The organism is Streptomyces sp. NPDC005496 (genome assembly GCF_042872045.1).
Taxonomy (GTDB): Bacteria; Actinomycetota; Actinomycetes; order Streptomycetales; family Streptomycetaceae; genus Streptomyces.
The window spans coordinates 454,841-511,814 of record NZ_JBIAJQ010000005.1 but is presented as its reverse complement, the minus strand read 5'-3'; the positions used below and the strand labels follow the sequence as shown (position 1 = coordinate 511,814).

Genomic DNA, 56,974 nt, shown 5'->3' with positions numbered 1-56,974 from the left:
TTGGCCGCGAGGATGAAGTACGCCGACAGCAGCGTGCCGATGGAGACCATCCAGATGCAGGCGAGGTGGATCTTCTTCGGCAGCTTGTCCCAGCCGAAGATCCACAGGCCGATGAAGGTCGACTCGAAGAAGAAGGCGATCAGGGCCTCGAAGGCCAGCGGCGCACCGAAGACGTCACCGACGAAGCGCGAGTAGTCGGACCAGTTCATGCCGAACTGGAACTCCTGCACGATGCCGGTGACGACACCCATCGCGATGTTGATCAGGAAGAGCTTCCCCCAGAACTTGGTGGCCCTGAGGTACTTCTCGTTCTCCGTGCGCACCCAGGCGGTCTGCAGGCCGGCGGTGAGCGCGGCGAGCGAGATCGTCAGGGGGACGAAGAGGAAGTGGTAGACGGTGGTGATGCCGAACTGCCATCGCGCCAGTGTCTCCGGCGCCAGAGCCAATTCCACGTCGTCAGTCTCCTTACGTCACCGCCGTGGTTGCGGCGGCCGCTTGCCCTCTTTGTCACGCACATCACGGAGCAAACGGGACACGCTTGTGAACGCGTTCACATTCACAAGCAATTATGACGCATGCCCGTTCGAAGCGTGAGCGGCGGGGGGTCCCTAAGTGCGGGCCGGTCGGCCTCTGGCGCGAAGACGCCGGTCAGGACCCTTGGCAAGCACTTCAACATATTGTTGAATCCGCGCATGCAGATACGGATCTCCTGGCCGGCGGGACACCTCACCGCGGCCCTCGACGACACCCCGACCACCCGGGTCCTCGCCCGGGCGCTGCCGCTCGTCTCCACTGCCCGCACCTGGGGCGAGGAGGTCTACTTCGACACGGGCGTCGCGGTCGCCGTCGAGGGCGACGCCCGGCAGGTCGTCGCCCCGGGCACGGTGGCGTTCTGGACCGACGGCGACGCCCTGGCCCTCCCTTACGGGCCCACGCCGATCTCACAGGGGTACGGGCTGCCCGCGGACGAGTTCGAGGGCGAGTGCCGCCTCGCGAGTCCGTGCAACCTTCTCGGCCGCGTGGAGGGCGACCCGCGCGTCCTCGCGACCGTCCGGGACGGCGACCCCGTACGCGTCGAGCTCGTGGACGAGCGGTGGTCCCCGCCGGATGCGGCGAGGACCACCGAAGGAAACGTGTGACTTCCGGAAGGCCGGTCAGCAGGGAGTGAGCCCAGGACGCCCGGCGTCACCACGGGCTCGCCACCGGGCCGGGCGCAGAGGCGCGGGTCCGCCAGGAGGGACCGGGCCCACCGGGCCGAGCGCCAGAGGCCCGGCCCTCACCAGAAGGGACCGGGCCCGCTCGCCGGGGTGAGGGCAGAGGCACCCGGCGTCGCGGCGCTTCCGCGGCGCCTACAGCTCCCTGCGGAATCCTTCCGCCACCTTCAGGAAGATGTCGTTCGCCTCGGCCTCGCCGATCGTCGCCCGCATCCCCTCGCCGGCGAACGGCCGTACGACGACACCGGCCTGCTCGCAGGCCGCGGCGAAGTCGAGCGTGCGCTCCCCCAGCCGCAGCCACACGAAGTTGGCCTGCGTCTCGGGCACCGTCCAGCCCTGACCGCGCAGCGTCTCGACCACCCGCTGGCGCTCGCACACCAGGGCGCCGACCCGGCCGAGCAGCTCGTCCTCGGCGCGCAGCGAGGCGATGGCGGCCTCCTGGGCGAGCTGGCTCACGCCGAACGGCACCGCCGTCTTGCGCAGCGCGGCCGCCACGGGCTCGTGGGCGATCGCGAAACCGACCCGCAGACCCGCCAGGCCGTACGCCTTGGAGAAGGTGCGCAGCACGCACACGTTGGGCCGCTGCCGGTAGATCTCGACGCCGTCCGGCACCTCGGGATCGCGGATGAACTCGCGGTACGCCTCGTCGAGGACCACCAGGACGTCGCTCGGCACCCGGTCCAGGAACCGCTCCAGCTCGGCCCGGCGCACCACGGTGCCGGTCGGGTTGTTGGGGTTGCAGACGAAGATCAGCCGCGTCCGGTCGGTGATCGCGTCCGCCATGGCGTCCAGGTCGTGCACGTCACCCGAGGTCAGCGGGACCCGCACCGAGGTGGCGCCGCTGATCTGCGTGATGATCGGGTACGCCTCGAAGGACCGCCAGGCGTAGATGACCTCGTCGCCCGGCCCGCTGGTCGCCTGCAGCAGCTGCTGGGCGACCCCGACCGAGCCGGTGCCCGTGGCGAGGTGCGAGAGCGGCACCCCGAAGCGGTTCGACAGCTCGTCCATCAGGCCCGTGCAGGCCATGTCCGGGTAGCGGTTGAAGGACCCGGCCGCCGCGGTCACCCTCTCCATCACGCCGGGCAGCGGCGGGTAGGGGTTCTCGTTCGACGACAGCTTGTACGCCACCGGGCCGTCGGCCGCGGCGGCCTTGCCGGGCTTGTAGGTGGGGATACCCTCCAGCTCGGCACGCAGCTTGGGGCTCGTCTCGCTCACCGCAGTCCTCCTCGCGACCACCACCGGCTCATGACCCGCACCGGCATCCAATGCTTCTCACCTTATGAGGATTCGGCCCCACTGCGAATGGGGCTGTGGACAGCCGCCCGCATCCGCGAGGTCATCCCCACCCGAAGGTGTACGAGCCGCGCAAAACAGGGGGCGCACCGTCCGCTTCGACACGCGCCGGTGGCTCACTCCGTGGCGCGCGTCCCTCGTCGGGGTGAGTTGAGACCTCTTCGAAACATGGCCCACTTGGCAGGCTTGTGCGCGCCGACAAGTCACGTACTGCCATTGCATCGTTCAAACACCTCTGAATCAAAGGCAGTTGACGCTTTTCGATCATGCAGAAACGTGCCTGTCAACGAGTGAATATGCGTCCGCACTACCCCACCGCATGAGCCCTACTATCGGCTCGCCATGACAGCAGCAGGGAAGCACCAGGTGAGCCGGGCGGACACTCCCCGCCGAGGCGGTCGGCCGGGCCGGGCGGGCATCAGAGACGTGGCCGCAGCCGCCGGAGTCTCCATCACGACCGTCTCCGACGCCCTCAACGGGAAGGGCCGGCTGCCGGACGCCACCCGACGCCATGTCCGGGAGGTGGCCGACCGGTTGGGTTATCGCCCCTCCGCGGCGGCCCGAACCCTCCGTACCGGCAAGTCGGGCCTCATCGGCCTGACCGTGACGACGTACGGGGATGAACCTTTCACCTTCACCGAGTTCGCCTACTTCGCCGAGATGGCCAGAGCCGCCACCTCCGCCGCCCTCGCCCGGGGCTACGCCCTGGTCATCCTGCCCGCCACCTCCCGACACGACGTCTGGTCGAACGTCGCGCTCGACGGCACCGTGGTCATCGACCCCTCCGACCACGACCCGGTGGTCAGTGAGCTGGTCCGCCAGGGCTTACCGGTCGTCTCCGACGGCCGCCCGGCCGGCTCCCTCCCGGTGACCGCGTGGGTCGACAACGACCACGAGGCGGCGGTCCTCGGCATCCTCGACCACCTGGCCGACGCCGGCGCACGCCGGATCGGCCTCCTCACCGGCACCACCACGGACACCTACACCCACCTCTCCACGAGCGCGTACCTGCGCTGGTGCGAGCGCGTCGGCCAGGACCCTGTGTACGAGGCCTACCCCGCGCACGACCCGTGCGCGGGCGCCGTCGCCGCCGACCGGCTGCTCGCCCGGCCCGACCGCCCCGACGCCGTCTACGGTCTCTTCGACCCGAACGGCACCGACCTGCTGGCCGCGGCCCGCCGCTACGGCCTGCGCGTACCGGACGACCTCCTGCTCGTCTGCTGCAGCGAGTCCACCGTCTACGCCAGCACCGAACCGCCCATCACCACGCTCTCCCTGAAGCCCCGCCGGATCGGCACGGCCGTCGTCCAGCTCCTCATCGACGCCATCGAGGGCCTCGAATCGGACCAGCCGGTCGAACAGGTGATACCGACGGAGCTGATCGTGCGTACGTCCTCCGAGCGACGTCCGCCGCGCACGACGGTCAGCCCGCCGCGGTCCCCGGAGGAGGGCTGAGTCACAGGTGGCGGGACCGGCGCCGAGTGGGAAGCACCACCCAATTGGGGCGAAAGCCGCGGTGAAGCGAGGTCTTGCTCCGATTCACCACCCCTGGGTCATCACATGGCGCGATCCGCATTCCTATGATGGGCGGACGACACCGCGGGCCGCTGCGACCAGGCAGTCCGAAGCGGTGCAGATGCGGCGCGATGGTGGTGGAGGGGTCGATGACTCAGGGGGCCGGTCAGGGACCCGAGGTGCTGCGCACGGCGACGCTGCGCGACTTCCGGGTTCCCGCGTACGTCCACGAGACCGGTCCGTACGCGCAGAGCTCGCCCCCCGAGGAGGGCGCGCCGTCCGTCCCGGAGCCGGCGGAGTACACGCCGACCCAGCGCGATCTGCCCGTCATCAACCGGGGGGACACGCTCCAGGTCCACGTCGACCCCGCCGCCGCGCCCGCCCCGCAGCCCGCCGAGGGACCCGGCCCGCTGTACGTCGTCGGTGACGTGCACGGCTACCTCGACCAGCTCGTCGCGGCGCTCCAGGCGCAGGGCCTCATCGACGCCGCGGGCAACTGGTGCGCCGGCACGTCCCGGCTGTGGTTCCTCGGCGACTTCACCGACCGCGGCCCGGACGGCATCGGGGTCATCGACCTCGTGATGCGGCTGTCCGCCGAGGCGGCGGCGGTCGGCGGCTACTGCAAGGCGCTCATGGGCAACCACGAGCTGCTGCTGCTCGGCGCCAAGCGGTTCGGCGACACTCCCGTCAACTCCGGTGCGGGGACGGCCACCTTCCAGGCCGCCTGGCTCCTCAACGGCGGCCAGAAGACCGACATGGACCGCCTCCAGGACCACCATCTTCAGTGGATGGCCCGCCTGGACGCCATGGAGATCTCCGACGGGCATCTCCTCGTGCACTCCGACACCACCGCCTACCTCGACTACGGCGACTCCATCGAGGCGGTCAACGACACCGTCCGTGAGACCCTCACCCGCAACGACGCCGACGAGTGCTGGGACCTGTTCCGCAAGTTCACCAAGCGCTTCGCCTTCCGCGACGACGGTGGCGCCGAGGCGGTCCGCTCGCTCCTCGACACCTACGGCGGCGCACGCATCGTCCATGGCCACAGCCCCATTCCGTACCTGCTGGGCGAGGTCGGCTCGGAGGACGGCGAGGACAACGCGGGCCCGACGGTCGAGGGACCGCACATCTACGCCGACGGGCTGGCCATCGCGATGGACGGCGGAGTGACCATGGCCGGAAAGCTGCTGGTGCAGCAGCTCCCCCTGGGTAGCTGAGTGTTCGCCGGGCAGGTGTCCCCCGCGAAGGACCCTGCCGGTCAGAGGGCAATTTCCGGAAACCCTCTGTCATCGTGTGCCCTCGCAGCTCTACCATCGGCTTATCCGTAGCAGGCTCCCCTCCGTTTCTGCCCGACGGCTCGTCAGCGTGCGAGCCACCAGCCCTACGGAGCATCGGGGGATGCACATGAACAGCGTTCCGCAGCACCTGCTGAACGAGGACCGCCAGGATTACGAGCGGATCCTCGATGAGGCGCTGCGCTCCGCACCACACCGCCCGGAACTGGCCGCGGTCGGCAAGCGGCTCAACCCCGAACAACTGCGCACGATGGCCCTGAACGCCACGGCTCTCATCACGGCGGCCGCGGCGGCCGAGTACCAGCACTACGTGACGGCCCGCGAGGAACTGCGCCGGCCCGCGTCGTCCGCCCCTTCCGTCCGCGAGGAGTCCGGTTCCACCGAGCCCGGTTCGGGCGCGGTCGGGCTGGCCACCACCATGGGGGAGGTCGCCGAGACGGCCGGAGCCGGTGCCATGGCCGTCGTCGCGGTGCTCGCCCCTGTGCTCGCCGGGACGGCCGCGGCGATATTCCTGCTGGTCGGCTACATCCTGAAGATGCTCGACCCCGAACCGGCGTTCGCGAGGACGATCCTGACCACCGGATGGGTCTTCGGAGCCGTCACTGCGGTCGCCATCCTGGCCGCCGCGGTCGGGCTCCTGCTCACGGCACTGCGCGACGGCGGCTCCTCCTTCCAGGCCGAGGACAGCGGCGAGCTGAACGAGGAGGTGACCCGGGCGGGGGACGCCTGGCGCGAGGCCCTGCTGGAACGCGGCATCCTGCCGTTCCTTCGGGAGGCGCTCGCCGACTCAGGCACGACGGCCGTCAGCCCCAAGTCCCCGGAGCCAACCGGCCGTATGCCGCATCTGGGGTACGGGCGACCGGGGTTCAGCAGCCCGGACGGGGGCCCGGCAGCGGGCCCGCGGCCGAGCTACAGCAGTCCGGACTTCTCCAGCCCGGACTTCGGAGGCCCGGAACACCAGCCGGAGTGACCCCGGCCCGACGTCCCACCAGGCCGGAAGCCCACCGGTAACCCACCGGCGCGCGACGCGACAGGCCGTCGACCATCGACCGCCCAGGCGCCAACCCGCCGGTCCCCGGACGGAGTTCGGCAGCCGGACCGAGCTCCACCTCACCTGTGCCGCCGGACCGGCACCTCGGCCCGGCGGACCGGTTCGAGGTGGCCGCACCCGGCGCGCCGTCGGGCCCGTGGTGCTCCGGGTGCCGCGCACCGCTGTACGGGCCCCTGCCTGCGCCCCGCACAGGGAGCGCAGGCAGGCGGCACAGCGGGCGTCAGGACCGAGCGATCGTCTCGGTCGCGACCGCCGAGGCCCCGTCCAACCGCGTCAGTCCGCCAAGGGCAGATAGACCCGGTTGCCCGCCGCGGCGAACTCCTTGGACTTCTGTGCCATGCCCTCCTCGATCTCCGACGGCGAGTTCCCGTGTTCGCGCCGGATGTCGTGCGAGATCTTCATCGAGCAGAACTTCGGCCCGCACATCGAGCAGAAGTGCGCCGTCTTGGCGGGCTCCGCCGGCAGCGTCTCGTCGTGGAACTCCCGTGCCGTGTCCGGGTCGAGAGCCAGGTTGAACTGGTCCTCCCAGCGGAACTCGAACCGGGCGTCGGACAGCGCGTCGTCCCACTCCTGCGCGCCCGGGTGCCCCTTGGCGAGGTCGGCCGCGTGAGCGGCGATCTTGTAGGTGATCACGCCGGTCTTGACGTCGTCCCGGTTGGGCAGACCCAGGTGCTCCTTGGGCGTGACGTAGCAGAGCATCGCGGTGCCCCACCAGGCGATCATCGCGGCGCCGATACCGGAGGTGATGTGGTCGTACGCCGGGGCGACGTCCGTCGTCAGCGGGCCGAGCGTATAGAACGGAGCTTCATCGCAGATCTCCTGCTGAAGGTCGATGTTCTCCTTGATCTTGTGCATCGGGACATGCCCCGGGCCCTCGATCATGGTCTGTACGTTGAAACGCTTCGCGACCCTGTTGAGTTCCCCGAGTGTCCTCAACTCGGCGAACTGAGCGGCGTCGTTGGCGTCGGCGATCGACCCGGGCCGCAGCCCGTCGCCGAGCGAGTACGTGACGTCGTAGGAGGCGAGGATCTCGCACAGCTCCTCGAAGTTCTCGTAGAGGAAGCTCTCCTTGTGGTGCGCGAGGCACCAGGCCGCCATGATCGAGCCGCCGCGCGAGACGATGCCCGTCTTCCGGTTGGCGGTGAGCGGCACGTACGGGAGGCGGACGCCCGCGTGGACCGTCATGTAGTCCACGCCCTGCTCCGCCTGTTCGATGACGGTGTCCTTGTAGATCTCCCAGGTCAGCTCCTCGGCGCGGCCGTCGACCTTCTCCAGCGCCTGGTAGAGCGGCACGGTGCCGATGGGCACGGGGGAGTTGCGCAGGACCCACTCGCGCGTGGTGTGGATGTTGCGCCCGGTGGACAGGTCCATGACCGTGTCCGCACCCCACTGGGTGGCCCAGGTCATCTTGTCCACCTCCTCCTCGATGGAGGAAGTGACCGCGGAGTTACCGATGTTGGCGTTCACCTTCACCAGGAACCGCTTGCCGATGATCATCGGCTCGATCTCCGGGTGGTTGACGTTCGCGGGCAGCACCGCACGGCCGGCGGCGATCTCCTCGCGTACGACCTCGGGGTCGACGTTCTCGCGGACCGCCACGAACTCCATCTCGGGAGTGACCTCGCCGCGGCGGGCGTACGCGAGTTGCGTGACGGCCTCTCCGGGGCGGCCGCGGCGCGGCTGACGCGGCCGGCCGGGGAACACCGCGTCCAGATTGCGCAGTCCACCGCGCGGGGACGTGTGCTTGATGCCGTCGTCCTCGGGACGCACGGCCCGGCCCGCGTACTCCTCGGTGTCACCGCGGGCGATGATCCAGTTCTCGCGCAGCGGCGCCAGCCCCCTGCGTACGTCGGTGTCGACGGTCGGATCGGTGTACGGGCCCGAGGTGTCGTACAGCGTGACCGACTGCCCGTTGGTGAGGTGCACCTGACGGACCGGCACCCGCAGGTCAGGGCGCGAGCCCTCGACGTACGCCTTGTGCCAGCCGATGGACTTCCCGGCCTCGCCGTTCCGGAGCGAGGCGGATGCCTCGTCCGTCTGGCCGGAGGCAGGCGTGCTTACGTCCTTGTTGGTCATGAGACCTACTCCCTACGCCGGCATTACCCGGTAACAGGTTCAGCGGTCGACGCAGCGATGTCCGTCTGCCGATGTTTCATGTGAAACATCGCAGAGACGGAGGTCAGCGCCCTCTCAGCCCGGTGCTCCGAGCTCCCGCGTGTGCAAAGGTGCCTCCACGCTAGCGTCATATCTGGCGCGGTGAACAGAGGGCCCCCTCCGTTCTTGCGATGATCGGTCGGTGACCACGACGCAGCAGCCCCCGTATCCGCCCTCCGAGCCGCCGCACGGACACGGCGCCGGCCCCGGTTCCGGCCACGGGTCCGTACCCGGCCCCGGCCCCGGTGACGGCCCCCGCCGTGGACCGGGTGGCGGCGGCGGTCCCGGGCCGGGTGGTGGCAGCGGCCCCGGGTCAGGCGGCGGGCACGGTCCTGCGCCGGGCGACGGACACGGTCACTCGCACAGCCACGGCCCGGCAGCCCCCGTCTCCAAGCATCTCCGCAAGGTCATCGCCGCGATCCTGATCCCGTTCGCAGCCGCGGTCGTCGTGGGCCTGGTGGTGCTCTGGCCGGGCGGGGCACCCTCGCACGAGCGGACCGGCGTCGGCTTCGACCGGCAGACCCAGGGAGCCACGGTCACCCAGGTCGACGAGGTGGACTGCAAGTCCGTCAACGCCTCGGGGGACACTCCGACCGGTGACACCTCCACCGCCGAGGGGTCCTCCGCGCAGCAGCAGGCGACGGGCGACTGCAAGAAGGCGACCATCCGGATCGACACCGGCAAGGACAAGGGCCGCACCTTCACCGAGATCGTCCAGCCCGACCAGTCACGGCAGTTGCACGAGGGCGAGAAGGTCGTGGTCGCCTACGAACCCTCGGCGCCCGTGAACCTCCAGTACTCCGTCACCGACGTGAACCGGAAGCTCCCCATGGCGCTCCTCGCCGGGATCTTCGCGCTGGCCGTCGTCGTGGTGGGCCGGCTGCGCGGTGTCATGGCGCTGGTCGCGCTGGCCGTGAGCTTCCTCATCCTGACGTTCTTCATCCTGCCCGCGATCCTGCAGGGTTCGAATCCCCTGGTCGTGGCGGTGATCGGGGCCAGCGCGATCATGCTGATCGCCCTCTACATGTGCCACGGCCTCTCGGCCCGGACCTCGGTCGCGGTACTGGGCACGCTGCTGTCCCTGCTGCTGATCGGCGTGCTGGGCTCGGGATTCATCGACTGGGCCGCGCTGACCGGCAACGTGGACGACAACACCGGCCTCATCCACGGCCTCTATCCGTCCATCGACATGAGCGGCCTGCTGCTCGCCGGCGTCATCATCGGCTCGCTCGGCGTGCTCGACGACGTGACGGTCACCCAGACCTCAGCCGTCTGGGAACTGCACCAGGCCGACCCGACGATGGGCTGGCGCGGGCTGTACCGGGCGGGGATCAGGATCGGCCGCGACCACATCGCCTCCGTCGTCAACACCCTGGTGCTGGCGTACGCGGGCGCGGCCCTACCTCTCCTGCTGCTGTTCTCGATCGCCCAGAGCAGCGTCGGAACGGTCGCCAACAGCGAGCTGGTCGCCGAGGAGATCGTGCGCACCCTGGTCGGCTCGATCGGCCTGGTCGCCTCCGTTCCGGTGACCACGGCGCTGGCCGCCCTCGTGGTCTCGGCGGACCGCAAGGACAGCTCGGGCGTTCCGGCACCCGCGGGCGCCACGGCTCCGCGACTCAGGGCCCCGGCACGCGGCGGGAAGGGCCGCCGGCGCAAGCACTGAGCGGAGAGGAAGCGTTACTCCACTGGGGCAGGCGGTCGGGCGGATCAGCCCGCGCTCTGCTCCTCCGCCAGGATGCGGTCCAGCGCCTCGTCGAGGTGGGTGTCGAAGTCCGCGAGGGAACGCTCCTGCCCGAGCGGCACCAGCTTGTCCGTACGGTCGAGGAAGGCCACCAGCGGGGCCGTACCGGACCGGAACAACGCGTGGTCGCACCCCACCTGAAGCCGGATCAGCACCTCACCGAACGCCTCGGGGTCCGCGGGGGTGATGTGCACATCCCCGTCACCGCACGGCCGGCCCACCCCGTCGATCAGCAGCTCCCGGCCGAACGCCCACGTCACCGGTGCGTCACCGGGCAGGTGGAAGGTCAATCGCACGGCGAAGGGATCACTGGTCTCATAACGGAGTTCCACCGGAATGCGGAAGGAGAGCTCCTCCGATACGAGAAAGCTCATCATCACTTCTGCCTGCACCGACTCGCGCATCGTCAACCCCGTCGTTTGCCGTCGACTGGCCAGGAATCATCCTCCTGACACTGCTGGCATCTTGCTCAACGTACACGGCAGATCACAAGGAGTGAGTTTTCAGATGCTGATAGAGATCGTCAGCGTTCCCAGCATCCGGCCGATTTCGGCCTGCAGCTGACGGGCCACGGGCAGCAGTCGGTCCACCTGATGGAAGGGCAGGGAAATGGCCACTGTGGCGGCCGTCGCCCCCGCCGTGATGGGCAGCGCGGCGCACACCGTCCCGAGGGCGTACTCCTGCCGTTCCACGATCGGTTCCATCCGCCTCGCCCTTTCCAGGCGGCGCAACAGGGTCCGTTCGTCACGCACCGTGTTCGGAGTGATGGACTGCACCGGGTAGCGGGCAAGGTGGTCCCGGCGGCCCTCCTCGTCGAGCTGGGACAGCAGGCACTGGCCGATCGCGTGGGCGTGGCCGGTCTCCCGGAAATCCGCCCACTCCTCCACCGCCGGGCTGCCCGGAGTGTCGGCGACGGACACCACCTCGATCTCACCGTCGCGGTAGATGGCGTAGTAGATGGGCACACCGAGCGCCTCGCTCCACTGGGAGAGCGCGTCATTGACCGTGCTGCGACGTTTCTGCTGTGCTCCGCTGCTGCCCAGCCGCTCGGCCGCCTCACCGAGGAAGAACAGCCCCTTCTCCCGGTGCAGATAGCCCTCGTGGACCAGCGTGCGCAGCAGGTGGTAGGCCGTCGGCAGGGCGAGGCCGGCCTCACGGGCCAGCTGTTTGGCGGGGGCTCCGCTCTCGCGTGCCGCCACGGCCTCCAGCAGGCGCATCGCCCGCTGGACGGAGCCGATGAGGGTCGTGTGCGGCTCCGGGGGCGCCGCCTCGGTGGGGGACGTGCGTGGCTGCACGGGCGGGACGCGCGTCCCCGCCGGTGTGTTCGATCGCTGGATGGGTGGAGCGGGTGATTCTGCGGGTGCGGTGTCAACCGTGGCCAAGGGTCACTCCCGGAGCGCGAGGAGGGCCGCCCGTGCGGGGGAACACGGGAGGAGGGTGCGCCGCCCGCGGGGGTCTGCCCCGCGTCGATTCCGGACTTTAACCGCCCGCCACCGCTCGCCGGCCGCCCGCGCGGGAAACTTCCCCCGGGCGAGGGAACCTCAGCTTCCTGTTTCCCGTTGCCCGTTACCCACCGGACGGACCCGCTTCGGCGTCACCAGTCGCTGCGCGAGGAGGAACTCGACATGAACTTCCGTACGACGTAGATCAGTCCGCCGACCAGCGCGACGAAGACCAGCACCTTGAACAGCAGCCAGATCACCACGCTGACGACGCTGACTATCACGCTGCCGAAGACGACCAGGGCGATGACCGGCACCGCGACCCACTTCACCCACCACGGCATACCGTTGAAGATCTCTCGCATCGCCCCGTCCTCACCTCTTCGCCCGTCGCCCCGGGTCCGGGACTGTGCTTTTCCGGGAAATCGGACCTCCGGAACGCATGCCGTCCGGATCTTTGACGTCCTGCTTCGATGCTATGGCCGGGGAGGGGGCCGCCGGGGGCCCGGCGCCCCTTGTCTCCCCCTGAACGGTCCCCTAGGGAACCCTGAGGCGCGACTCAGCTCTCGGGCGGAGAGAAGACCACCAGGACCCGCAGGTCCTCGGTGATGTGGTGGAACTTGTGGGCGACGCCCGCGGGCACGTAGACGACGCTGCCCCGCCCGACCTGGGTCGTCTCCAGGCCGACGGTGATCGAGGCCCGGCCGCTGACGACGAAGTACACCTCGTCCTGCTGGTGGGGCTTCTGCGGGTCAAGTTCGCCCGCGTCCAGGGCGTACAGGCCCGCCGACATGTTCCGTTCACGCAGGAACTGCAGGTAGGCACCGTCGTTGGCGGCGCGTTCCGCCTCCAGTTCGTCCAGCCGGAATGCCTTCATCGACCTCGTCCGCTCCTGTGCGCCCACGACCGTGATCACAGCCGTATGGTGAATCGATCTCTTCTGCCACGATCAGACACATGAAGAATTTCGTAGTCAAGACGATCGCCAACGCGGGAGCCCTGGCCGTCGCCGTGTGGCTGCTCGACAAGATCACCCTGACCGGCGACAGCACCGGCAAGGAGATCGGCACGCTGATACTCGTCGCGCTGGTCTTCGGCCTGGTGAACTTCCTGGTCAAGCCGGTCGTGAAGGTGCTGACCTTCCCTCTGTTCATCCTCACCCTGGGTCTGATCACCCTCGTGGTCAACGCCCTGATGCTGCTGCTGACCTCATGGCTGGCCGGCGAACTCGACCTGAGCTTCCACGTGGAGGGCTTCTGGACGGCCGTGCTGGGCGGACTGATCATCTCGGTGGTGTCCTGGGCGCTGAACGTCGTCCTGCCCGACAACGACGACTGAGCACCGGCCGACGCGACCCCTGGAGGCCGGCCGCCGCGATCCCGGTGGCGGCGCCGATCCGGACGCACCCGATCCGTATGACGGACGTCCGGACGGCTTCGCGGGGTGTCCTGAGAGGGTGGGGGCGGCGGGCGCTGGTCCGCTCGCCGCGATCCACCAGCACGTGAAGGGACGGGCAGCATGACTTCCGGGGAATTCGGTACGGAGACCGGTGACGGCACGCGCGCGGTACGGGCCGGACTGCCCGAACCCGTCAAGTACGAGCCGACGCTCCCGGGTCCCGTCTTCGCGGCCCACTTCCATCTGCCGGGCGATCCCACGGGCCCGTACACCTACGGCCGGGACGAGAACCCGACCTGGACGCTCCTGGAGCGGGCCATCGGCGAGCTCGAGTCACCCAAGGACGGCGGGGTCACCACACTCGCCTTCCCGTCGGGGATGGCCGCCATCTCGGCCGTCCTGTTCTCCCAGCTGCGCGCCGGTGACGCCGTGGTCCTGCCGGACGACGGCTACCAGGTCCTGCCGCTGGTGCGCGAGCAGCTGACCGCCTACGGCATCGAGGTGCGCACCGCTCCGACCGCCGGCGACGCGCAACTCGACGTGCTCGACGGCGCGAAGCTGCTGTGGATCGAGACCCCGTCCAACCCGGGCCTGGACGTGTGCGACGTGCGGCGGCTCGTCGCGGCCGCGCATGCGCAGGGCACCCTCGTCGCCGTCGACAACACACTGGCGACCCCGCTCGGCCAGCGTCCCCTCGAACTCGGCGCCGACTTCTCGGTGGCCAGCGGCACCAAGATGCTCACCGGGCACGGCGACGTCCTGCTCGGTTACGTGAGCGGGCGGACCGCCGAACTGATGGTCCCCGTCCGCCGCTGGCGCAAGATCGTGGGGGCGATTCCGGGCCCCATGGAGGCCTGGCTCGCGCACCGCTCGCTCGCCACTCTCCAGCTGCGGGCCGACCGGCAGAACGCCAACGCCCTCGTGATCGCCGAGGCGCTGCGCGGCCGTCCCGAGGTGAGCGGGCTGCGCTACCCCGGGCTGCCCGACGACCCCTCGCACAAGATCGCGTCTCAGCAGATGCGGCGCTTCGGGTGCGTGGTCTCGTTCACGCTGCCCACGCGCGCGCGTGCCGAACGTTTCCTCGGCGCGCTGCGGCTCGTGGACGACGCGACCAGCTTCGGCGGGGTCCGGTCCACGGCCGAACGGCGCGGCCGGTGGGGCGGGGACGCGGTGCCGGAGGGCTTCATCCGCTTCTCGGCCGGTGCCGAGGACCCGCAGGACCTGGTCGCGGACGTGCTGCGCGCGCTCGACGAGTCGGCGGAGTGACGGCCGCCTGACCATCGGGTGCGTCCACAGGCGTCGCCGGACGGGCGGCCGCGCGCACGAAGACGGTCCGAGCCTCCCCCCTCGTGGCTCGGACCGTCGCGGGTCTCCGCGCGAAGAACCGTGCCCACAAGGCTAGTTGACTCTGTGTCAGTGTCCAATCACGGTAGCGACAGAGACCTATCGACTTATTTATAGTTGGGGTTCGCTCGGGGGTGCTGGGAGGGGAGGGGCAGCATGGATCTGGCCCTGCTGCGCACCTTCGTGACCGTGCACCGGGCCGGTTCCTTCACTCGTGCCGCCGCTCTGCTGGGCCTCTCGCAACCCGCGGTGACCTCGCAGATCCGCACGCTGGAACGCCAGCTGGGCCGGCCTCTCTTCCTGCGTCAGGCCCGCGGGGTGACGCCCACGACCATCGGCGACGAGCTCGCCCACAAGGCGGCCCCGCATCTGGACGCCCTGGTGGAGATCACCGCGTCCGGCCTGGACGAGGACGCGTCCGCACGCACCCTGCATCTGGCGGGCCCTCCGGAGTTCACCGCGGAACGGGCGCTCCCCGCTCTCACGGAGCTCACCGGTGACGACGGCCAGGGCCTCGCGCTGCGCGCTTCCTTCGGGAACGCGGAGGAGACGTTGGAGGGACTCGCCGCCGGCCATCATGATCTGGCCATCACGACGGCCCGCCCCCGGGGCGCCCTGCTCACCTCGACTGCGCTCTGCGACGAGGAGCACGTCCTGGTGGCCGCCCCGAGCTGGGCCGCCCAGATCGGCGCCGGAGAGCTGCGCTGCAAGGGCTCCCACGCCCTCGAAGGCCTTCCCGTGGTCGAGGTGCACGAGTCGCTGCCGCTCGTCTCCCGGTACTGGGCCTCCGTCTTCGACTCCCGGCCCGCCGCCTCGGGCACCGTCATCGTGCCCGACCTGCGCGCCGTCCTCGCCTGCGCCGCCGCCGGAGCCGGCCTCGCGGTGCTGCCGCGCTACCTGTGCTCCCACGCGCTGGACGCCGGAGACGTCGTGCCCCTGCACGACCCGGCAGTGCCGCCGCTGCGCACGTACTTCCTCGTGGTGCGCACCGGGACACTGGCGATGCCCCACATCGCCCGGGCCTACGAGTGGCTGCTGCACGCAGCGGGGGAATGGAGCTGAGTCCCTGTCCTGGCCTCGCTCCTGTCCGACGGCGCGGTCGGCGCTGAGAGCTCTTCTGACGTCCTCCCGGCTGCGCGATGTTTCACGTGGAACCAGCCGGGCCACATTTCTCCCATGACCGTTCGACCCGTGGTCAAGCGCACCGCCCGCGCCATCCTGCTCGATGGCGACGACCTGATCCTCATCAAGCGGACCAAGCCCGGCGTCGATCCCTACTGGCTCACCCCGGGCGGTGGCGTCGAGCCCGAGGACACGACCGTCGTCGACGCCCTCCACCGAGAGCTCCACGAGGAACTCGGCGCCAAGATCACCGACGTGGTCCCCTGCTTCGTCGACACGGTCGAGCACATCGGCGAGGACGGCGGCGCGAGCGGCGTGAAGGTCCAGCACTTCTTCGTCTGCCACCTCGAAGCCATGGACCCCGCCCAGCGCCACGGACCCGAGGTGGACGAACCGTGCGGTGAGTACGAGATCGTGCGGATCCCCTTCACCCGGGTCGGCATCGCTTCCGTCCACCTGGTCCCGCTGTCCCTGCGGCACTATCTCGACGGCAACATCGAGGGCGTACGCGCGATGCACGCCCCCGATCTCGGCTGACACCGGTCCGGGCCTCCGCCGGATCAGCTGCCGGCCGCGACCAGTTCCTCCACGGAGTCGTGCCGGATGCGGTCCGAGGGGATGCCGATGTCCCGCAGCGCGTCCACTCCGCTGCGGATCATGCCGGGCGGTCCCGACAGATAGGCGTCGTACTCGTTCCACGGGCCGTACTCGCGTACGGCGTCGGGGAGCTGCAGATGCGCCTGCTGGTCGACGATCGGGCGCACCGACAGCCAGGGATGGCTCTGCTGGAGCCGCAGCATCGTGTCGATGTCGTACAGATCCTGTCCGGTACGGGCGCCGTAAAAGACCTCCATCGGGCGCCGCTCCCCGTGCTCGGCGACGTCCTCGACCAGTGCCTTGATGGGGGCGATCCCGGTCCCGCCGCCCAGGCACAGCAGGCCGCTCCCGGTGGTGTGGTCCACGGTCATCGTGCCCGCGGGCGGTCCGAGCCGGATGGTGTCTCCGGGTCTGGCCCGGTGCACCAGCGCGTTGGACACCCAGCCTGCCGGCACGGCTTTCACGTGGAACGACAGCAGCCCGTCGCTGCGCGGCGCCGAGGCGAACGAGTAGTGCCGCCAGATCCGCGGCCACCAGGGCGTCTCGACACTGGTGTACTGCCCCGCGAGGAAGGGGTAGGGCTGGTCCGGACGGACGGTGAGCACCGCTATGTCGGAGGTCCGCAGCTCGTGCGACACGATCTCCGCGTGCCACCAGGCGGGGGCCCGCAGTTCGTCGGCTGCCGCCGCGTCGATCATGACCTGGGAGATCGTCGTGTACGCCCGCACCCAGGCCGCCTCCGTCTCCTCGTCCCAGACCGACGAGGCGTACCGGCTCAGGGCGCCGATGAGGCATTCGCCGACGGCCGGGTAGTGCTCGGGACGCGTGCCGTACTTGCGGTGGCCTCGACCGAGGTTCTTCAGATAGGCGACCAGGACGTCGGTGTTGTCGATGTGCTCGGCCGCCGTCAGCAGCGCCCTGAGCAGACGGTCCCGCTGGGTGTCCATCGCGGCGGGGAAGAGCTGCCGCAGGTCGGGGTGGCGTACGAAGAGCAGCGCGTAGAAGTACGAAGTGACCTTGTCGGCGACCGGAGCGACCTCGGCCATGGTCCGCTGGATCAGCACGGCGTCGGGAGAGGCCGCGGGGGCCGACCGGGGCAGCTGCGCGGGTGCTTGCGGCACCGGCGTCGCGGCGGGGTACGCGGGAGAGCTGTGCCGTCGGATCTCGGCGGGGCCGTTGGCGGCCCCTGTGCGTATGCCGTCGAAGGCCGGTCGGGGGGCGGGGCCCGGGGTGGGAACGGAGGCGGCCCGGCCTGGCTCCTGCGCCTCGGCGGCCGGAGTGGTGACCGGTACCCCCGTCGGCACGGCTGCGGACGCCTGAGCCGCCTGACCCATTCGTTCCTGTCCCGGCGCGTTCTCGCCCTTCGAGGACCTGCCGCGCGGCCGCATCCCCGCCAGGCGGTTGCCCTCCGGCGCGTCGGCCGTCTCTCCGACGGTGGCCTCAGGCTTGGTGCGCGGCGTGAACCAGCCGCCTCCGCCTTCGGCGCCGGATGTGCCGTTGTCGGCCGGCGTAGTGGTCGGAGCGTCCATGGTGTGCCTCGCCTCGAACATCTTTCGGTCGGTCTGCGCACTTCCTCGGTCGGAAGATGCCTGCTTTCCCACGCAGACGGTTTTCCTTTGTGTCCCCGTTCAGTCCTGCCCGCCGCTACGGCCGCCTTGGAGCCGCGTTCCCGTCCCGTACCGACAAGTAAGCCGAGAGCGTGACATCGGCCACCCCATTCCCGCAGCGTCCCATCGCCGGGCTGCCGCCGACCGCATAGCGGAAAATGACGTGTTCGATCTCTCCGTCCCGATACGCTGCATTGGCCTGCGTTCGTGAGCCGTGAAGCCGTCCAGCACCCCGGTCACGAACCGGAGTCGACCCTACCGGCCGACGACCCACACACAAGTCCTTCCTTGGTCCACCGCTAATGCTCTGGGCCGAACCACCAATTCCCTCAATTACCGGGCGTGCCGCACCAATTCATAGGCACCCCACAGATCCCGGCCCACGTGGGAGTGGATGCCAGGCCCGCCGGGTGCCGATCGGCGTTGAGCGCGACGGATACCGGGACAATGTCGAACAGGCTCCGGTCGGACAGCGAGTCGCCACACGCGAAGCCGTCCGTACGGCTCACCTCGAATTCTTCACAGAGTCGGTCCGCGATCTGCACCTTGGCGCCGCGCCGAGAATTCCCACCACCGCCAACGGCTCACCGGCTCGTCGGGGCACGGACGACGAGGCCGGTTCCCTCATCGAGTACGCCTGGCCGGGGTCCGCCGTTCAAGTCGGGAGGACGTTCCGCGGTGTTTCACGTGAAACATCTGCCAGTACGGTGTGCGGTTCTGCGCGAGATGGCCGAAAAAGCGGCCGTCCGGACGCAAACCGGTGGACGTCACGGGTTCCTTTCGTACAGCCTGACCTGCGTGTCGACACCTTCCCTCACCGCTCTGCCCATCCGCCGACTGACGGTCCGCGATCTCGCCGCCTGCGCCGACCTGTCCGAGAACCGGGGATGGCCCCGCGAGGAACACAAGTGGGGCCTCCTGCTGGCAGCGGGCACCGGATACGGCATCGACGATCCCGAGGGAGGACTCGTCACCGCCTGTGTCGTCACCGAGTACGGCCCCCGGGACCGCCCCGGCCTTGGCGCCATCGGCATGGTGCTGGTCGCCGACCGGCATGCGCGCCTGGGCGTCGGCCGCCGCTTGATGAGCCATGTCGTCGCGGAGATGGGAACCACCCCGCTGACCCTCCACGCCACCCCGTCCGGGCGCCCGCTCTACGAGCAGCTGGGCTTCAAGACCATCGGCCGCGCGGAGATGATCCGCGGTCGCTTCCTGCCGGACGGCACGGAACCTCGGATCGTCACCCGGTCCGCCACCGCCGAGGACCTGACGACGATCGTGCGGCTCGACGAGGAGGTCTTCGGCCCCGACCGTACGCACGTGATCACGCGGCTGCCTGCCTTCGCCGACCAGCTGCGCGTCGCGGAGGAGAACGGCCGGATCATCGGTTACGCAGCTGCCTGGCCGAACATGGAGACGCACGTCGTGGGTCCACTGATCGCCCGGGACACGGAGACGGCCAAGGCGCTTGTCGCCTCGCTCGCGGCGCACACGGACCGCCCGCTGCGCACCGACATCGACGTCCGGCACGACGAGCTGCTGACCTGGCTGAAGGAGCACGGCCTGGCACCCGTCGCCTTCAACGACGTCATGACCTACGGCATCTCGGAACTGCCCGGCGACTGGACGCGGCGTTTCGCTCCGCTGACCGTCGCAGCGGGCTGAGCATTCTCCCTACGGACGGAAGCCGGCCCCCGGTGATGCGGGAGCCGGCTTCGGTCAGTGAGCGGTGATGTCTCAGGCGAGCGCCTGTACGGCCGCGGTCGCGAAACCGTGGTCCTGCTCGGGCGCTCCGCCGCCGACCCCGACGGCGCCGATCAGTCGGCCGTCACGGTGGACCGGTACACCGCCGGCGATGAACAGCAGCGGACGGTCCAGCGCGGTGGGCAGCGTGTGGAAGAGGCCGCCGGGCTGGACCGCGTCGACGAGATCGGCGGTGGCGGAGTCCAGCTGGAGCGCCGTGTAGGCCTTGCGGGTGCTGGTCTCGCCGGAGATCAGCACGGCGCGGTCGTCCCGCCGGAAGGCGAGCAGGTGGCCGCCCGCGTCGAGGACGGTGACGCTGACCGTGACCCCGGCGGCCTCGGCGGCACGGCGGGCCTCGGTGACGAGGAGTTCGGCGTCCTGGATGGTCAGCGGGGCGACAGCGGCGGTGGTGATGGTCATGAGGAGTTCTCCTTGCGGGGTGGTACCGGGCGTCCGCCGTGACGGGCGCTCGTTCGGAACATGCGGAGTGACGGTTCTCGGCCCGGGGCGGGGACGGCCCTGTCCCCCCCCCCCCCCCCCCCCGTCGGAACCGGGGGTCAGTGGTGGAGGGGGGCGGGCTGTTCGGTCGGGGTGGCACCCGCGACCACCGTGCTCCTGGCTCCGGCCCGACGCTCCAGACCGGCGGACAGCACGGCCAGGACGAGGGCGGCGGCGGCGAGGACGGCGCCCACCCAGTTCGGGGCGGTGTAGCCGAGGCCCGCCGCGATGACGATGCCGCCGAGCCAGGCGGACAGGGCGTTGCCGAGGTTGAAGGCGCCGATGTTCACCGCCGAAGCCAGCGTGGGGGCGCCGTGCGCCTGGTCGAGGACGCGCTTCTGCAGGGGCGGCACGGTCGCGAAGCCCAGGGCGCCGATGAGGGCGATGGTGATAGCCGCGAGGACCTTGTTGTGCGCGGTGAAGGTGAAGAGCGCGAGCACCACGGCGAGGCCGCCCAGGGACACATACAGCATCGGCATCAGGGCGCGGTCGGCGAACTTCCCGCCGATGAGGTTGCCGCCGACCATGCCGAGCCCGAAGAGGACCAGGAGCCAGGTGACGGAGCCGTCGGCGAAGCCCGCGACGTGCGTCATCATCGGCGCGATGTAGGTGATGGCCGCGAAGACGCCGCCGAATCCGAGGACGGTCATCGCCATGGCGAGCAGCACCTGCACGTTCTTGAAGGCGGCCAGCTCGTGACGGAGGTGTACGCCCTCGGGCTTCGGCAGATCGGGCACCAGCTTGGCGATGCCGAGGAATCCGATCACGCCGAGCACGGCCACACCGGCGAAGGTGACCCGCCAGCCGGCGGACTGCCCGATCAGTGTGCCCAGCGGGACACCGACCACATTGGCGATGGTGAGTCCGCTGAACATCATGGCGATGGCGCCGGCCTTCTTCTCCGGGGCGACCAGCTCCGCGGCTACGACCGAGCCGATGCCGAAGAACGCTCCGTGCGCCAGCGAGGCGACCACACGGCCCACCAGCATCAGTCCGAAGACGGGGGCGACGGCGGAGAGCAGGTTGCCGAGGACGAACAGCCCCATCAGCAGCATCAGCATCCGCTTGCGGGACACCTTCGTACCGAGCGCGGTCATGATCGGAGCGCCGATCACCACGCCGAGGGCGTAGCCGGTCACCAGCAGTCCGGCGGTGGGGATGGAGACCCCGAAGTCACCGGCGACCTGGGGCAGCACGCCCATGATCACGAATTCGGTGGTGCCGATTCCGAAGGCCCCGATCGCGAGGGCCAGTAGCGCGAGAGGCATGCGTGGATGCACCTTCCCAGAAGATTGCAGGAGCTCTTAGCGTGCGTTCACAATAGTTGCAGACGCGGGCTATATGCAAACGCGGTCTATTGCGTTCGTGCTCTATCCTGGTTCCAGCCGCTCCGGGACGGAGGAGAACGCCATGACAGCGACGGACCCCGCGCTCACTGCCCTTGCCCAGGGCTGGTGCGCCCTCTCTCTTCTGCACGGGAGGATCGAGGCGCACATCGAGCGCGCCCTGCAGGCCAAGCACGACCTGAGCGCACGGGAGTACTCGCTGCTCGACGTGCTCAGCCGGCAGCACGACGGCGAGGGAGGCCATCTGCAGATGAAGCAGGTCGCCGACGCGGTCGTCCTCAGCCAGAGCGCCACCACCCGGCTGGTCACCCGGCTCGAGGACCGCGGACTCCTCTCCCGCTACCTCTGCCCCACCGACCGCCGCGGCATCTACACGAACGTCAGCGAGGCGGGCCTCAAGCTGCTCGAAGAGGCGCGTCCGACCAACGACGCCGCTCTCCGGGAGGCGCTGGACGCGGCGGCGAAGGTTCCCGAACTGGCCCCGCTGGTCCGGGTCGTGGAGTCAGTGAGCGTGCCCGCGTAACTCGGGGCGCGGGTCCTCCCGTACCTGCGGGAAGTGACCAGGGCCGCTTAGGCTGCGGCCATGGGAGATCTTGAGATACGACCGGCCGCCGCCGACGATGTGCCCGCCGTGGTCGCCATGCTCGCGGACGACCCGCTGGGGGCCCAGCGCGAGTCCCCGGACGACCTGACGCCCTATCTCGCGGCGCTGGAACGCCTCAGGGCCGACCCGAACCAGCACCTCGTGGTCGCCGCGCGCGAGGGCCGCGTCGTCGGCACGCTCCAGCTCACGATCGTTCCCGGCCTCTCCCGCAAAGGTGCGACCCGGTCGATCGTCGAGGGCGTACGGGTCCACGCGGACGAACGTGGCAGTGGCCTCGGAACGCAGCTCATCGAGTGGGCGATCGAGGAATCCAGGCGCCAGGACTGCCAGTTGGTCCAGCTCACCTCCGACGTCACCCGCACCGACGCGCACCGCTTCTACGAGCGGCTCGGCTTCACCGCCTCGCACGTCGGCTTCAAGCTCCCACTCTGACGGGCTTCCAGCGGCTGGGCCGCGTCCTGTTTCACGTGAAACAGGACGCGGCCCCCGCGACGTCGCCTACCTGATCCCGCGCCAGCCCTCGGGGTCGACGCCACCCGGCACCTGAGCCGACTCGTCGTACGGCTGGCGGGTGAACACGAACGACCCGAGGTCCAGGTGGCTCACCGACCCGTCAGGCCGTCGTACGGCTCGTAGCGGCTCTCCGGCGTAGTAGCCGTCCAGCCCCGTCCACGTACCGTCACCGTTCGGCCGGAAACGCGACCGGCGGCCTCCGCCGGCCAGCGGCCCCAGCGAGAGGCCCTCGTCGGCCGACAGGCGCAGCGCGAACGCCAGAGTGCCCCAGTACCACTGGCCGGCCAACTCCAGTACGTCACGGTCGACTTCCGGCAGCGGCCTCCACGGTGCCGGAATGCGCGGCTCGGCCTCCGCCACCACACGTACGAGTTCGGCCGCCAGGTTCGACACCAGCGGGCCGGAGGTGCAGTTGGCCAGCACGACCGCCGCCAGATCGTCCTCCACGCTGACCGTCAGGTTGGCGAGGAAGCCCGGCAGTGACCCGGAATGACCGACGAGGATCCGCCCGTCCCGATGCTGGATCTGCATGCCCAGTCCGTACGCGGAACCGGCTGACACGTCCGCGACCTCCGCGGGAGCGGCGGGCGTACGCATCTCCCGTACGGAATCCGCGCTGAGCACCCGGTCGTCGCCCCGGGTGAGGAAGACCGCGAAGCGGGCCAGATCGTCGGTGGTGGACCAGAGCTGCCCCGCCGGCGCCATCCGTCCGAGGTCCTCGGTGGGCTCCGGCAGCATCACGTCCGCCCACGGATGCACCGCCCAACCGCCCGCGTGCGGTGCCCGCGGACTCCCACTCGTGCGGTGCAGGCCGAGCGGCTCGAGCACCTCGCGCCGCAGCACGTCCTCCCAGGGCGCGCCGCGCAACTCCTCGATCAGAGCGCCGAGCAATGTGTACCCGGGGTTCGAGTAGTGGTGTCGCCGACCGACCGGATGCCGCAGCGGCTGCTCGCCCAGCACATCGGCGAGTTCCGGGCGCAGCGAGCCGGGCGTGCGCTCCCACCACGGAGCGGGTGACTCGGCCGCCAGTCCGCCGGTGTGCGCGAGCAGTTCGGCGATGGTCGCCTCCCCCGCGCCGGTGCCCGGCAGGTGCTTCTCCAGCGGGTCGCCGAGATCCAGCACGCCCTCGTCCCGAAGGCGCAGGACGAGAACGGCGGTGAAGGTCTTGGTGATCGAACCGATCCGGTACTGCACGTTCCCGTCCGGGCCGTGCCCCTCCACCGACGTGCGCGAGCCCGTCCACACCGGCTGCCCGTCCCGGACGACCGTCGCGACCAGGGACGGAGCACGCCCCTCGGCCTGCGCGGTGGCGATGCGGTGGAGCAGGGTTCGGCGCGTGGCGGGAAGCAACTCTTCCTGAGGCGATGTCATGCGCCCAGTCCACCCCGCCCGACACCCCACGTCGAGCGCATTTCATCCGAGCCTCTCCGCAAAGCGAAACGGCCCGCGCCGCAGACGTCAGGCAGGATGCCGGCCAACCTCCAACGGCCGTCTGTCCGGCGTCGCCTCTGAGGCTGGGGCAGCGAACGTAAGACGTGCAGCCGCACCTGTCAGGTCTGTGCCATGTCCACGAAGCGGGAGTAGTGGCCCTGGAAGGCGACGGTGATGGTCGCCGTCGGGCCGTTACGGTGCTTGGCCACGATCAGGTCGGCCTCGCCGGCACGCGGGGACTCCTTCTCGTACGCGTCCTCGCGGTGCAACAGGATGACCATGTCGGCGTCCTGCTCGATGGAGCCGGACTCACGGAGGTCCGAGACCATCGGCTTCTTGTCGGTGCGCTGCTCGGGACCACGGTTGAGCTGCGACAGCGCGATGACCGGGATCTCCAGCTCCTTGGCCAGCAGCTTGAGGTTTCGGGACATGTCCGAGACCTCCTGCTGGCGGCTCTCGGCGCGCTTGGAGCCACCGGCCTGCATCAGCTGGAGGTAGTCGATGACGACCAGCCGGATGTCGTTGCGCTGCTTGAGGCGGCGGCACTTGGCCCGGATCTCCATCATCGACAGGTTGGGCGAGTCGTCGATGAAGAGCGGGGCGGCCGAGACGTCCGGCATCCGGCGGGCCAGGCGGGTCCAGTCCTCGTCGGTCATCGTGCCGGAACGCATGTGGTGCAGGGCGACGCGGGCCTCGGCGGACAGCAGACGCATCGCGATCTCGTTGCGGCCCATTTCGAGCGAGAAGATGACGCTGGGCAGGTTGTTCTTGATCGACGCGGCCCGGGCGAAGTCCAGCGCGAGCGTGGACTTACCCATGGCGGGACGGGCGGCGATGACGATCATCTGTCCCGGGTGCAGACCGTTCGTGAGCGAGTCGAAGTCCGTGAAGCCGGTCGGCACGCCGGTCATCTCGCCGCTGCGCGAACCGATCGCCTCGATCTCGTCGAGCGCGCCCTCCATGATGTCGCCGAGCGGGAGATAGTCCTCGCTGGTGCGCTGCTCGGTGACCGCGTAGATCTCCGCCTGCGCGCTGTTGACGATCTCGTCCACGTCGCCGTCGGCGGCGTATCCCATCTGCGTGATGCGCGTGCCCGCCTCCACCAGGCGGCGCAGGACGGCGCGCTCGTGGACGATCTCCGCGTAGTACTCGGCGTTGGCCGCGGTGGGAACGGTCTGGACGAGGGTGTGCAGATACGACGCGCCGCCGACCTTGGTGATCTCGCCACGCTTGGTGAGCTCCGCCGCGACCGTGATCGGGTCGGCCGGCTCGCCCTTCGCGTACAGATCGAGGATCGCCGTGTAGATGGTCTCGTGAGCGGGCCGGTAGAAGTCGTGGCCCTTGATGACCTCCACGACGTCCGCGATGGCGTCCTTGGACAGGAGCATGCCACCGAGAACCGACTGCTCCGCGTCCAGGTCCTGCGGCGGGACCCTCTCGAAGGCTGAACCTCCGCCGTCCCACTCACCGCCCTCGCGGCCTCGTTCGTGCTGCTCCTCGCGGCCCCGTCCACCGTCACGGCGCTGGCGGGAGGCGGGCAGACGATCACTGGGACCGCTGTCGGCCCACGGGTCGTCCAAGGGCTCGGAAATACTCACCGAGCCACCTCCTCCCGTCCGCCGAGCGGACCTAGCCGTGCCCCTCTTTTCTACGGCACGGCACTGACAAATGAGCGGCCCAACTCCGGTTCTGACGCGTCGGTTTTGCCAGGTTTCCGAGGACGGAGGAGAGAGCGGGCGCCGCCCTACGGTAGGCCCGCGGGCACCGTCAGCCAATCTGGTTATCCACAGGCCATGTGGACGACGGCCCGGATGCTGTGGAGAACCCGGCAAAACCTGTGCACGAGCCGGTGGACAGCCCTGTGAACAAGCCCTCAGTCCCCTCACCAAAGCGGCGCTGACCTGCCGTTTTCCGTTCCACCGGCTGTGCAGAAGAAAAACTTTCCCGGTCAGCCCAAGATCTCCTCGAACACTGCACGACGACACCTCTCACTCGCCCACCAGTAAGGGTCTATGAAGGTTTGCATCTCTTACCTGTGGAAGATTAGATTGGTGCTCATGACACAGGCTCCCGCGGCACCCAGGTCCGCCCTGCGCCGGCACGACAGAGAGATCGTCGCGCTCACCGTTCCGGCCTTCGGCGCCTTGGTCGCCGAGCCTCTCTTCGTGATGGCCGACAGTGCGATCGTGGGCCACCTCGGCACCGCTCAACTGGCCGGCCTCGGCGTCGCCTCGGCCCTCCTCATGACTGCCGTGGGCGTCTTCGTCTTCCTGGCCTACGCCACCACGGCCGCCGTCGCCCGGCGGGTGGGAGCGGGCGACCTGCGAGCGGCGATACGTCAGGGCATGGACGGCATCTGGCTTGCGCTCCTCATCGGCGCGACCGTCATCGCCATCACCATGCCGACGGCACCCGCCCTCGTGGAACTCTTCGGAGCATCGGAGACAGCCGCTCCCTACGCGGTCACCTATCTGCGGATCTCGGCCCTCGGCATCCCGGCCATGCTCGTGGTGCTCGCTGCCACAGGCGTTCTGCGCGGACTGCAGAACACGAAGACACCGCTCTATGTCGCCGTCGCCGGCTTCGTGACGAACGCGGCTCTCAACGTGGGCCTGGTCTACGGCGCCGGCCTGGGTATCGCCGGCTCCGCCTGGGGCACCGTCATCGCCCAGTTCGGCATGGCGGCGAGCTATCTGTACGTCGTCGTCCGGGGCGCCCGTAAGCACGGTGCCTCGCTGCGGCCCGATCTCGGCGGCATCCGGGCCTGCGCCCAGGCCGGCGCCCCGCTCCTGGTACGCACCCTGTCCTTGCGGGCGATCCTCCTGATCTCGACCGCGGTCGCTGCCGGGCTCGGGGACGCGGACATGGCCGCGCACCAGATCATCGTCTCGCTGTGGAATCTGCTCGCCTTCGCACTCGACGCGATCGCCATCGCCGGCCAGGCCATCATCGGCCGCTATCTCGGTGCCGAGGACGCCGAGGGTGCTCGCGACGCCTGTCGGCGGATGGTGCAGTGGGGTATCGCCGTCGGGATCGTCCTCGGCCTGTTGGTCGTACTAACCCGGCCGCTGTTCCTTCCGCTCTTCACCAGCGATTCCGTCGTCCAGAACATCGCGTTGCCCGCACTCCTCGTGGTGGCGATCGCTCAGCCGGTCTCCGGCATCGTCTTCGTGCTGGACGGCGTCCTCATGGGTGCCGGAGACGGGCCGTATCTAGCAGGGGCCATGGTTCTGACACTCGCGGTCTTCGCACCCGTCGCACTGCTCGTGCCCGTCCTCGGCGGTGGGCTGACCGCTCTCTGGCTCGCGATGACGTTCATGATGACGATGCGCCTGCTGACCCTGTGGCTCCGGTCCCGGTCGGGACGCTGGATCGTCACCGGCGCCACCCGCTGACGGCTGGCAGCTGGTGTGTTTCACGTGAAACGGCTTGTTTCACGTGAAACAAGCCGAGGCGCCGACCCCACGGGAACGGCCAAGACGTGAAGAAGGGCCGCACCCAGGGGGTGCGGCCCTTCTCTCAGCTATGCCGAGCGCTGCACTCAGGCAGCGACAACCTCGATGTTGACCTTGGCGGCAACCTCGGGGTGGAGACGCACGGACGTCTCGTGGGCGCCCAGGGTCTTGATGGGCGAGCCCAGCTCGATGCGGCGCTTGTCGACCTCGGGGCCACCAGAAGCCTTGATCGCCGAGGCGATGTCAGCCGGGGTGACGGAACCGAAGAGACGACCGGCGTCGCCGGAGCGGACGGCAAGGCGGACCTTGACGCCCTCGAGGCGGCCCTTGATCTCGTTGGCCTGCTCGATGGTCGCGATCTCGTGGATCTTGCGAGCGCGACGAATCTGCTCGACGTCCTTCTCGCCGCCCTTGGTCCAGCGGATCGCAAAGTTCCGCGGGATCAGGTAGTTGCGAGCGTAACCGTCCTTGACGTCGACGACGTCGCCCGCGGCACCGAGGCCGGAGACCTCGTGGGTGAGGATGATCTTCATGTGTCTGTCACCCTTCCCTTATCGCGCGGTGGAGGTGTAGGGCAGCAGCGCCATCTCACGGCTGTTCTTCACAGCCGTGGCGACGTCACGCTGGTGCTGCGTGCAGTTGCCGGTCACGCGGCGGGCACGGATCTTGCCGCGGTCGGAAATGAACTTCCGCAGCATGTTCGTGTCCTTGTAGTCCACGTACGTGACCTTGTCCTTGCAGAAAGCGCAGACCTTCTTCTTCGGCTTGCGCACAGGCGGCTTCGCCATGGTGTATCTCCTGTGTGATCAAGAAGTGGGGGTACGAACCCGCCCTTAGAAGGGGGGCTCGTCCGAGTAGCCGCCGCCGGAGCCGCCGGAGCTTCCGCCCCAGCCGCCGCCACCGCCGCCGCCCTGGTTGCCGCCGCCGGCAGGAGCGCTGGTCGCCCAGGGGTCGTCGGCGGGAGCGCCGCCGCCCTGCTGACCGCCGCCGGAGCTTCCGCCCCAGCTGCCGCCCTGCTGGCCGCCGCCACCGCCGCCGCCGTAACCGCCCTGGCCGCCTCGACCGGTGGTCTTGGTGACCTTGGCCGTGGCGTTCTTCAGGCTGGCGCCGACTTCCTCGACGTCCAGCTCGTAGACCGTGCGCTTGACGCCCTCACGGTCCTCGTAGGACCGCTGCTTCAGCCGGCCCTGCACGATCACGCGCATGCCTCGCTGGAGCGACTCTGCGACGTTCTCCGCCGCCTGACGCCAGACCGAGCAGGTCAGGAACAGGCTCTCGCCGTCCTTCCACTCGTTGGTCTGACGGTCGAAGGTGCGGGGGGTGGACGCGACACGGAACTTCGCGACCGCCGCACCGGAAGGGGTGAAGCGCAGCTCGGGGTCGTCGACAAGATTGCCGACGACCGTGATGACGGTCTCGCCTGCCATGGGGGAACCTCTCGGCGGGTTTGCTGCTGGCTGCTTGGTGCTGCTACTCGGATCCCGAGATCAGCTGAGCTGGTGAGCTCAGTGGGTCTCGGGGCGGAGGACCTTGGTCCGGAGGACCGACTCGTTCAGGTTCATCTGGCGGTCGAGCTCCTTCACGACCGCAGGCTCGGCCTGCAGGTCGATGACCGAGTAGATGCCCTCGGGCTTCTTCTTGATCTCGTACGCGAGACGACGACGGCCCCAGGTGTCGACCTTCTCGACCTTTCCGTTGGCCTCACGGACCACGGAGAGGAAGTTCTCGATCAGCGGGGAGACAGCACGCTCCTCGAGATCGGGGTCGAGGATGACCATCACTTCGTAGTGACGCATGTGGAACCCACCTCCTTTGGACTCAGCGGCCACGGTCGTTCCGTGGCAGGAGGGTTGTTATGCGTGAGCAACGGTATCCGCCGCCACTGACAATGGGTTTCTCGCTCGGGGATCCGAGCGGGAGTCCCTGTCGTGACGTGGCCACGGCCTGGGCAGACACCGGTGCAGAGAGTACAGAGTACCCGCACGGTGGCTTCCGGTTGAAATCCGGCCGGGGAGACCGTCAGTCTGTACACATCGGGTGTGAATGGCGCTACGATGCGCCACCTTCCGCAGGAGGTGCCCTATGGCACAGACAATGCGACCCAACATCGGCGGTTCCCTGCTCGCGAGCGACGGCAAGCCCCACCCCCTCCAGGACACCCTGGTCTGGGTGACCGCCGTCCTCGGCGTCGTCGCCTTCGTGACCGCGATGTTCCACAACCTCCATCTGATCAGCTCCTGGACGGGCCTGATCGGCATCTTCACCGGCGCCTACGGACAGTTCGTCTCCGAGACCACCCGGGAACGTTTCGGGCTGATCCTGGGGCTCGGCGCCTCGGCCTTCGGTTTCTTCCTCGGCATGGCCCACGGCGGCCTCTTCGGAGGCGTGATCAGCTGACCGGGCCGCCCGCTCGGCACGGGTCCGGCGGCCGGCCGGCGCACAGTCGGCCGCGCGGCCCGACAGCACCCCTCGCCTCCCCGGCGGCCCGTCGGCCGGGGGCGAGGTCGCATACGGCCAATCGGGGCGCTCGCGGGGCGCAGTAGGCTTCGGCGCGAGAGCCGGAGCCCCTGTACCCATGGGGACAGACCAGCCGAGGAGCGCCCCGAATGAGCCTGACCCTGAGGACCATCAGCCGAGAGCAGCATCTGGCATACATCCAGAGCCTGCCCTCGGCCAGCCACATGCAGGTCCCCGCCTGGGCAGATGTGAAGGCGGAGTGGCGCTCCGAGAACCTCGGATGGTTCGACGACAGGACCGGTGAGATGGTCGGCGCCGGGCTCGTCCTGTACCGCCAGCTCCCGAAGATCAAGCGCTATCTCGCGTACCTGCCCGAAGGCCCGGTCATCAACTGGTTCGCCCCGAACCTCGACGACTGGCTCCAGCCGATGCTGGCGCACCTCAAGCAGCAGGGCGCCTTCTCCGTGAAGATGGGCCCGCCGGTGATCATCCGGCGCTGGGAGGCCACGTCCATCAAGGGCGGCATCCAGGACCCCGACGTGAAGCGCCTGCGCGACATCGAGGCGGACTTCATCGAGCCCCGCGCCTTCGAGGTCGCGGACAAGCTGCGCCGCATGGGCTGGCAGCAGGGTGAGGACGGCGGCGCCGGCTTCGGCGACGTGCAGCCCCGCTACGTCTTCCAGGTGCCGCTGGCGAACCGGTCCCTCGAAGAGGTCCACAAGAACTTCAACCAGCTGTGGCGCCGCAACATCAAGAAGGCCGAGAAGGCGGGCGTCGAAGTCGTCCAGGGCGGCTACCAGGACCTGGAGGAGTGGCAGCGGCTCTACGAGATCACCGCGCTGCGCGATCACTTCCGGCCCCGGTCGCTCTCGTACTTCCAGCGCATGTGGACGGCCCTCAACACCGAGGACCCCAACCGCATGCGGCTCTACTTCGCCCGGCACAACGGGGTGAACCTGTCCGCGGCCACGATGCTCGTCGTCGGCGGCCACGTCTGGTACTCCTACGGCGCCTCGGACAACATCGGCCGCGAGCACCGGCCCTCCAACGCGATGCAGTGGCGGATGCTGCGCGACTCGTACGCCCTCGGCGCGACGGTGTACGACCTGCGCGGCATCTCCGACTCGCTGGACGAGACGGACCACCTCTTCGGTCTGATCCAGTTCAAGGTGGGCACGGGCGGCCAGGCGGCCGAGTACCTCGGCGAGTGGGACTTCCCGCTCAACAAGCTGCTCCACAAGGCTCTCGACATCTACATGTCGCGTCGCTGACCCGGACCGGTCCGCCCGCCGCGCGCACTCTCCGGCGCGGTGTCACCGCAAAGTCGCGGCGGATCCGCCACACTTTCGTTTCATCACTCTGATTCACCGCAGCCACGAGAAAGGTTCCGGGACCGGCCATGGCGCTCACGCTCTACGTCGACACCGCGCGCTGGCGGGCACACCACAAGCACGTGCAGGAGCAGTTCCCGGGGCTCGTCCCCGTCTGCAAGGGCAACGGCTACGGCTTCGGCCACGAGCGGCTCGCCGACGAGGCCACGCGCCTCGGCTCGGACGTCCTCGCCGTCGGCACCACGTACGAGGCCGCCCGGATCAAGGACTGGTTCGGCGGCGATCTGCTGGTCCTGACGCCGTTCAGGAGGGGCGAGGAGCCCGTACCGCTGCCCGACCGGGTCATCCGCTCCGTGTCGTCGATAGACGGCGTGTACGGCCTCGTGGGTGCCCGCGTCGTCATCGAGGTCATGTCCTCGATGAAGCGGCACGGTGTCAGCGAGCAGGACCTGCCGCATCTGCACTCCGCCATAGAGAACGTGCGCCTGGAGGGCTTCGCCATCCACCTGCCGCTGGACCGCACCGACGGCTCGGACGCCGTCGAGGAGGTCATCGGCTGGATGGACCGTCTGCGGGCGGCACGCCTCCCGCTGCACACCATGTTCGTCAGCCACCTCAAGGCCGAGGAACTCGCCCGCCTCCAGCAGCAGTTCCCGCAGACCCACTTCCGCGCCCGGATCGGGACGCGGCTGTGGCTGGGGGACCACGAGGCGACCGAGTACCGCGGAGCCGTCCTGGACGTCACGCGCGTGTCCAAGGGTGACCGCTTCGGCTACCGGCAGCAGAAGGCGGCCTCCGACGGCTACCTGGTGGTCGTGGCGGGCGGTACGTCGCACGGGGTGGGCCTGGAGGCCCCCAAGGCGCTGCACGGCGTCATGCCGCGCGCCAAGGGCGTCGCCCGCGCGGGCCTCGCGACGGTCAACCGCAACCTCTCGCCGTTCGTCTGGAGCGGCAAGCAGCGCTGGTTCGCGGAGCCGCCGCACATGCAGGTCTCGATCCTCTTCGTGCCCTCGGACGCCCCCGAGCCGCAGGTCGGCGAGGAACTGGTAGCCCATCTGCGGCACACCACTACGCAGTTCGACCGGATCGTCGAGCGCTGACCCGCTGAGGCAGGCCGGAGTTCCGCGCCGCCGAAGACGAAAGGCCGTACACGGACCCCGTGTACGGCCTTTCGCATGGCCTGCTTCCTGCCGTGTTCGCTCAGAGCGAACTGTCCTTGGCGGTTCCGTTCGGTGCGCCCCATTCGACCTGGGGGCCGTCGAAGTGAGCCGCGTGCCGGGGCGGATGGGCGGCCGCTCCCAGGACGAACACGTCCTCGGCGCCGTCCAGCACGCCGCCCGAGGGATCGTCGTCGCCGGAACGGCGAACCGGGTCCCGCTCCGGCATGAGGATGTCGCGCACCACCACGGCGCAGATGTACAGCGTCCCGAGGAGGTGGACGGCGATGGCGGTCTGGTACCCCTCCGTCGGCAGGCCCTTGTGGGCGTCTCCGCTGGTCGTGTACGCGAGGTACATCCAGATCCCCAGGAAGTACGCGACCTCGCAGGCCTGCCAGATGAGGAAGTCACGCCACCGCGGCCGGGCCAGCACCGCGAGGGGGACCAGCCAGAGCACGTACTGGGGCGAGTACACCTTGTTGGTCAGGATGAACGCCGCGACGATCAGGAACGCAAGCTGCGCGAAGCGAGGGCGGCGGGGGGCGGTCACCGTGAGCGCGGCCACGCCCAGGCACGCCAGCAGCATCAGGACGGTGGCGAACGTGTTGATGTTGTCCGTGGTGAGCAGTGAGCTCTGCCAGCGCTGGGAGAGGATCAGCCAGAAGGAGCCGAAGTCGACCCCGCGCTCCTGGCTGAACGTGTAGAACTTCGACCAGCCCTCGAAGGCGAAGACCATCACCGGCAGGTTCACGGCCAGCCAGGCGACCACGGCGCCGCCGACGGCGATCCGGAACTCCCGCCACTTGCCGGCCCGCCAGCACAGCATCAGGAGCGGCCCCAGCAGCAGGACGGGGTAGAGCTTGGCGGCCGTGGCGAGGCCCAGCAGGACACCGAAGGCGAGGGAGCAGCCCCGGGACCACATCAGCATGGCGGCGGCCGTCAGAGCGACCGCCAGCAGGTCCCAGTTGATGGTGGCGGTCAGGGCGTAGGCGGGCGCCAGGGCGACCAGCAGGCCGTCCCAGGGGCGCCGTGCGTGGGTCCGGGAGACGCACACGACGATGACCGCCGCGCAGATCATCAGCATCCCGGCGTTGACCATCCAGTAGAACTGCTCCTGGTCCTGGATGCTGCCGCTGCCGGGGGTGAGCCAGGAGGCGACCTCCATGAAGACACCGGTGAGCACCGGGTACTCGAGGTAGTCCATGTCGCCGCTGAGCTTGTCGAAGTACGGCACGAGCCCGTCGGCGAAGCCGCGCCCCTGGTAGAGGTGCGGGATGTCCGAGTAGCACGCGTGCGTGTACTGGGAACTGGCTCCGAAGAACCAGGCACCGTCGTAGCAGGGCAGCTTCTGCACCATGCCGAGGGCGAACATGCCGATGGCGATGAGCGCGACGACCCGCACCGGGGTCCACCAGGATGTCCCGGTCAGCGCTCGCCGTCCGAGCGGACCACCGATCAGCTCGCTACCGTTCGCGGCGACCTCGTCCTCCCGGGTCGGGTGGACCGTCTCCGGCTCGTGCACGCTCGCTGGCGTCGTTTCTGCGCTGGGCATGCCGCACATCCTGCCGTACGTGTCTGGGAATACGCCGAGGGCCGCCGCACCTGATCGGTGCGGCGGCCCATGTTTCACGTGAAACACCACTCAGCGGACGAACGGGCCGCTATCCGCCCGGACCGCCGAAGAGGCCCCCATTGCCGTTGCCTCTTGTGTTCCCGGTATCGCTGCTCTCCGTGGGCGAGGATGTCACGCCGCCGTCCGTACCACCGACGTCGGTCCCTCCGTTGTCGGTCCCGCCGTTGTTGTTGCAGTTCCAGTCCCACTTGCCGCAGCTCTGGCTCTCCGAGGGCGTGGGCGAGGGCGACGACTTGCTGGGAGTCGCACTGGGCGTCGGGCTCTCCGGCCGGCTCTCGGTCGCGGAAGGGGTTGCGCTCGGACTCGGTACGTCGTTGACGACCTCTCCGATGTCCTCCGGCGTCGGGAAGTTCTTCACCGGCTCGTCCTTGAGCGCCTCTGCCATGTAGTCGTGCCAGATCTCGGCCGGGAACGAGGCGCCGTGGATCTTCTCCTGGCCGCCCGTTCCGTACATCTCCAGGAACTCGCGCTTCTTGCTGCTCTCGTTGTCGTCCATCCGGTACATCGTGATCGCGGTGGAGAGCTGCGGGGTGTAGCCGACGAACCAGGCGGACTTGTTGCCGTCGGTGGTACCGGTCTTGCCGGCCACCGGACGGCCGGGGAGCTGGGCGGCCGTACCGGTGCCCTTGTCGACCACGGTCTTCAGCACATCGGTGACGTTGTCCGCGACGGCCGAGCGGAAGGCCTGCTTGGACTTGTTCTCGTGCTGGTAGACCGTGCCGTCCTCGTTGGTGACCTTGTCCACCGAATACGGGTCGTGCTGCTTGCCGCTGTCGGCGAAGGTGCCGTACGCGCCGGCCATGCGGATCGCGCTCGGGTCGGAGGTGCCGATCGAGAACGACGGGAAGCTGGCGCTCGCCAGACTGGTCTTGAGGAGACCCGCCTCCATGGCGGCCTCCCGGACCTTGTCCAGACCGACGTCCATACCGAGCTGCACGTAGGCGGAGTTCGCGGAGACCCTCATCGCCTCACGGAGATCGATGTTGTAGCTCGGCGGGTTGTACGACTCGTTGCCGTCGTTCCGCTGCAGCCACTCCTTGCCGTCCTTGTCCGTCCAGACGCTGCCGTCGTACTCCTTGATCTTGAGCTTGTTCTGGCCGCTGTAGAGGCTCTTCGGGGAGGCGATGGTGCGCTCGTCCTGTGCCTGCTCCGAGTCGCCGTCAGGGTTCCTCACCCCCCACGACATGGCGGCCGCGAGCACGAACGGCTTGAAGGTCGAGCCCACCTGGGCACCGGTCTGGTCGGCGTTGTTGGTGAAGTGCTTGGTCGCGTCCTCACCGCCGTAGATGGCCTTGATCGCGCCCGTGTCCGGATCGACGGAGGCGCCGCCGAACTGGACGTACTTGTCCTTGTCCGGCCGCAGCTTGGGCTTGATGTTCTTCTTGCGGACGTCCTTCACGGCCTTCTCAAGGTCCTTGACCATGTTCTTGTCGAAGGTCGTGTGGATCTCGTAGCCGCCCTGCTGAAGCTTGTTGGCGGTGATTTCAGTCTTGTCGGAGTTGTTGATCAGGTACGCCTTCGCCAGGTCGACGAGGTAACCGACCTGGCCGCTGAGCTGTGCGTTCGACCGGGGATTCTGGATCTTGGGGAAGGTCTTGTACTTCTGGAGGACCGAGGCCGGCAGCCGTCCGTCGTTGACCTCCTCCTGGAGGATCCACCTCCACCGCGCCTTGGCACGCTTCCGGTTGGCCTCGGGAGTGGCACCGACAGGGTCGATCGACTCGGCACCCGCGGGGTCGTAGTACGTGGCGCCCTTCAGCACCGCGGCGAGGAAGGCACACTCGCTCTCATTGAGCTCTTCGGCGTCCTTGTCGAAGTACGCGTGCGCCGCCGCCTGGATCCCATAGGCGTTGCGCCCGTAGTACGCCGAGTTCAGGTAGCCGGCCATGATCTTCTCCTTGGGCTCCTGGGCGCCCACCTTTATGGAGACGAACAGCTCTTTGAACTTGCGGGAGATCGTCTGTGACTGGTCGTCCAGCATCGCGTTCTTCACGTACTGCTGGGTGATGGTGGAGCCGCCCTGCGTCTGGCCGCCCTTGGCCATGTTGACGAAGGCCCGGGCGATGCCCATGGGGTCGACGCCGCTGTCGTTCTCGAACGTCTTGTTCTCGGCGGACATGACGGCGAAGCGCATCTCCTTGGGGATCTTCTCGTAGGGGATGATCTGGCGGTTCGTCTCACCGCCTGTCGCGACCATCTGAGTGCCGTCGGACCAGTAGTAGACGTTGTTCTGCGCCTCGGCGGTCTTGGCCACGTCCGGCACACCCACCAGGGCGTACGCCACGCCCGCGACCGCCACCAGGCTGCCGAAGAAGCCGATGAAGAGCCCGGTCACGAGTCTCCAGGACGGCACCCAGCGCGCGGCTCCGTACCTGCCCGCGCGCGGGTAGTCGATGAAGCGTTTCTTGGCCGGTCCCTGGCGGCCGCGGCCGCGTCCCGGTCCGTTGGGTCCTCCGGGCCCGCCGCGCCGGCCTCCGCCGGCCCCGCCGTGTCCGCCCGCGCCCGCGCCGTCGGCCGCTCGGCGTCGGCCGCCCCCACTGCTCTTCTGTGCCGCCCGGCGTGCTTCGGCACGGCTCCCGTACGGGCGCTCCTCACCTCCCGGGCCGTAGGCGTCGGAAGGTGACCCGGTGGCGCCTCGCGGTGCGGCACGGCGGCCGGCGGACGGGCCGGGCTGGCCGCGTCGGGCCGCGGCACGTCCGCCGCCCTGCGGCTGCGGCGGTTTGCGACGGTGCTCGCTCATCGAACGATTACTCCTCGGGCAGGCGCACCTTTGCGCGCCTGGAAACGGCGGCTGGTTTCCGGTCCCCCCGAAGTACGGATACGGCAGTCGCCGCATTCACCCGTACTGCACCGAGGACAAGGACGTCCCCAGGCGTCACTCGGTTCCCGGTGGTCTGCATGGCGCACAGACTACGCACCGTCAAAACCCACCTAGGGCCGAAGTTCACCCCAAATCAGGCAAGTCACTTCCTACGAATCAGTGATGTGACGCCGTTCACCGTGCCCCCTCTTGTCGCAACCGCAGGGGCGTTCTATCGTGCTGATGTATCGAGTCGATACATCAGCCCGGCATAAAGGCCGTGCCGACGTGACCGCGACAGGGAGGAGGCGTTCATGAGCCGGCGTTCCGGCATCCTCGAGTTCGCCGTTCTCGGCCTGCTCCGCGAGTCTCCGATGCACGGCTACGAGCTGCGCAAACGTCTCAATACGTCACTGGGTGTGTTCCGTGCCTTCAGCTACGGGACGCTCTACCCCTGCCTCAAGACGCTGGTCGCCAACGGCTGGTTGATCGAGGAGCCGGGGTCCACACCCGAAGACGCCCTCGCCACCTCGCTCGCAGGGCGTCGCGCCAAGATCGTCTACCGGTTGACGGCGGAAGGTAAGGAGCACTTCGAGGAGCTGCTCTCGCAGACGGGTCCGGACGCGTACGAGGACGAGCACTTCGCCGCTCGTTTCGCGTTCTTCGGACAGACGTCCCGCGACGTACGCATGCGCGTACTGGAGGGCCGCCGCAGCCGGCTCGAGGAGCGCCTGGAGAAGATGCGCGCCTCTCTGGCTCGCACCCGGGAGCGCCTCGACGACTACACCCTTGAGCTCCAGCGGCACGGAATGGAGTCCGTGGAGCGCGAAGTGCGCTGGCTGAACGAGCTCATCGAAAGTGAGCGGGCCGGACGGGACCAGAGGCTCTCCGGTCCCGAAGGCACCGCTCAGCAGGACAGCACATCTGGAGAGACGGGCGGCCTGCCCCGGCACCGGGACAGCTCCCGGCCGGATCCGTCCGACGACACCACCACGTGAAGCCCATTCGGGGTTTCACCGAGCACACACAGGGAGCAACCGGAATGGGTTCGGTTCGCGTAGCCATCGTCGGCGTGGGCAACTGCGCCGCGTCGCTGGTCCAGGGCGTCGAGTACTACAAGGACGCCGACCCGGCGTCCAAGGTGCCGGGCCTGATGCACGTTCAGTTCGGCGAGTACCACGTGGGTGACGTCGAGTTCGTCGCCGCCTTCGACGTCGACGCGAAGAAGGTCGGCCTCGACCTCTCGGACGCCATCGGTGCCAGCGAGAACAACACCATCAAGATCTGCGACGTCCCGAACAAGGGCGTCACGGTCCAGCGCGGCCACACCCTCGACGGTCTCGGTAAGTACTACCGGGAGACCATCGAGGAGTCCGCGGAGACCCCGGTCGACGTGGTCCAGGTCCTCAAGGACAAGCAGGTCGACGTCCTCATCTGCTACCTGCCCGTCGGTTCCGAGGACGCGGCGAAGTTCTACGCCCAGTGCGCCATCGACGCCAAGGTCGCCTTCGTCAACGCCCTTCCGGTCTTCATCGCCGGCACCAAGGAGTGGGCCGACAAGTTCACCGAGGCGGGCGTCCCGATCGTCGGCGACGACATCAAGTCGCAGGTCGGCGCCACCATCACGCACCGTGTGATGGCGAAGCTGTTCGAGGACCGCGGTGTCCGTCTCGAGCGCACCATGCAGCTCAACGTCGGCGGCAACATGGACTTCAAGAACATGCTGGAGCGCGACCGCCTCGAGTCCAAGAAGATCTCGAAGACGCAGGCCGTCACCTCGCAGATCCCCGACCGCGACATGGGCGCGAAGAACGTCCACATCGGTCCGTCGGACTACGTGGCCTGGCTGGACGACCGCAAGTGGGCGTACGTGCGCCTCGAGGGCCGTGCCTTCGGCGACGTCCCGCTGAACCTGGAGTACAAGCTCGAGGTCTGGGACTCCCCGAACTCGGCCGGTGTCATCATCGACGCCCTGCGCGCCGCGAAGATCGCCAAGGACCGCGGTATCGGCGGCCCGATCCTCTCCGCGTCGAGCTACTTCATGAAGTCCCCGCCGGTCCAGTACTTCGACGACGAGGCCTACGCCAACGTCGAGAAGTTCATCAAGGGCGAGGTCGAGCGCTAAAGCGCCGACAACGCGAGGCAGTTGAGGGTCCCCGGGTCATCCGCCCGGGGACCCTCCTCGTATGTGAGGCTGGAGCCCATGTCCGTCGTGCGTGACCTGCGCGTACTTCTGCGTTTCCAGGGTTTCAGACGCCTGCTCGGCATCCGTCTGCTGTCCCAGGGCGCGGACGGCGTGTACCAGGTCGCGCTCGCCACGTACGTCGTCTTCTCACCCGAGAAGCAGACCTCCGCCGCCGGTATCGCCTCGGCCATGGCGGTCCTGCTCCTGCCGTACTCCCTCGTAGGTCCCTTCGCCGGCGTGCTCCTGGACCGCTGGCGTCGCCGCCAGGTCTTCCTCCACGGCAACCTGCTGCGGGCATTCCTGGCCTGCGTGACGGCCCTTCTGATGCTCAGCCACGTCCCCGACTGGCTGTTCTACGCCTCCGCGTTGTGCGTCACCGCGGTCAACCGCTTCGTCCTCGCGGGTCTGTCGGCATCCCTGCCCCGGGTGGTGGACCCCGAGCGGCTGGTGATCGCGAACTCGTTGTCCCCGACCGCGGGCACACTCGGCGCCACCGCGGGCGGGGCCGTGGCCCTCGGCGTACGGCTGCTGACCGTGGACTCCAACGCCGTCGTGGTGCTCTTGGCGGCAGGCGTCTACCTGTGTGCGGCGCTCGCCGCCCTGCGCATACCTCTGGACAGCCTGGGCCCGGACCGCCACCCCGTGCGTCCACGGCTGTGGGCGACACTCCTGGACACCGCCCGCGGGCTCGCGGCGGGCATGCGCCTTCTGTCCGAGCCGCCGCGCAGGGAGGCCGCCTGGGCGCTCGCCTCCATGACGCTGATGCGCTTCTGCTACGGCGCGCTGACGGTCATGGTGCTGATGCTCTGCCGGTACGCCTGGTCGTCCGACTCCGAGGACGGTCTGGCCCTCCTGGGACTCGCCGTCGGTGTCTCGGGAGCCGGGTTCTTCGCTGCGGCACTGGTCACCCCGTCGGTCGCCGGGAGGCTGGGGCCGGCCCGCTGGATCGCCGTCTGCGCCGTCGGCGCCGCCGTCCTGGAACCCGCGCTCGCCCTGCCGTTCGCCGTGACCCCGATGCTGACCGCGGCCTTCGTGCTGGGCCTGACCACGCAGGGCGCGAAGATCGCCACGGACACGATCGTGCAGTTCGCGGTGGATGACGGCTTTCGTGGCCGGATCTTCTCCGTTTACGACGTGCTCTTCAACGTCGCGTTCGTCGGCGCCGCGGCGGTGGCCGCGCTCCTGCTGCCCGCTGACGGGCGATCGGTGCCCCTGGTGGTCACGGTCGCCGTTATCTACGCGGCAGTTGCTGTGGCTATGGCCCGCTTTGCGCAGCAGTAAGTGTCACATCAGTGCCACAGAGCCTGTATCGGCTACAGAGTTGCCCGCGAGTCCCGGTAGCTTACGTGCGTCTTATTTCACGCCACGTGCTCACATCACGTTCGAGGGGGACCCCCAAAGTGACCGTTCCGCCGCCGCAGGGCCAGAATCCGTTCGCCCAGCAGCCCACCGTTGCCGGGGACCAGCAGCCCGGCCAGCCCGGGGTCCCCCCGCAGCAGCCCTACGCGCCGTTCCCCCAGCAGGCCGGCGCCCCCGTTCCGCCCCCGGCTCCGACCGCGGGCAAGCGCTTCGGCAAGAAGGCCATGCGCATCGTCGGCCTGATCCTGGTCGCCATAGCCCTGTACGGGGTCAAGTGGTACCTCGGGCAGAGCGACGCGGAGACCACGTCCGTGGGCGCCTGCATGCACAACGACGGCACGCAGACCAGCCCCGACCTCCAGACGGTCGACTGCTCCTCGGGCGACTCGCAGTACAAGGTCCTCGAGAAGTTCGACGACACCAGCGACGAGAACAAGTGCAAGAGCGTCTCGGCGACGACGATCACCTACATCCAGACCGGCGGCGGTCACAACGTGGTGCTCTGCCTCAAGGAGACCAAGTAACAGCTCGGCCGGCATACGCCGAGGGGCGGTGTTTCACGTGAAACACCGCCCCTCGGCGTATCCGCGTCATGTTTCACGTGAAACATGACCTCGTCCTCAGGTCGGTCAGGACCTCGGTCCTGCGCGGCCCAAGTCGGTCAGGACCTCAGTCCTGCGCGGCCCACCACTCCTTGAGTGCCGCCACCGCCGCGTCGTGCTCCATCGGACCGTTCTCCAGCCGCAGTTCCAACAGGAACTTGTACGCCTGGCCGATCGCGGGCCCCGGTCCGATGTCGAGGATCTCCATGATCTGGTTTCCGTCGAGGTCCGGCCGGATGGAGTCCAGCTCCTCCTGCTCCTGTAGCTGCGTGATGCGCTCCTCCAGGCCGTCGTACGCACGCGATAGCGCCATGGCCTTGCGCTTGTTGCGCGTGGTGCAGTCGGACCTCGTCAGCTTGTGCAGACGGCTGAGGAGCGGACCGGCGTCGCGCACATAGCGCCGGACCGCGGAGTCCGTCCATTCCCCGGTGCCGTATCCGTGGAAGCGGAGATGGAGCTCGACCAGGCGCGAGACGTCCTTCACCAACTCGTTGGAGTACTTGAGCGCCGTCATCCGCTTCTTGGTCATCTTGGCGCCCACCACCTCGTGGTGGTGGAAGGAGACCCGCCCGTCCTTCTCGAAGCGACGCGTCCTGGGCTTACCGATGTCGTGCAGCAGGGCCGCGAGCCGAAGGACGAGGTCGGGGCCGTCCTCCTCCAGCGCCATCGCCTGCTCCAGGACGATCAGGGTGTGCTCGTAGACGTCCTTGTGCCGGTGGTGCTCGTCGCGCTCCAGACGCAGCGCCGGAAGCTCGGGCAGCACATGGTCGGCGAGCCCGGACTCGACGAGCAGCGTCAGCCCCTTGCGCGGCTCGGCAGCCAGGATCAGCTTGTTCAGCTCGTCCCGCACGCGCTCCGCCGACACGATCTCGATGCGCCCGGCCATGTCCTTCATCGCGGCGACGACGTCCGGGGCGACCTCGAAGTCGAGCTGCGCCGCGAAGCGGGCGGCACGCATCATCCGGAGCGGATCGTCGGAGAAGGACTCCTCCGCGGTGCCCGGCGTGCGCAGGACACGCGCCGCGAGGTCGTCCAGGCCACCGTGCGGGTCGATGAACTCCTTCTCCGGCAGGGCGACGGCCATCGCGTTCACGGTGAAGTCGCGACGGACCAGGTCCTGCTCGATCGAGTCGCCGTAGGAGACCTCGGGCTTGCGCGAGGTCCGGTCGTACGCCTCCGAGCGGTACGTCGTGACCTCGATCTGGAAGGACTGCTCCACGTCACCGACGCGCGCGTCCTTCTGCGCCCCCACGGTGCCGAACGCGATCCCGACCTCCCAGACGGCGTCCGCCCAGGGCCGCACGATCTTCAGGACGTCCTCGGGGCGGGCGTCGGTCGTGAAGTCCAGGTCGTTGCCGAGCCGGCCGAGGAGCGCGTCCCGGACCGAGCCGCCGACCAGGGCGAGCGAGAAACCCGCCTCCTGGAAACGGCGGGCGAGGTCGTCGGCGACAGGGGACACCCGCAGCAGTTCACTCACCGCGCGGCGCTGCACCTGACTCAGGGCACTGGGGTTCTCTTCGTTGGCGTTCGGCACAACGCAAAAGGGTACGTGGCCCGCACCACCGCGGGCGCCTCCATTAAACGTGCACACACCCCTGGACCGGAGCGCCCTGGGACTCCGCCTCCGATACACACACATAGAGGACAGGCCCACGGCCTCCCCCTGATCTTGTGGAGCAGACCGCGGCACTTCCCCTCCGCGCACATCGTTACCATGCGTGGACGCACATTCCGACGACCACTGACGACGACGAGGGACGGGCGAGCGCGTGGCCGAGGCGGCAGACTTCCAGGGGACGAGTCCCTCACCTGCCCGCCGCTGGATGCGGCGCACCGGGACGCTGCTCGCGGGTGTGCCCCTGATGGCCGGCCTGCTCCAGCTGCCCGCCTCCACGGCCGCTCACGCCTCCCAGCAGGCCGCCCCGGCCGACGCGGCGTCCTCCGGCGGCGTCGACGTCTCCCTGGACTCCCTGAGCCCCAGCGCCCCCACCGACGGCGACACCCTCACCGTCTCGGGCACGGTCACCAACAAGAGCAAGCAGACGGTTACCGACGCTCGAGTGGACCTGCGGCTGGGCCCCACGCTCAACAGCCGCACGGCGATCGACACTGTGACCAAGCGCACCCGGTACCAGCCCGGCTTCGACGGAGCCCCGGTCGACGAGAAGTACGCCGAGGAGTTCCCGAAGCTCGCTTCCGGCATCTCGCAGCACTTCAGCATCTCGGTGCCGGTCAAGAACCTGGATCTCGGTGACGACGGCGTCTACCAGCTCGGCGTCTCGCTGTCCGGCCGGTCCGCGAGCCAGCCGTACGAGCAGGTGCTCGGCATCCAGCGCACGTTCCTGCCCTGGCAGCCGGAGACCCCGGACACCAAGACGAAGACGACGTATCTCTGGCCCCTGATCTCCGACGTCCACCTCACGGCCGAGACGGGCTCGAACGAGGCGCAGACGCCGGTCTTCCAGAACGACGACCTGGCCAAGGAGATCGCCCCCGGCGGCCGGCTGGACCAGATGCTGTCCCTCGGCAGCAAGCTCGACGTCACCTGGGTCGTCGACCCGGACCTGCTGGCGTCCGTGGACGCGATGAGGGACAGCTACCGGGTCCAGGGCGAAGGCGACACCACCACCGCGGGCAAGAACCAGTCGGTCGCCAACGCCTGGCTCGACAAGCTGGAGAAGACGGTCGAGGACAAGGAGATCGTCGCCCTCCCCTTCGCAGACCCCGACCTGGCGTCGCTCGCGCACAACGGCAGGACCGTCACCGGATCCCTGAGCCGTCTCAAGGACGCCACCGACGTGGCCTCGGACACCGTCAAGACAATCCTGCACGTGACGCCGAACACCGACTTCGCCTGGCCCGTCGAGGGCGCGATCGATCCGTCGATCGTCAAGGTGGCCACCTCCGCCGGCGCCGACAAGGTGCTCACCCGCAGCGACAGCCTGCGGGAGACCAGCGGCCTCTCCTACACCCCGAACGCAGCCAGGCCCATCGGCGGTGGCACCACGGCGGTGGTCGCGGACGCGCGTATGTCCACGGCGTTCCAGGGCGACATGAGCAAGGCGGACGACTCGACGCGTGCCGTCCAGGCGTTCCTCGCCCAGAGCTTGATGACCAACCTGCAGCAGCCCGACAAGCAGCGCAGCATCGTGGTCGCGCCGCAGCGGATGCCCTCGGGCAGCCAGGCCCAGACGATGGCCCAGGCACTGACGGCGCTCCAGGACGGGAACTGGTCGCAGTCCCAGGACCTGACCGCGGCCGCCAAGGCAAAGCCGGACCCCAACGCCACGAGCCGGGTCCCGTCCGCCTCCTCCTACCCCTCGTCGCTGCGCAACGCGCGGCAGGAGCTGCCGCGGTCGGCCTTCGAGGACATCGAGGAGATCCAGCGCAAGCTCGACAGCTTCCAGGTGATCCTCATCGACCCCTCCCGGGTGGTCACTCCCTTCGGGCGGGCCATAGACCGGGGCACCTCCACCTCCTGGCGGGGCCACACCGCGCAGGCGGCGGCGTTCCGCACCGGGGTGAAGTCGTACCTAGAGGTGCTCACCGACCAGGTCAGACTGATCGACAAGTCGGAGACGAAGCTCTCGGGCCGCAGCGCCACGATCCCGGTGACGGTGCAGAACAACCTGGTGCAGGGCGTCGACAACCTCACGCTCCGCCTCACGTCGGAGCAGCCGACCCGTCTGAAGATCGATGACGCCCCCTTCGGTGAGCGGGCCATCGGTGTCTCGGGCGGCCACAGCCAGTCGGTGAAGTTCATCACCAACGCCAACGCCAACGGCCCGGTCAAGGTGGTCGCCCAGCTCTACACGGAGGACGGGCAGGCGTACGGGGACGCCGTCACCTTCGACGTGGACGTCAACGAGATCACGCCCACGGTGATGCTGGTCATCGCCGGCGGTGTGCTGCTCCTCGTCCTCGCCGGGTTCCGGATGTACACGCAGCGCAAGCGCGCGGTGGCCCGGCAGGCGGAGGAGGACCAGGAACAGGACGAAGCCGGGGACGAGGGTCTGAACACGGACACCGACGGCACCGTGGAGACTGAGGACACCGGCGCCCCGGACTCCCAGGACGGCCCCGCGGGGGAGTCCGGCACGGAGTCAGGGGCAGGCGGCCCGGAGCACCCGAGTGACCCGACACCGGACACCGCACCGGAAAGCACCGACCCGTCCGGCACGGGTGAGAGAGTGGACCGTTGAGCGATGTCGTGGCCGGTGGGCCCGGGGACGATGAGGTGGGGTAACCATGAACGCGCCGTACGACGGTGACCGCGGTCAGGGCGCGGGCGACTCGGGCTACCCCGAGGGTCCGCCGCCCGAGCCCGGCCAGACGCCACCGGGGCCCCCCGCGGACATGTACTTCCAGGACGCCTACGACCAGGATCCGTACCGCGGGCAGGACCTCTCCGCCCAGGATCCGGTCACCGAGGCGCTCTACGACCGCGCCGCGCACCCGCCGCCTCCCCCGGGCATGTACCAGCCTCAGCAGCCGCTCTACGCCCAGCCCCAGCCGCAGCAGTACGCACCCGATCCGCGCGTGTGGGCCCAGACGCCCCCGCCGGAGCCCGCCGGCCCGACGCGGCACCTGCCGTACGGCGAGGACCCGCGTACGACGCAGTTCGTCGGCGTGGACGACCTCGTCACGCAGGCCGGTGAAGAGCGCCACGAGCCGGACGCCTTCGCCCACCTGTTCCGGGACCAGCAGCAGGACGGCGCCCGCGCTCCGTTCGAGTCCGCGGCCGTGCCGGGCCCGTCGCCCGCGCCCTCCCCGCAGCATGGGCTGAACGGGCCCGCCGCGGCTCCTGCCGCCTCGCACGCCGCTCCCGCACCGAAGAAGGGCGGTCGTGCCTCGGGACTGCTGAAGTCGAGCGCGGTGATGGCCGCCGGCACGATGGTGTCGCGGCTCACCGGCTTCATCCGCTCCGCGCTCATCGTCTCGGCCCTGGGTGTCGGACTGCTTGGTGACACCTTCCAGATCGCCTACCAGCTGCCGACGATGATCTACATCCTGACCGTCGGCGGCGGCCTCAACTCCGTCTTCGTACCGCAGCTCGTCCGCGCGATGAAGGACGACGAGGACGGCGGTGAGGCCTACGCCAACCGGCTGCTGACCCTCGTCATGGTTGTCCTCGGGGCACTCACCGTGCTCGCGGTCCTCGGCGCACCGCTGCTGGTCCGCATGCTGTCCGCCGGGATCGCCGACAACCCGGCGGCCAACGACGTGGCGGTGACCTTCACCCGCTACTTCCTGCCCACGATCTTCTTCATGGGCGTCCACGTGGTGATGGGGCAGATCCTCAACGCACGCGGCAAGTTCGGCGCGATGATGTGGACGCCGGTCCTCAACAACATCGTCATCATCGTCACCCTGGGCCTGTTCATCTGGGTGTACGGCTCTGCGGCGAACTCCGGCATGAAGGTCACGACCATCCCGCCGGAGGGCGAGAAGCTTCTCGGCGTCGGTGTTCTGCTCGGCCTCGTCGTGCAGGCCCTTGCGATGATTCCGTACCTGCGGGAGACCGGTTTCCGGCTGCGGCTGCGGTTCGACTGGAAGGGCCACGGGCTCGGCAAGGCGGCGATGCTCGCCAAGTGGACCGTGCTCTTCGTCCTCGCCAACCAGGCGGGCGCCATCGTGGTCTCCCAGCTCTCCACAGCGGCGGGCAAGTCCTCGCCCGTCGACGGCACCGGCTTCGCCGCATACGCCAACGCCCAGCTCATCTGGGGGCTGCCCCAGGCCATCATCACCGTGTCGCTGATGGCCGCCCTGTTGCCGCGGCTTTCGCGCTCGGCCAACGAGGGCGACACCGGCGCGGTCCGCGACGACATCTCTCAGGGACTGCGCACCACGGCCGTCGCGATCGTGCCGATCTCCTTCGGATTCGTGGCCCTCGGCATTCCCATGTGCACCCTGATCTTCGGTTCCTCCGGAACCGGCGAGGCCACCAACATGGGCTACATGCTGATGGCCTTCGGTCTGGGCCTGATCCCGTACTCCGTGCAGTACGTCGTGCTCCGTGCCTTCTACGCCTACGAGGACACCCGGACGCCCTTCTACAACACGGTGATCGTGGCGGCGGTCAACGCCGGCGCGTCCGCGCTCTGCTTCTTCCTCCTGCCCTCCCGCTGGGCCGTGGTGGGCATGGCCGCCTCGTACGGGCTCGCCTACGCGATCGGCGTCGGCATCGCCTGGAACCGGCTGCGCAAGCGCCTGGGCGGCGACCTGGACGGCGCCCGCGTGATGCGCACCTACGCGCGGCTGGCCATCGCGGCGATTCCGGCGGCCCTGCTCAGCGGCGCCGCCTGCTACGGCATCAGCAAGTCGCTGGGGCAGGGCGTCGGCGGTTCCTTCCTCGCCCTGATCGGCGGCGGCGCCATCCTGCTCGGGGTCTTCTACGTCGCCGCGCGCAAGATGCGCATCGAAGAGCTCAACTCAATGGTCGGCATGGTCCGCGGGCGCCTGGGGCGATGACCCGGGGGTAAGCGCACAACCATCGTTCGCTGCTGTGTGTCGTGCATAGCGCCGGACTGTGGGCACAATTGGTTTCTGCGTCGGACAGCGCGCAACGGATGGGGAGGCAGGAACGACGGTGGCGGAACGGAGCACGGCTGCCGTCGACGTGGCAGACAACAGCGGCGACGAGCCGCTGACCGCGAAGGCGGACCAGTCCACGGCCGACGGGGTGGCCCAGAACCTGGAGCGGGACACGGAGAGCGACGAGGCACAGGGGAGCGGCGGGACCGAGAGTCCCGGGAAGGTCTCACCGCCCGAACTGCACAGCGGTCACAAGCTCGCCAGACGCTACCGTCTCGAGGAGTGCGTCACTCGTCTGGACGGTTTCAGCAGCTGGCGTGCGGTGGACGAGAAGCTCCGCCGCGCCGTCGGCGTGCACCTCCTGCCGGCCGACCACACCCGGGCCCGCTCGGTCCTGGCCGCGGCTCGGTCGTCCGCGCTGCTCGGTGATCCCCGTTTCGTCCAGGTCTTGGACGCGGTCGAGGAGAACGACCTCGTCTACGTCGTGCACGAGTGGCTTCCCGACGCCACGGAGCTGACGACGCTCCTCGCCTCGGGCCCGCTGGAGGTGCACGACGCCTACCAGATGGTCACCCAGGTGTCCCAGGCGATGGCCGCCGCCCACCGTGAGGGCCTCGCGCACCTCCGGCTGACCCCGGGAGCCGTCCTGCGCTCCTCGTCGGGCCAGTGGCGCATCCGCGGCCTCGCGGTCAACGCCGCCCTGCGGGGCATCAGTTCCGAGACCCCGCAGCGCACGGACACCGAGGCGATCGGCGCACTGCTGTACGCGGCGCTCACCCAGCGCTGGCCGTACGAGGACGACGCGTACGGTCTGTCCGGGCTGCCCAAGGGCGTCGGCCTGATCGCCCCCGACCAGGTCCGGGCGGGCGTCCACCGGGGCCTTTCGGAGCTCGCGATGCGTGCCCTCGTCAACGACGGTGCGACCGCCTCGCGCCAGGACCCGCCGTGCACGACGCCGGAGGAACTGGTCAGGGCGATCGGCGAGATGCCCCGCATCCGCCCGCCGGAGCCCGCGTTCACCGCCCCGCCCGAGTACCAGCGCACCACGTACCAGCAGGGCACGTACGGCAGGCAGACGCCGCATCCGGGCAGCACGCAGCCCGTCGCGCCTCCTCCGCCCCCGCTGCAGAGCCGTACGGGCAAAGCCCTCAAGTGGGCCGTCTCCGCCCTGCTCATCGCGGCGCTGGGTCTCGGCAGCTGGCAGCTGGCCGACGCTCTGATGGACCGTGGCGAGAGCGACGAGACCAACAAGACGCAGACCACGGACGGCAACGACAAGAACAGCGACCAGCACAAGCCGGTCAGGCCGATCTCGATCAAGGGCGCCCAGGAGTACTTCCCGGACGGCAAGTCGCAGCACCCCTCCGACGTCGGCCTGACCTACGACGGCAACAGCTCGACGTACTGGCGGACGTACTCCTACAACGGCGGTCCGGTGCTCGCGCCCTTCAAGCAGGGTGTGGGCATCGTCTACGACCTCGGGTCCCGGCGCAGCCTCTCCTCGGCCTCGATAGGGCTGAACTACGGCGGCGACCACACCACGATCACCTTGTACTCGGCGGACTCGCTGTCCTCGTCCGCCTCGCTCGGCTCCATGAAGAAGATCGCCTCGGCGACGACCTCCGGCCGGCAGCTCAAGATCTCCGCCGACAAGGCGGTGAAGACGCGCTACGTCCTGGTGTGGATCACCGCGGCGCCCTACGCCGGCAAGGACGAGTTCAGCGGCGCCGGCTACAAGCAGGCCATAACGGATGTGAAGTTCACCGGCTGACAGCCCGTCGACGAAGGGGAGGGGTCCGGTGGCCGACGACGGCTCATACGACGACGCGAGCGACCAGGACCTCCTGGGCCGCCATGTCGCGGGTGATCCCGAGGCCTTCGGCGAGCTCGTACGACGACACCGGGACCGCCTATGGGCCGTGGCGCTGCGGACGCTGGGAGACCGCGAGGAGGCCGCTGACGCGGTCCAGGACGCACTGGTCTCCGCCTATCGGGCAGCCCACACCTTCCGCGGCCAGTCGGCCGTCACCACCTGGCTGCACCGCATCACGGTCAACGCCTGTCTGGACCGCGCCCGGAAGACCGCGTCCAGGAAAACCTCGCCGATGGACGACACCGAGCGGCTCGAACAGCTCCTGGAACCGCACGAGTCGGCGTCCGCCCCCGCCGAGCGCAACGACCTCCACCGCGAACTCGTCGAGGCGCTGGGCACCCTCCCGCCCGACCAGCGGGCCGCCCTCGTCCTCGTGGACATGCAGGGCTATCCCGTGGCCGAGGCCGCCCGCGTCCTGGACGTACCCACGGGCACGGTGAAGAGCCGCTGTTCCCGTGGAAGAGCCAGACTGCTGCCGTTGCTCACGCATCTCCGTACGGAGAGCGGAAGCGACACGGACGAAGAGAAGTCGGGCGACGGACGGAACCGGACGCAGGGGACGTCCGTCCCACCGGCAGCAGGACCACAGGGAGCGGGACCAAGCGATTCGGCCGCGATGAAGGGCGGAGGTGGGCGAGGGTGACATCCACGACCGGCACGGCCGGGCATCCGGACGTGACAGAGCTCTCCGACCTCACCGAGGGCCTCCTCTCCCCTGCTCGCAGCGCGGACGTCCGGCAGCACCTGCACGACTGCCCGCTGTGTGCGGACGTCCACGCCTCCCTGGAAGAGATCCGAGGGCTCCTGGGCACGCTGCCCGGCCCGTCTCGTATGCCCGTCGACGTGGCGGAGCGCATCGACGCCGCGCTGGCCGCAGAAGCCCTCCTGAGCGCCACGACACCCGAGCCGGAATCCGCGACGCCTGACGACGAGCCGGCCGCACCGACCCGGTCGGACATCGACAGCGCACCTGTTTCACGTGAAACATCGCCCGCTTCAGCCGGGCACCGCCCCGCAGGACATCCCCGGGCCACCACCGGACCGGGCCGTGCCCCTCGGCTGCGTCGTGGCCGCCGCGGGGCTATCGCCCTCGGTGCCGTCTTCACGGCTGCCGCGTTGGGGCTCGGCACTCTCCTCGTCCAGTCGCTGACCGACGGCAACCCCGGCGACACGCCAGCCACCTCGGCACAGCGGCACACCGACGAAGCGCACACCTTCGCCGACGGCAAGCTGGAGGACCAGGTCGCGGGACTGCTCGCCGAGGAGAAGAGCCCCGGCACCCGCAGCAAGAAGCCGTGGGGTGCCGAGTCCGACGGCTCAGGGCCCGGAAGCAGCGAACCGAAGACCCTTCAGGAGACCGGGGTACCGATCCCGGAGTGCGTCCAGCAGGCCGTCAACCGCCGGGACGCCGTTCTCGCCGCTTCCGAGGGCGTCTACAAGGGAACGAGTGCGTACCTCGTCGTCCTGCCGCACGCCACGGACCCCTCGCGCGTCACGGCCTACGTCATCGACGCCACCTGTGTGGATCAGGCGGCGGTCAAGGGCAAGGTGCTGGTGACCCGCTCGTACGCCCGGCCCTGAGCACCCGGTGCCCGGCGAACGCTGCGCCGGCACGTGTCCGAGCCGCGGTCTCAATGCCGGTCGGCCCCGACATGCGTCATCCCCCGCACCCCCGTACCCTGTGCCGACTCCGTGTGCCCGGACACACTGGGAATGCAAGGCCCTTAGGATCCGTTGGGTCGGGTGAGAGTTCAGAGCGAGGCTCCCACCGGCAGTACGCAGCAGTCTCCAGAGACGAGGAATCAAGCCGTGAGCGACGTCCGTAACGTGATCATCATCGGCTCCGGGCCCGCCGGCTACACGGCGGCGCTCTACACCGCGCGCGCGTCGCTGAAGCCGCTGGTGTTCGAGGGCGCCGTCACAGCCGGCGGTGCGCTGATGAACACCACCGAGGTGGAGAACTTCCCCGGCTTCCAGGACGGGATCATGGGCCCCGAGCTCATGGACAACATGCGTGCCCAGGCCGAGCGCTTCGGCGCGGAGCTCGTTCCGGACGATGTCGTCGCCGTCGACCTGACCGGCGAGATCAAGACCGTCACCGACACCGCCGGCACAGTGCACCGCGCGAAGGCCGTCATCATCACCACGGGCTCGCAGCACCGCAAGCTCGGCCTGCCCAACGAGGACGCCCTCTCGGGACGAGGCGTCTCCTGGTGCGCGACCTGTGACGGCTTCTTCTTCAAGGACCAGGACATCGCCGTGATCGGCGGCGGTGACACCGCGATGGAGGAGGCCACCTTCCTCTCCCGCTTCGCCAAGTCGGTGACGATCGTCCACCGCCGGGACACCCTGCGGGCCTCCAAGGCCATGCAGGACCGCGCGTTCGCCGACCCCAAGATCAAGTTCATCTGGGACAGCGAAGTCGCCGAGATCGAGGGTGACCCCAAGCTCTCGGGTCTGAAGCTGCGCAACCTCCAGACGGGCGAGATCTCCGACCTGGCGGTGACCGGCCTGTTCATCGCGATCGGGCACGACCCGCGCACCGAGCTCTTCAAGGGTCAGCTGGAGCTGGACGACGAGGGGTACCTGAAGGTCGCCGCTCCCTCGACCCGGACGAACCTGACCGGTGTCTTCGGCGCCGGTGACGTCGTCGACCACACGTACCGCCAGGCGATCACCGCGGCCGGCACCGGCTGCTCCGCCGCCCTCGACGCGGAGCGCTTCCTCGCCGCCCTTGCCGACGGCGAGGCGACCGCCGAGCCCGAGAAGACCACTGTCTGACCCCCCGTCCGCCCCACCGCACCACCGAGTTAAGGAGCCCGCCGTGGCCGGCACCCTGAAGAACGTGACCGACGACTCCTTCGAGCAGGACGTCCTCAAGAGCGACAAGCCCGTCCTGGTGGACTTCTGGGCCGCCTGGTGCGGTCCCTGCCGCCAGATCGCGCCGTCGCTCGAGGCCATCGCCGCCGAGTACGGGGACAAGATCGAGATCGTCAAGCTGAACATCGACGAGAACCCGGGCACGGCCGCCAAGTACGGCGTCATGTCCATCCCGACCCTGAACGTCTACCAGGGTGGCGAGGTCGCCAAGACCATCGTCGGTGCGAAGCCGAAGGCCGCGATCGTGCGGGACCTCGAGGACTTCATCGCCGAGTAGTCGGTGACGCCGCCACACCCGGCGGTGATGTTTCACGTGAAACACGAATGGGCCAACCTCCCGAGGTTGGCCCATTCGCATGTGCGGGCGCGGAGGGCTGCGCCGCTCACAGCGGTCGCAGCGCGGGTTCCTTCTGTACGGCCCCCAACAGACGGTCGAGCGCCAGCTCCACGTCTTCCTTCCAGGAGAGCGTCGTACGCAGCTCCAGTCGCATCCTCGGGTACCGGGGATGCGGCCGCACGGTCTTGAAGCCGACGGCCAGGAGGTGATCGGCGGGGAGCACGCAGGCCGGCTCTTCCCAGCGCGCGTCCCCGAAAGCCTCGATCGCCTTGAAGTTGCGACGCAGCAGATCCTTGGCGACCGTCTGGACCATCACCCGGCCGAGGCCCTGCCCCTGATACGCCGGGAGGATGAAGGCGGTCATCAGCTGGACCGCGTCCGGCGAGACGGGGCTGGTCGGGAAGGCTGTGGAACGAGGGACATACGCAGGCGGCGCGTACATCACGAAGCCGACCGGTTGATCGTCCACGTAGACGACCCGGCCGCACGATCCCCAGTCCAGCAGGACGGACGAGATCCAGGCTTCCTTCTCCAGTGCCGGGGTGCCCGCCTTTATCGCGGCTTCGCCGCTGACGGGGTCCAGTTCCCAGAAGACGCACGAGCGACAGCGCTGGGGGAGGTCCGGAAGGTTGTCCAGCGTGAGCGGTACGAGCCGACGCCCCATGAAGGCAGTTCCTCGCTTCCTTCGCCCGCTGCTTCGCGGGCGGCTGTCAGAGCGCTTCGCTCCCTGAGCAGGCTGCCGACGAATCCGCCGACCGCTCCCAGGCCCAGGCCGGCAGTCACCAGACCGGAACGGCTCACGGTTTGCATGGCCCCCGCCTCCCCGATGAGGTGCTGCCAGGTGGATGCGCCATACCCGTTCGCATCGTATCCACGATGCGATTCCATAGATACCGCCAGAAAGCAAAGAGCGGGCCGTCTTCCGGTACACACCGGACACGGCCCGCTCAGGTGGTGGAGTGACGTTCCACCGCCCGCCGACTAGCTTTCGGTCTCCTCGGCGTCGTCGTCCAGGAGGCTCTTCTGCAGGACGGGGCCGACCCCGGGGGCGAGGCTACCGAGGATTCGCTCCAAGTCCTCGACCGAGGCGAACTCGACGGTGATCTTGCCCTTCTTCTGCCCCAGGTCGACCTTCACCCGTGTCTCGAAGCGGTCCGAGAGCCGCGTCGCGAGGTCGCTCAGTGCTGGGGAGAGCACGGCCCCGGCCCGCGGCCCCTTGGAGCGCGGTGCGGTCTGCGGCCGCGACCCCATGAGGGTGACGATCTCCTCGACGGCTCGCACCGACAGCCCCTCGGCAACGATCCGGTGGGCGAGGCGGTCCTGCTCCTCCGAGTCGTCGACGGAGAGCAGAGCGCGGGCGTGTCCTGCGGACAGCACGCCGGCCGCCACCCGCTTCTGGACCGAGGGGGAGAGTCTCAGCAGACGCAGGGTGTTGGAGACCTGCGGGCGCGACCGGCCGATGCGGTCCGCGAGCTGGTCGTGGGTGCAGTTGAAGTCCTTGAGGAGCTGGTCGTAGGCGGCCGCCTCCTCCAGCGGGTTCAGCTGAGCCCGGTGCAGGTTCTCCAGCAGCGCGTCCAGGAGAAGCTTCTCGTCGTCCGTGGCCCGCACGATCGTCGGGATCGCCTCGAGCCCGGCCTCCCGGCAGGCCCTCCAGCGCCGCTCACCCATGATGAGCTCGTAGCGCGCCGGTCCCACCTGGCGCACGACGACCGGCTGGAGCAGACCGACCTCCTTGATGGAGGTGACCAGCTCGGCGAGAGCGTCCTCGTCGAAGACCTCACGGGGCTGCCGCGGGTTCGGAGTGATCGAGTCGAGCGGCAGTTCGGCGAAGTGGGCACCGACCGGCTCGGCCGGCGCCTCCACGGTCGTGTATGTGGGCAGCTCCTCTGTTTCACGTGAAACAGGAGGAAGCGTGGCCACCTTGGCCGCCGCGATTCCGCGCTCGGCGGTGAGTACCGGTACGGACGTCGGCGAAGTGGACGCGCCACTCGCAGCCGGGGCCGTCATCTTTTCCCCTGTGGGGGCAGCAGGGATCAGTGCGCCGAGACCTCGGCCCAACCCCCTCCGTCGCTCGCTCACTGGATCCCCTCCACCATGTTCTGACCGTTCTGTGCGCCCACGTGGGCATGCTGCGCGTCGTAAGCAAGTCCGACGCCGCGCAACGCGATTTCCCGCGCCGCCTCCAGATAGGAGAGGGCACCGCTCGATCCTGGATCGTAGGTCAGCACCGTCTGCCCGTAGCTGGGGGCCTCCGAGATACGGACCGAGCGCGGGATGCTCGTCCGCAGCACCTCGTCGCCGAAGTGGCTGCGTACCTCGTCCGCGACCTGGGACGCCAGCCGGGTCCGGCCGTCGTACATGGTGAGCAGGATGGTCGACACGTGCAGGTTCGGGTTGAGGTGGCCCCGCACCAGATCGACGTTGCGCAGGAGCTGTCCGAGGCCTTCCAGCGCGTAGTACTCGCACTGGATCGGGATCAGGACTTCCGCTCCGGCCACCAGAGCGTTGACCGTCAGCAGACCGAGGGACGGCGGGCAGTCGATGAGGATGTAGTCCAGCGGCTGCTCGTAGGCCTGGATCGCCCGCTCCAGCCTGCTCTCCCGTGCCACCAGGGACACCAGCTCGATCTCCGCACCGGCGAGATCGATGGTGGCGGGCGCACAGAAGAGTCCCTCGACATCCGGGACCGGCTGGACGACCTCGGAAAGCGGCCTGCTGTCGATCAGCACGTCGTAGATCGACGGCACTTCGGCGTGATGGTCGATGCCGAGCGCGGTGGAGGCGTTGCCCTGAGGGTCGAGGTCGATCACCAGGACGCGGCTGCCGTGCAGGGCGAGCGACGCGGCCAGGTTGACCGTGGTCGTGGTCTTACCCACCCCGCCCTTCTGGTTGGCGACCACCATGACGCGTGTCTGCTCCGGCCGTGGCAGGCCTTCGCCGGCACGGCCAAGAGCCTCCACTGCCAGTTGGGCAGCACGACCGATGGGAGTGTCGTCCATCGGGGGCGGTGTTTCACGTGAAACATCGTCCCCCATCGACTCGGTACGGGGACCGGGGACCGGATCGGTCATCGGTCCCGCGATGTTGGCGTCGGACCGCAAGGATTCACTCTCCTCGACTTCAGGCTCGCAATGAACAGAGCCTCCCATGTCTTCGGGGTCGTGAACCAGCGAGGCCCGTGGTTCTGTGGAGAAATCCACCTCTGTGGACAACTCCGCAGTCTCTTCGAGTGAACCGAGGGGTTTCCGATCGCGGGGTTCGGCCGCGGCGCGGCCGCGACTGATGATGCCGTGCAGCAGTGAGCGACGTTTCACGTGAAACAAGATGCCTAGCGACCGCCGCCATATCGGCGCGACACTCCGGTATGGGTAGGTTTGGCAGCTTGTGTGGAGTACGGCTCGTCGTCAGGACGGATCAACAGGGAGAAAGCCCTGACGTGACAAAAAAAACTCTCGGCTCCGCCGGGGCGGAGCCGAGAGTCGAGGCATTTCGAGCGACGGGCAGACGTCAGCGGCGACGTCGCGTGCGGGTGGTCCTAGCCGCCTTGGCACGCTTCGCCGCGAAGCGCACCCCGCCCGGGCTCTCCCCTACCTCCACCCGCACCACGGTGGAGAGGGGGTCCACGACGCCGTCGCCCACATGGAGGATGGACGTCCCGACGGCACCCAGCTTGCTCAGTGCCGTCGCGGCGCTCTTGAGCTCCTCCTCGGCCGTGTCCCCCTTGAGGGCCAGCATCTCGCCGTACGGCCGCAGCAGAGGGATGCCCCACGTCGCCAGCCGGTCCAGCGGCGCCACGGCGCGAGCGGTCACCACATGGACCGGGGGCAGCTTCCCCATGACCTCCTCGGCCCGACCCCGCACGACCGTCACGTGATCGAGGCCGAGCAGCTCGACCACCTCGGTGAGGAAGGTGGTCCGACGCAGAAGCGGTTCGAGCAGCGTGATCTTGAGGTCCTCACGGACGAGTGCCAGGGGGATACCGGGCAGACCGGCACCGGAGCCGACGTCGCAGACGGTCACGCCCTCAGGGACGACCTCCGAGAGCACCGCGCAGTTCAGCAGGTGGCGCTCCCACAGGCGGGGCACCTCGCGAGGGCCGATCAGCCCGCGCTGCACTCCCGCCTCGGCCAGCAGCTCCGCGTACCGGACCGCGTCCGCGAAGCGATCGCCGAATACGGCGCGCGCCTCCTCGGGCGTAGGGGGGAGCTCCGCTGCCTCCGTCACGGGGACCGTCCTTCCGTACCGCATAAGCGCACTGAGCGCTGACTTCCAGGACTATCAGGGACTACAGCTGCCGGGACCGCAGCTGTCGGGGACTACCAGGCTGACAAAGCTCGGCCCCGTCTGCGCAACAGACGGGGCCGGAGAAACGTACGTACCGATCAGGCGGGAAGCACGACGACGAAGCGCTCCGGCTCCTCGCCCTCGGACTCGCTGCGCAGGCCCGCGGTCTTGACCGC

At 69.1% G+C, this 56,974-nt stretch carries 51 protein-coding genes and 1 riboswitch (2 of these 52 cut by a window edge); of the genes, 27 read left to right on the top strand and 24 right to left on the bottom strand.

Annotated elements, in window-relative coordinates; genetic code table 11:
* Positions 1-452 carry the start of a cytochrome ubiquinol oxidase subunit I gene (locus tag ACFYQQ_RS18375; RefSeq protein WP_355783653.1) on the bottom strand. It extends 1,054 nt beyond the left edge of the window, so only the first 452 of its 1,506 coding nucleotides appear in the window; it begins with the start codon at positions 450-452; the stop codon falls past the left edge of the window.
* A 240-nt stretch (positions 453-692) separates the two neighbouring features.
* On the opposite strand from ACFYQQ_RS18375, the gene ACFYQQ_RS18370 reads away from it, so the two are divergent.
* The gene (locus tag ACFYQQ_RS18370; protein ID WP_356163663.1) at positions 693-1,139 is read left to right on the top strand and encodes a cyclophilin-like fold protein; all 447 of its coding nucleotides are present in this window, start codon (positions 693-695) and stop codon (positions 1,137-1,139) included.
* Positions 1,140-1,349: 210 nt separating this feature from the next.
* On the opposite strand, the gene hisC is transcribed toward ACFYQQ_RS18370, so the two are convergent.
* Positions 1,350-2,429 carry a histidinol-phosphate transaminase gene (hisC, locus tag ACFYQQ_RS18365; protein ID WP_355782347.1) on the bottom strand — a complete coding sequence of 360 codons (1,080 nt, stop codon included), beginning with the start codon at positions 2,427-2,429 and terminating at the stop codon, positions 1,350-1,352.
* Positions 2,430-2,849: 420 nt separating this feature from the next.
* On the opposite strand from hisC, the gene ACFYQQ_RS18360 reads away from it, so the two are divergent.
* The 3 genes from ACFYQQ_RS18360 to ACFYQQ_RS18350 all read left to right on the top strand — a co-directional run bounded on the left by ACFYQQ_RS18360 (position 2,850) and on the right by ACFYQQ_RS18350 (position 6,290).
* A complete protein-coding gene (locus ACFYQQ_RS18360) occupies positions 2,850-3,962 on the top strand; it encodes a LacI family DNA-binding transcriptional regulator (RefSeq protein ID WP_355782344.1) in 1,113 nt (370 codons plus the stop codon).
* Positions 3,963-4,156: 194 nt separating this feature from the next.
* Positions 4,157-5,242: a metallophosphoesterase gene (locus ACFYQQ_RS18355; protein ID WP_355782353.1), complete on the top strand. Its 1,086-nt coding sequence runs from the start codon at positions 4,157-4,159 to the stop codon at positions 5,240-5,242.
* A 181-nt stretch (positions 5,243-5,423) separates the two neighbouring features.
* Complete coding sequence (locus ACFYQQ_RS18350) at positions 5,424-6,290, top strand: hypothetical protein (RefSeq protein ID WP_355782341.1); 867 nt, start codon at positions 5,424-5,426, stop codon at positions 6,288-6,290.
* Positions 6,291-6,644: 354 nt separating this feature from the next.
* Here ACFYQQ_RS18350 and thiC read toward each other — a convergent pair whose 3' ends face one another.
* Positions 6,645-8,447, bottom strand: coding sequence for a phosphomethylpyrimidine synthase ThiC (gene thiC, locus ACFYQQ_RS18345; RefSeq protein WP_355782338.1), 1,803 nt, complete (start codon positions 8,445-8,447; stop codon positions 6,645-6,647).
* Positions 8,440-8,596: riboswitch (TPP riboswitch) on the bottom strand. It overlaps the preceding gene by 8 nt.
* Positions 8,597-8,667: 71 nt before the next feature.
* Here thiC and ACFYQQ_RS18340 point away from each other — a divergent pair.
* Complete coding sequence (locus ACFYQQ_RS18340; RefSeq protein ID WP_355782336.1) at positions 8,668-10,188, top strand: YibE/F family protein; 1,521 nt, start codon at positions 8,668-8,670, stop codon at positions 10,186-10,188.
* A gap of 44 nt (positions 10,189-10,232) precedes the next feature.
* On the opposite strand, the gene ACFYQQ_RS18335 is transcribed toward ACFYQQ_RS18340, so the two are convergent.
* The 4 genes from ACFYQQ_RS18335 to ACFYQQ_RS18320 all read right to left on the bottom strand — a co-directional run bounded on the left by ACFYQQ_RS18335 (position 10,233) and on the right by ACFYQQ_RS18320 (position 12,585).
* Complete coding sequence (locus tag ACFYQQ_RS18335) at positions 10,233-10,670, bottom strand: SsgA family sporulation/cell division regulator (protein ID WP_355782333.1); 438 nt, start codon at positions 10,668-10,670, stop codon at positions 10,233-10,235.
* A 99-nt stretch (positions 10,671-10,769) separates the two neighbouring features.
* The gene (locus ACFYQQ_RS18330; RefSeq protein ID WP_388904839.1) at positions 10,770-11,561 is read right to left on the bottom strand and encodes an IclR family transcriptional regulator; all 792 of its coding nucleotides are present in this window, start codon (positions 11,559-11,561) and stop codon (positions 10,770-10,772) included.
* Between the two features lie 299 nt (positions 11,562-11,860).
* Positions 11,861-12,073: a DUF5326 family protein gene (locus tag ACFYQQ_RS18325; RefSeq protein WP_355782330.1), complete on the bottom strand. Its 213-nt coding sequence runs from the start codon at positions 12,071-12,073 to the stop codon at positions 11,861-11,863.
* A gap of 194 nt (positions 12,074-12,267) precedes the next feature.
* Positions 12,268-12,585 (bottom strand): cupin domain-containing protein, encoded by a 318-nt coding sequence (locus tag ACFYQQ_RS18320; RefSeq protein WP_121404964.1) that lies wholly within the window; start codon positions 12,583-12,585, stop codon positions 12,268-12,270.
* A gap of 80 nt (positions 12,586-12,665) precedes the next feature.
* Between ACFYQQ_RS18320 and ACFYQQ_RS18315 the strand changes: the two genes are divergently transcribed.
* The 4 genes from ACFYQQ_RS18315 (at position 12,666) to ACFYQQ_RS18300 (ending at position 16,109) form a co-directional block, all read left to right on the top strand.
* Positions 12,666-13,046, top strand: coding sequence for a phage holin family protein (locus ACFYQQ_RS18315; RefSeq protein ID WP_355785372.1), 381 nt, complete (start codon positions 12,666-12,668; stop codon positions 13,044-13,046).
* A 180-nt stretch (positions 13,047-13,226) separates the two neighbouring features.
* Positions 13,227-14,372: a cystathionine gamma-lyase gene (locus ACFYQQ_RS18310; RefSeq protein ID WP_355785369.1), complete on the top strand. Its 1,146-nt coding sequence runs from the start codon at positions 13,227-13,229 to the stop codon at positions 14,370-14,372.
* A gap of 234 nt (positions 14,373-14,606) precedes the next feature.
* Positions 14,607-15,512 (top strand): LysR family transcriptional regulator, encoded by a 906-nt coding sequence (locus ACFYQQ_RS18305; protein WP_355785366.1) that lies wholly within the window; start codon positions 14,607-14,609, stop codon positions 15,510-15,512.
* A 114-nt stretch (positions 15,513-15,626) separates the two neighbouring features.
* Positions 15,627-16,109, top strand: coding sequence for an NUDIX hydrolase (locus ACFYQQ_RS18300; protein WP_355785363.1), 483 nt, complete (start codon positions 15,627-15,629; stop codon positions 16,107-16,109).
* 23 nt (positions 16,110-16,132) lie between these two features.
* Here the strand turns inward: ACFYQQ_RS18300 and ACFYQQ_RS18295 are convergent, their stop codons facing one another.
* A complete protein-coding gene (locus ACFYQQ_RS18295; RefSeq protein ID WP_355785360.1) occupies positions 16,133-17,698 on the bottom strand; it encodes a globin domain-containing protein in 1,566 nt (521 codons plus the stop codon).
* 876 nt (positions 17,699-18,574) lie between these two features.
* On the opposite strand from ACFYQQ_RS18295, the gene ACFYQQ_RS18290 reads away from it, so the two are divergent.
* Positions 18,575-19,441, top strand: a complete 867-nt coding sequence (locus ACFYQQ_RS18290; RefSeq protein ID WP_355785357.1) for a GNAT family N-acetyltransferase — start codon at positions 18,575-18,577, stop codon at positions 19,439-19,441.
* Between the two features lie 72 nt (positions 19,442-19,513).
* On the opposite strand, the gene ACFYQQ_RS18285 is transcribed toward ACFYQQ_RS18290, so the two are convergent.
* Both ACFYQQ_RS18285 and ACFYQQ_RS18280 read right to left on the bottom strand, forming a co-directional pair.
* The gene (locus ACFYQQ_RS18285) at positions 19,514-19,933 is read right to left on the bottom strand and encodes a heme-binding protein (RefSeq protein ID WP_355785374.1); all 420 of its coding nucleotides are present in this window, start codon (positions 19,931-19,933) and stop codon (positions 19,514-19,516) included.
* A gap of 143 nt (positions 19,934-20,076) precedes the next feature.
* The gene (locus ACFYQQ_RS18280; protein ID WP_356163670.1) at positions 20,077-21,285 is read right to left on the bottom strand and encodes an MFS transporter; all 1,209 of its coding nucleotides are present in this window, start codon (positions 21,283-21,285) and stop codon (positions 20,077-20,079) included.
* 142 nt (positions 21,286-21,427) lie between these two features.
* Here ACFYQQ_RS18280 and ACFYQQ_RS18275 point away from each other — a divergent pair, with 142 nt between their 5' ends.
* Positions 21,428-21,886, top strand: coding sequence for a MarR family transcriptional regulator (locus ACFYQQ_RS18275; protein WP_355794591.1), 459 nt, complete (start codon positions 21,428-21,430; stop codon positions 21,884-21,886).
* A 60-nt stretch (positions 21,887-21,946) separates the two neighbouring features.
* Positions 21,947-22,399, top strand: a complete 453-nt coding sequence (locus ACFYQQ_RS18270) for a GNAT family N-acetyltransferase (protein WP_355794589.1) — start codon at positions 21,947-21,949, stop codon at positions 22,397-22,399.
* Between the two features lie 66 nt (positions 22,400-22,465).
* On the opposite strand, the gene ACFYQQ_RS18265 is transcribed toward ACFYQQ_RS18270, so the two are convergent.
* Both ACFYQQ_RS18265 and dnaB read right to left on the bottom strand, forming a co-directional pair.
* Entirely contained in the window at positions 22,466-23,851 is a 1,386-nt protein-coding gene (locus tag ACFYQQ_RS18265; RefSeq protein WP_356238101.1) for a serine hydrolase domain-containing protein, read from the bottom strand.
* Positions 23,852-24,030: 179 nt separating this feature from the next.
* Positions 24,031-25,509 (bottom strand): replicative DNA helicase, encoded by a 1,479-nt coding sequence (gene dnaB / locus ACFYQQ_RS18260; protein ID WP_356163673.1) that lies wholly within the window; start codon positions 25,507-25,509, stop codon positions 24,031-24,033.
* Positions 25,510-25,968: 459 nt separating this feature from the next.
* On the opposite strand from dnaB, the gene ACFYQQ_RS18255 reads away from it, so the two are divergent.
* Positions 25,969-27,306: an MATE family efflux transporter gene (locus ACFYQQ_RS18255; RefSeq protein WP_388904838.1), complete on the top strand. Its 1,338-nt coding sequence runs from the start codon at positions 25,969-25,971 to the stop codon at positions 27,304-27,306.
* A gap of 146 nt (positions 27,307-27,452) precedes the next feature.
* Here the strand turns inward: ACFYQQ_RS18255 and rplI are convergent, their stop codons facing one another.
* The 4 genes from rplI to rpsF all read right to left on the bottom strand — a co-directional run bounded on the left by rplI (position 27,453) and on the right by rpsF (position 29,162).
* A complete protein-coding gene (gene rplI / locus ACFYQQ_RS18250; RefSeq protein ID WP_121404978.1) occupies positions 27,453-27,899 on the bottom strand; it encodes a 50S ribosomal protein L9 in 447 nt (148 codons plus the stop codon).
* Between the two features lie 18 nt (positions 27,900-27,917).
* Positions 27,918-28,154 carry a 30S ribosomal protein S18 gene (rpsR, locus tag ACFYQQ_RS18245; protein WP_003949403.1) on the bottom strand — a complete coding sequence of 79 codons (237 nt, stop codon included), beginning with the start codon at positions 28,152-28,154 and terminating at the stop codon, positions 27,918-27,920.
* A 45-nt stretch (positions 28,155-28,199) separates the two neighbouring features.
* Positions 28,200-28,793, bottom strand: coding sequence for a single-stranded DNA-binding protein (locus ACFYQQ_RS18240; RefSeq protein ID WP_356163675.1), 594 nt, complete (start codon positions 28,791-28,793; stop codon positions 28,200-28,202).
* A 78-nt stretch (positions 28,794-28,871) separates the two neighbouring features.
* Positions 28,872-29,162: a 30S ribosomal protein S6 gene (rpsF, locus tag ACFYQQ_RS18235; protein ID WP_028804085.1), complete on the bottom strand. Its 291-nt coding sequence runs from the start codon at positions 29,160-29,162 to the stop codon at positions 28,872-28,874.
* Between the two features lie 286 nt (positions 29,163-29,448).
* Between rpsF and ACFYQQ_RS18230 the strand changes: the two genes are divergently transcribed.
* From ACFYQQ_RS18230 to ACFYQQ_RS18220, 3 genes are all read left to right on the top strand, one after another.
* Entirely contained in the window at positions 29,449-29,763 is a 315-nt protein-coding gene (locus ACFYQQ_RS18230) for a hypothetical protein (RefSeq protein WP_356238099.1), read from the top strand.
* A gap of 209 nt (positions 29,764-29,972) precedes the next feature.
* Positions 29,973-31,094 (top strand): peptidoglycan bridge formation glycyltransferase FemX, encoded by a 1,122-nt coding sequence (gene femX / locus ACFYQQ_RS18225; protein ID WP_355794318.1) that lies wholly within the window; start codon positions 29,973-29,975, stop codon positions 31,092-31,094.
* A gap of 128 nt (positions 31,095-31,222) precedes the next feature.
* Positions 31,223-32,254 carry an alanine racemase gene (locus tag ACFYQQ_RS18220; RefSeq protein WP_356238098.1) on the top strand — a complete coding sequence of 344 codons (1,032 nt, stop codon included), beginning with the start codon at positions 31,223-31,225 and terminating at the stop codon, positions 32,252-32,254.
* Between the two features lie 100 nt (positions 32,255-32,354).
* Here ACFYQQ_RS18220 and ACFYQQ_RS18215 read toward each other — a convergent pair whose 3' ends face one another.
* Together ACFYQQ_RS18215 and ACFYQQ_RS18210 are read right to left on the bottom strand one after the other, a co-directional pair.
* Positions 32,355-33,863 carry a glycosyltransferase family 87 protein gene (locus ACFYQQ_RS18215; RefSeq protein WP_388904837.1) on the bottom strand — a complete coding sequence of 503 codons (1,509 nt, stop codon included), beginning with the start codon at positions 33,861-33,863 and terminating at the stop codon, positions 32,355-32,357.
* Between the two features lie 109 nt (positions 33,864-33,972).
* On the bottom strand, positions 33,973-36,684 hold the full coding sequence (locus tag ACFYQQ_RS18210; RefSeq protein ID WP_388904836.1) for a transglycosylase domain-containing protein: 2,712 nt from the start codon (positions 36,682-36,684) through the stop codon (positions 33,973-33,975).
* 374 nt (positions 36,685-37,058) lie between these two features.
* On the opposite strand from ACFYQQ_RS18210, the gene ACFYQQ_RS18205 reads away from it, so the two are divergent.
* From ACFYQQ_RS18205 to ACFYQQ_RS18190, 4 genes are all read left to right on the top strand, one after another.
* Positions 37,059-37,742, top strand: a complete 684-nt coding sequence (locus ACFYQQ_RS18205; RefSeq protein WP_355791081.1) for a helix-turn-helix transcriptional regulator — start codon at positions 37,059-37,061, stop codon at positions 37,740-37,742.
* Between the two features lie 44 nt (positions 37,743-37,786).
* Entirely contained in the window at positions 37,787-38,869 is a 1,083-nt protein-coding gene (locus tag ACFYQQ_RS18200; RefSeq protein ID WP_355791083.1) for an inositol-3-phosphate synthase, read from the top strand.
* Positions 38,870-38,947: 78 nt separating this feature from the next.
* Positions 38,948-40,210 carry an MFS transporter gene (locus ACFYQQ_RS18195; protein ID WP_355791086.1) on the top strand — a complete coding sequence of 421 codons (1,263 nt, stop codon included), beginning with the start codon at positions 38,948-38,950 and terminating at the stop codon, positions 40,208-40,210.
* Positions 40,211-40,329: 119 nt separating this feature from the next.
* On the top strand, positions 40,330-40,812 hold the full coding sequence (locus ACFYQQ_RS18190) for a hypothetical protein (RefSeq protein WP_356163682.1): 483 nt from the start codon (positions 40,330-40,332) through the stop codon (positions 40,810-40,812).
* Positions 40,813-40,957: 145 nt separating this feature from the next.
* Here ACFYQQ_RS18190 and ACFYQQ_RS18185 read toward each other — a convergent pair whose 3' ends face one another.
* Entirely contained in the window at positions 40,958-42,424 is a 1,467-nt protein-coding gene (locus ACFYQQ_RS18185; protein WP_355780468.1) for a CCA tRNA nucleotidyltransferase, read from the bottom strand.
* A gap of 235 nt (positions 42,425-42,659) precedes the next feature.
* On the opposite strand from ACFYQQ_RS18185, the gene ACFYQQ_RS18180 reads away from it, so the two are divergent.
* The 7 genes from ACFYQQ_RS18180 to trxA all read left to right on the top strand — a co-directional run bounded on the left by ACFYQQ_RS18180 (position 42,660) and on the right by trxA (position 52,454).
* Complete coding sequence (locus tag ACFYQQ_RS18180; protein ID WP_355780471.1) at positions 42,660-45,092, top strand: DUF6049 family protein; 2,433 nt, start codon at positions 42,660-42,662, stop codon at positions 45,090-45,092.
* 46 nt (positions 45,093-45,138) lie between these two features.
* Positions 45,139-47,361, top strand: coding sequence for a murein biosynthesis integral membrane protein MurJ (gene murJ, locus ACFYQQ_RS18175; protein WP_355780474.1), 2,223 nt, complete (start codon positions 45,139-45,141; stop codon positions 47,359-47,361).
* Between the two features lie 118 nt (positions 47,362-47,479).
* Positions 47,480-49,195 carry a protein kinase family protein gene (locus ACFYQQ_RS18170; protein WP_355780477.1) on the top strand — a complete coding sequence of 572 codons (1,716 nt, stop codon included), beginning with the start codon at positions 47,480-47,482 and terminating at the stop codon, positions 49,193-49,195.
* Between the two features lie 28 nt (positions 49,196-49,223).
* Positions 49,224-49,940: an RNA polymerase sigma factor SigM gene (sigM, locus tag ACFYQQ_RS18165; RefSeq protein ID WP_355780479.1), complete on the top strand. Its 717-nt coding sequence runs from the start codon at positions 49,224-49,226 to the stop codon at positions 49,938-49,940.
* Positions 49,937-50,878 carry a hypothetical protein gene (locus ACFYQQ_RS18160; protein ID WP_355780481.1) on the top strand — a complete coding sequence of 314 codons (942 nt, stop codon included), beginning with the start codon at positions 49,937-49,939 and terminating at the stop codon, positions 50,876-50,878. Before sigM ends, ACFYQQ_RS18160 begins: the two co-directional genes overlap by 4 nt.
* A gap of 228 nt (positions 50,879-51,106) precedes the next feature.
* Positions 51,107-52,078 (top strand): thioredoxin-disulfide reductase, encoded by a 972-nt coding sequence (gene trxB / locus ACFYQQ_RS18155; RefSeq protein WP_355780484.1) that lies wholly within the window; start codon positions 51,107-51,109, stop codon positions 52,076-52,078.
* A gap of 43 nt (positions 52,079-52,121) precedes the next feature.
* Complete coding sequence (gene trxA / locus ACFYQQ_RS18150; protein WP_007383275.1) at positions 52,122-52,454, top strand: thioredoxin; 333 nt, start codon at positions 52,122-52,124, stop codon at positions 52,452-52,454.
* 106 nt (positions 52,455-52,560) lie between these two features.
* Here trxA and ACFYQQ_RS18145 read toward each other — a convergent pair whose 3' ends face one another.
* The 5 genes from ACFYQQ_RS18145 to ACFYQQ_RS18125 all read right to left on the bottom strand — a co-directional run.
* Positions 52,561-53,178, bottom strand: coding sequence for a GNAT family N-acetyltransferase (locus ACFYQQ_RS18145; RefSeq protein ID WP_355780488.1), 618 nt, complete (start codon positions 53,176-53,178; stop codon positions 52,561-52,563).
* 317 nt (positions 53,179-53,495) lie between these two features.
* The gene (locus ACFYQQ_RS18140; protein ID WP_355780491.1) at positions 53,496-54,593 is read right to left on the bottom strand and encodes a ParB/RepB/Spo0J family partition protein; all 1,098 of its coding nucleotides are present in this window, start codon (positions 54,591-54,593) and stop codon (positions 53,496-53,498) included.
* A complete protein-coding gene (locus ACFYQQ_RS18135; protein ID WP_355780496.1) occupies positions 54,590-55,663 on the bottom strand; it encodes a ParA family protein in 1,074 nt (357 codons plus the stop codon). Before ACFYQQ_RS18135 ends, ACFYQQ_RS18140 begins: the two co-directional genes overlap by 4 nt.
* A 358-nt stretch (positions 55,664-56,021) precedes the next feature.
* Entirely contained in the window at positions 56,022-56,738 is a 717-nt protein-coding gene (rsmG, locus tag ACFYQQ_RS18130) for a 16S rRNA (guanine(527)-N(7))-methyltransferase RsmG (protein ID WP_355780493.1), read from the bottom strand.
* A gap of 158 nt (positions 56,739-56,896) precedes the next feature.
* A protein-coding gene (locus tag ACFYQQ_RS18125) for a R3H domain-containing nucleic acid-binding protein (protein ID WP_355792502.1) crosses the window boundary here: on the bottom strand, positions 56,897-56,974 show its end. The gene runs 432 nt beyond the window's last position; only the last 78 of its 510 coding nucleotides appear in the window; the start codon falls outside the window, past its right edge; it ends in the stop codon at positions 56,897-56,899.

Coding starts and splice junctions, on each gene's coding strand:
- ACFYQQ_RS18370 (WP_356163663.1), top strand. CDS start 693: ATGCAGATACGGATCTCCTGGCCGGCGGGACACCTCACCGCGGCCCTC.
- ACFYQQ_RS18360 (WP_355782344.1), top strand. CDS start 2,850: ATGACAGCAGCAGGGAAGCACCAGGTGAGCCGGGCGGACACTCCCCGC.
- ACFYQQ_RS18350 (WP_355782341.1), top strand. CDS start 5,424: ATGCACATGAACAGCGTTCCGCAGCACCTGCTGAACGAGGACCGCCAG.
- thiC (WP_355782338.1), bottom strand. CDS start 8,447: ATGACCAACAAGGACGTAAGCACGCCTGCCTCCGGCCAGACGGACGAG.
- ACFYQQ_RS18335 (WP_355782333.1), bottom strand. CDS start 10,670: ATGCGCGAGTCGGTGCAGGCAGAAGTGATGATGAGCTTTCTCGTATCG.
- ACFYQQ_RS18325 (WP_355782330.1), bottom strand. CDS start 12,073: ATGCGAGAGATCTTCAACGGTATGCCGTGGTGGGTGAAGTGGGTCGCG.
- ACFYQQ_RS18320 (WP_121404964.1), bottom strand. CDS start 12,585: ATGAAGGCATTCCGGCTGGACGAACTGGAGGCGGAACGCGCCGCCAAC.
- ACFYQQ_RS18315 (WP_355785372.1), top strand. CDS start 12,666: ATGAAGAATTTCGTAGTCAAGACGATCGCCAACGCGGGAGCCCTGGCC.
- ACFYQQ_RS18310 (WP_355785369.1), top strand. CDS start 13,227: ATGACTTCCGGGGAATTCGGTACGGAGACCGGTGACGGCACGCGCGCG.
- ACFYQQ_RS18305 (WP_355785366.1), top strand. CDS start 14,607: ATGGATCTGGCCCTGCTGCGCACCTTCGTGACCGTGCACCGGGCCGGT.
- ACFYQQ_RS18300 (WP_355785363.1), top strand. CDS start 15,627: ATGACCGTTCGACCCGTGGTCAAGCGCACCGCCCGCGCCATCCTGCTC.
- ACFYQQ_RS18295 (WP_355785360.1), bottom strand. CDS start 17,698: ATGGACGCTCCGACCACTACGCCGGCCGACAACGGCACATCCGGCGCC.
- ACFYQQ_RS18280 (WP_356163670.1), bottom strand. CDS start 21,285: ATGCCTCTCGCGCTACTGGCCCTCGCGATCGGGGCCTTCGGAATCGGC.
- ACFYQQ_RS18275 (WP_355794591.1), top strand. CDS start 21,428: ATGACAGCGACGGACCCCGCGCTCACTGCCCTTGCCCAGGGCTGGTGC.
- ACFYQQ_RS18270 (WP_355794589.1), top strand. CDS start 21,947: ATGGGAGATCTTGAGATACGACCGGCCGCCGCCGACGATGTGCCCGCC.
- ACFYQQ_RS18265 (WP_356238101.1), bottom strand. CDS start 23,851: ATGACATCGCCTCAGGAAGAGTTGCTTCCCGCCACGCGCCGAACCCTG.
- ACFYQQ_RS18255 (WP_388904838.1), top strand. CDS start 25,969: ATGACACAGGCTCCCGCGGCACCCAGGTCCGCCCTGCGCCGGCACGAC.
- rplI (WP_121404978.1), bottom strand. CDS start 27,899: ATGAAGATCATCCTCACCCACGAGGTCTCCGGCCTCGGTGCCGCGGGC.
- rpsR (WP_003949403.1), bottom strand. CDS start 28,154: ATGGCGAAGCCGCCTGTGCGCAAGCCGAAGAAGAAGGTCTGCGCTTTC.
- ACFYQQ_RS18240 (WP_356163675.1), bottom strand. CDS start 28,793: ATGGCAGGCGAGACCGTCATCACGGTCGTCGGCAATCTTGTCGACGAC.
- rpsF (WP_028804085.1), bottom strand. CDS start 29,162: ATGCGTCACTACGAAGTGATGGTCATCCTCGACCCCGATCTCGAGGAG.
- ACFYQQ_RS18230 (WP_356238099.1), top strand. CDS start 29,449: ATGGCACAGACAATGCGACCCAACATCGGCGGTTCCCTGCTCGCGAGC.
- femX (WP_355794318.1), top strand. CDS start 29,973: ATGAGCCTGACCCTGAGGACCATCAGCCGAGAGCAGCATCTGGCATAC.
- ACFYQQ_RS18220 (WP_356238098.1), top strand. CDS start 31,223: ATGGCGCTCACGCTCTACGTCGACACCGCGCGCTGGCGGGCACACCAC.
- ACFYQQ_RS18215 (WP_388904837.1), bottom strand. CDS start 33,863: ATGCCCAGCGCAGAAACGACGCCAGCGAGCGTGCACGAGCCGGAGACG.
- ACFYQQ_RS18210 (WP_388904836.1), bottom strand. CDS start 36,684: ATGAGCGAGCACCGTCGCAAACCGCCGCAGCCGCAGGGCGGCGGACGT.
- ACFYQQ_RS18205 (WP_355791081.1), top strand. CDS start 37,059: ATGAGCCGGCGTTCCGGCATCCTCGAGTTCGCCGTTCTCGGCCTGCTC.
- ACFYQQ_RS18200 (WP_355791083.1), top strand. CDS start 37,787: ATGGGTTCGGTTCGCGTAGCCATCGTCGGCGTGGGCAACTGCGCCGCG.
- ACFYQQ_RS18195 (WP_355791086.1), top strand. CDS start 38,948: ATGTCCGTCGTGCGTGACCTGCGCGTACTTCTGCGTTTCCAGGGTTTC.
- murJ (WP_355780474.1), top strand. CDS start 45,139: ATGAACGCGCCGTACGACGGTGACCGCGGTCAGGGCGCGGGCGACTCG.
- ACFYQQ_RS18145 (WP_355780488.1), bottom strand. CDS start 53,178: ATGGGGCGTCGGCTCGTACCGCTCACGCTGGACAACCTTCCGGACCTC.
- ACFYQQ_RS18135 (WP_355780496.1), bottom strand. CDS start 55,663: ATGGGAGGCTCTGTTCATTGCGAGCCTGAAGTCGAGGAGAGTGAATCC.